The following is a 56294-nucleotide window of genomic DNA, read 5'->3' as shown; positions in this document are numbered from 1 at the left end:
CCGCAGCGAAAACCCATGATATGCCCTTGGTATAAGAATGTGGTGGCGCTTTAGGGCAGGGCGCGGAGGAAGGCCAGCGGAGGACGCCTGCGCGCATCATCGGCGCCAACTCAATTATCTCCACCACCCCGGCGAAGGCCGGGGCCCAGTTGGGCAACGTCGCTAACGGAAGGTCGGCACGCCGTTATTGCCACCTTTCCAACTGGGCCCCGGCCTCCGCCGGGGTAGTTGCTCAGTTGGACGGCAGCCCTGATCGACCCACTCGATTGCCGCAGTGCAGCAAAATAATCATACCGAACGGTAGTTATCATATGGTCGACGATTATATCCCGAGTCCAGCTTGAGATAGATCAGGAATTCCATGACCACCACCGCCCACGGCTACGCCGCACAATCCCCAGAAACCCCGCTCGCCCCGTTCAGCTTCGAGCGCCGCGAACCCGGCAAGACCGACGTCGCGATCGACATCGCATTCTGCGGCGTCTGCCATTCCGACCTCCACACCGCCAAGGGCGAGTGGGAAGGCACGCTCTACCCCTGCGTCCCCGGCCACGAGATCGTCGGCCACGTCACCGCAGTCGGCAGCGACGTCACCAAGTTCAAGGTCGGCGACGTCGTCGGCGTCGGCTGCATGGTCGACAGCTGCGGGGAGTGTCCGTCGTGCAAGGACGGCGAAGAGCAATATTGCGAGACCACCGGTTTCGTCGGCACCTATAACGGTCCCGATCCCGTGCTTGGCGGCCACACCTTCGGCGGCTATTCGGACAAGATCGTCGTCGACGAAGGCTTCGTGCTGAAGGTCTCGCATCCCGAGGCCGACCTCGCTGCGGTCGCGCCGTTGCTCTGCGCCGGCATTACGACGTACTCGCCGCTCAAGCACTGGAAGGTCGGCCCTGGGCAGAAGGTCGGCATCGTCGGTCTTGGCGGTCTCGGCCACATGGGCGTAAAGATCGCCAACGCGATGGGCGCCGAGGTCTATGTCTTCTCGACCTCGCCAAACAAGCGCGACGATGCCAAGCGTCTCGGCGCGAAGGACCTGATCGTGTCGAAGGACGAAGCCGCGATGGCCGAACACGCCAACAGCTTCGACTTCATCCTCAACACCGTCGCGGCGAGCCACAACCTCGACACCTTCACCGCGTTGCTGAAGCGCGACGGGACGATGACGCTGGTCGGCGTCCCCGAGCACGCGCATCCGTCGCCCTCGGTCGGCAACCTCATCTTCAAGCGCCGCGCGATCGCCGGCTCGCTGATCGGCGGTATCGCCGAGACGCAGGAGATGCTCGATTTTTGCAACGAGCACGGCTTGGTATCGGACATTGAGATGATCCGCATGGACGAGATCGAACCCTCGTATCAGCGCATGGTGAAGAGCGACGTGAAGTACCGCTTCGTCATCGACATGGCCTCGATGAAGACGGCGTAACCGGGCAGGGGGCGGCGTGCCTTGTATTACGCCGCCCCCACTGCTCCCTCCCCTTCAGGGGAGGGTCGGGGTGGGGCAGTGCCACGAGCGCATGCATCCGCGGCCAAGCCCCACCCCAACCCTCCCCTGAAGGGGAGGGGGGAATATGGTGCCGGACGCTTCCACAAAAACCACCACCCCGGCGAAGGCCGGGGCCCAGGTGGGAAGGCCAGTGTCATGAAGGGCAGTCCTTCGTTAGCAATGTTGCCCAACTGGGCCCCGGCCTTCGCCGGGGTGGCGGCCATCACCGCGCCGGACTGCGCTTTACCTCACCACCGATAATTAAAACTGATACTGATCCGCTCACCCTTGGCAGCATTCGGCACGACCTCATGCCGCAACCAGCTCTCCCACAGAAAAACGCTCCCCGGCTTGGGCTCCGCATAAACAAACGTCCGCAAATCCTCCGCCGCATCCTCCAGCCGCGTCGGCGCCGCCATCATCATCGGCAACCGCGGATCCTCCAGCTTCAACGCCCCAGCCCCCTCGGGAATCGCCACGTACATCGTCCCGGAAACGACGCTATGCGGATGGATATGCCCAGAATGCGCGCCACCCGGCTTCAGGACGTTCACCCAAAGACTGTCGAGCTTCAACTTCCGCCCGCCGAGATCGAACGCGCAATCCTTCGCGAACTGCGCGACATGCTTGTTCAGCAGCCGCACCAGATCCCCGAACCGCGGATCGCGCAGCGGCAGGTCGTTCAGCGACGCATACGACGTATACCCGCGATACCCATGCGCCTTCGACCACGCGACGCCCGCGCGATCCGCCTTGGCCAGTTCGAGCGCGGCATCCTCGAGTTCCTCGACCAGATCGTCGTCGCCGAGATCGGCCTCGTAGAACCGCGTGGCAAACAAGGAACGGGTAGTCATGGCTGCATCCTCAACGCGACATCGTTCATGAAGCGGACGTCGTCGCCTTCCGCCAGCCACTTGGCCTCCGCCGCGACCGCGCCGAGCATGTCGCTCAACGGCTCGATCTCCGCCTTCGCATAATTCCCGAGCACATAGCCGGTCACGCGATCCTTGTGCCCCGGATGCCCGATCCCCAGCCGCACGCGGCGAAACTCCGGCCCCAGATGCTGGTCCGTCGAGCGTAGCCCGTTATGCCCCGCGGTCCCGCCGCCGGTCTTAACCTTCACGCGGAACGGCGCGATGTCGAGTTCGTCGTGGAACACGGTCAGCGCCTCGACGCCGAGCTTGTAGAAGCGCAGCGCCTCGCCGATCGCGCGACCGCTCTCGTTCATGAAGGTCGCGGGCTTCAGCAGAAGGATTCGCTCGGAGCCAATCCGCCCCTCCTGCGTCCAGCCCTGGAACTGCTTCTTGACCGCGCCGAAGCCATGCACCTCGGCGATCGCGTCGGCGACCATGAACCCGACATTGTGCCGGTGCATCGCATATTGCGCCCCCGGATTGCCGAGTCCCGCCCAGATCTGCACGTGTGATTCTCCAAAAGACGCGTCGGCCACGTAACCGTGTTCTCCTGCGAACGCAGGAGCCCAGGGTAACGGGCGGCGGCGCTGCTTGATCCTGGACCCCCGCGTTCGCGAGGGAACAGTAAGGGGCAGCCCCATAAAACGAAACGGGCGGGAAAGCCCTAGCTTTCCCGCCCGCCAGATCATCCGAAGACGAAGGAGGTTAGTCCTTCTTCTGCGGCGTGATCTTGTCGTCGTCGCTATCGTCGTCGTTAGGCTCGACCGGGGTCTCTTCCTCGGCAGCAGCCTCGGCAGCCTGAGCTTCGGCGACTTCAGCCTCGAGCTCTTCGTCCTCGACGGTCGGCACGGTCGGCGGCACGATCGTGGCGATTGCGAAGTCGCGGTCGTCGATCGCGGGCGTCGCGCCCTTGGGCAGCTTCACGTCGCTGATGTGGATCGAATCACCGATCTCCAGACCGGCGAGCGAAATCGTGATCTCGCTCGGGATGTCCGAAGCGTCGACGACCAGCTCGATCTCGTGACGCGTGATGTTGAGGACGCCCTTGCCCTTCTTGATGCCCGGTGCGTCGTCCTCGTCGGTGAACGCGATCGGCACCGCGACAGTGACGGTCGAATGCTCGCCGATGCGCAGGAAATCGACATGGATCGGACGATCCGAAACCGGGTGGAACGAGACGTCCTTCGGCAGCGTGCGCACGCCGTTGACCATCACGACGGAATTCATGAAGTGGCCGGTCATCAGCGCCTTCATCAGCGCCTTTTCCTCGAGGTGAACCGAGGTTGGTTCCTGGTTCAGGCCGTAGATCACGGCAGGCACGCGGCCATCACGACGCAGCGCCCGGGAGGCTCCCTTGCCAACCCGGTCACGCGTCTCGGCTGCGAGCGTCAACTGGTCGCTCATCTGTATTCTCCGAAACTCGTTTGTTGTCCTTCCCGCCCACGCCTCCAGGGATGACCATGGACCGGAAGCGCGGGCGCATAGCGGAAGTGGGGGGCAAAAGCAATTCTGCGCCTTGGGAGTGCGTCCCCGCCAAATGCCGTCACCCCAGCGAAAGCTGGGGTATCCCCGTAACGAAGCGCGCTCCAGCCGCACGAGACCCCAGCTTTCGCTGGGGTGACGGAATGGTTGGGCGGGGCGTCGCGATTAACCCGGCAGATTAAAACCGGTAGTGGTCAATACTTCACCCGCTCGGCCTTCACGCCAAGCTTAGCCAATTGCGCCTGAACGCTATCCTTGCCCGCCAGATGCCCCGCACCAACCGCGATGAACACAGTCCCCGGCGTCCCGAGCCGAGTCTTCACCCACTCCGCCCAACGCGCGTTACGATCCACCAGCAACACCTTCGCCACCTCCGGCGAATCCTTCAAACTATCGTTCATCTCTTTGGCCAAAGCCTCGGGATCCCCCTTCGCCCATTCGTCGACCATCGTCGCCATCGTGCTTTCCAGCTTCGGCAACTCGTCGATCGTGCTCCCGAGAAACTGCAACTGCGCGGTCTGCGACAACCCGCCGAAATAGCCGAGCTGCTGCTCCGCCGTTTCCAGCCCGATCACGGGCTTCCCCGCAGCCTTCGCCGCCGCCGTAATCACCTGCTCCGGCCCGTTCGCCGAATCATAGCCGAGCTTCGAAAGCGGCGCGATCGACAGGTTGGTCGCCGCCAGCCACGGCTTGAACCGATCGAACGCATTCGCCGGCAGCCCGAGATCGGTCACCGCCTTCGCATACGCCGCACGCTTGTCCGCGGGCAGTTGCTCGGTCAGCGTCGGCCCGTCCTTCGACACGCCGGTGGCCATCACCAGCGACTGCATCTTCGCGGGATCGGGCATCACCAGCTCCAGCACCACCTGGTTCGAGCGATCGAACGCGGTCTTCACCGCCTCGTCGAACCACGTCATGCCGGGCTTCAACACATGGATCGTCCCGAACAAATAGATCGTCGTGTCCTTGTCCTTCACCACCCAAAGCGCTGGATCGGCATCGTTCGCGGCTTGAACAGGCTTCGGCGCGACCTGCGCACAGGCGGGCAGGGCGAACGCCATCGCGATGGCGGACAGCGCGGATCGGAACGACGCGATCTTCGAAAACAGCTTCAAGGGGAGGGCATCCTTACCGTGAGTTCGCCCCCATGTAGGACGCCCGACCGCAACGCACCACTTGCCTCCCGCACCCCCATCCGCCAAAGCCCGCGCGTGACCAAATCCGTGACAAAGCCTCTTAGCTTCCAGCGCATGATCCTCACGCTCCACGATTACTGGAGTGAACACGGATGCCTGATCCTGCAGCCCTACGACATGGAAATGGGCGCGGGTACCTTCCACACCGCCACGACGCTCCGCGCGCTCGGGCCGAAACCGTGGAACGCCGCGTTCGTCCAGCCCTGCCGCCGCCCGACCGACGGCCGCTACGGCGAAAACCCCAACCGGCTCCAGCATTACTACCAGTATCAGGTCATCCTGAAACCGAGTCCCGCCAACCTCCAGGAACTCTACCTCGGCAGCCTCGCGGCGATCGGCATCGACATGCTGCGCCACGACATCCGCTTCGTCGAGGACGACTGGGAAAGCCCGACGCTCGGCGCCTGGGGTCTCGGCTGGGAGGTCTGGTGCGACGGCATGGAGGTGACGCAGTTCACCTATTTCCAGCAGATGGGCGGCTTCGACATGAAGCCCGTCGCCGGCGAACTCACCTACGGGCTCGAGCGCCTGGCGATGTACATCCAGGACAAGGACTCGGTCTACGACCTCGCGTTCAACGACGCCGGCGTGACCTACGGCGACGTGTTCCTGGAGAACGAGCAGGAGATGTCGAAGTGGAACTTCGAGATCGCCGACACGGACTCCTTGTTCGACCAGTTCCGCAAGCACGTCGCCGAATGCGAGAACAGCCTGTCAGCCAAACTCCCGATCCCAGCCTACGAGCAGGCGATCAAGGCCAGCCACATCTTCAACCTGTTGCAAGCCCGCGGCGTAATCTCCGTAGCTGAACGCCAAGCGTATATGGGCCGCGTCCGAGACCTCGCGAAGGGCGCCTGCGCCGCCTGGATGGACAAGCACGGATGGGCGGCGTGATGCGCCCCCGCAGCGCCGCAGGCCTCAACCAATCCTTCTTATCTCTTCGCGCCTTTGCGCCTTCGCGTGAGAAAATCTTGTTCACGCAAAGGCGCGATGGCGCGAAGATGGAGCGTTCCGCGTGACTGATTTCCTCCTAGAACTCCGCTCAGAAGAAATCCCGGCACGGATGCAAGCGCGTGCGCGCGAAGATTTGTCGAAGCTGTTCACAGCCGAGCTCGCCAAGGCCGGCATCGCCACCAGCGCCATCGTCACCTACGCGACCCCCCGCCGCCTGACGCTGATTGCGCGCGACCTGCCGCTCGAGACCGCCGCCGTCTCCGAGGAAACCAAGGGCCCCAAGACTTCCGCCCCACCCCAGGCGCTCGAAGGCTTCCTCCGCAAAACCGGCCTCACCCGTGAGCAACTCGTCGACCGCAACGGCACGCTCTTCGCGGTCACCGAAAAGCCCGGCCGCGCCACCGCAGCCGTGCTCGCAGACGCGATCCCCGCGATCGTCCGCGCGTTCCCGTGGCCGAAGTCGATGCGCTGGGGCGACGCCTCCGCCAGCACCGAATCGCTCCGCTGGGTCCGCCCGCTGCAAGGCATCGTCGCGCTGCTCGGCGAAGAGATCGTGCCGTTCGAGATCGCCGGCATCGCCAGCGGAGCCGCCACGCTCGGCCACCGCTTCCACCACCCGTACCAGATCACGATCGGCGGCGCGCACGACTATGTCGAGAAGCTGCGCGCCTGCCACGTCATCGTCGACCACGACGAACGTGCCACGCTGATCCGCGACCACGCCCGCGAAGCCGCCGCGCAGGCCGGTCTCGAACTCATCGAGGACGAGGGCCTCGTCGCGGAGAATGCAGGCCTGACGGAATGGCCGATTCCCCTGCTAGGCCAGTTCGACCCCGCGTTTCTCGACGTCCCGCCCGAGGTGATCCAGCTCACCGCGCGCGTGAACCAGAAATATTTCGTCTGCCGCAGCGCCGACGGAAAATTGGCGAACGCGTTCGTCTGTACCGCTAACATCGCCGCGCACGACGGCGGCGCGAAGATCGTCGAGGGTAACCGCAAGGTCCTCGCCGCGCGCTTGTCGGACGCGAAGTTCTTCTACGACACCGACCTCAAGGTCCCGCTCGAAGAGCAGGCCGAGAAGCTGTCGAAGATCGTCTTCCACGAAAAGCTCGGCACCGTAGCCGACAAGGTCGACCGCGTCGCGAAGCTCGCCCGCTGGCTGGTAGAAGAGGGTATAATCCTCCCCGGAACGGGGAGGGGGACCAGCGAAGCTGGTGGAGGGGGCGCGCCACGAAGCGCAGCGTCCGCGGAGAACCCCCTCCACCCTCAGCCTATGGCTGACGGTCCCCCTCCCCTTGCAGGGGAGGAATTGGCTACCCTCGCAGAGCGCGCAGCCCGCCTCGCCAAGGCAGACCTCGTCACCGGCATGGTCGGCGAGTTCCCCGAGCTACAAGGCCTGATGGGCGGCTACTACGCCGCCGCGCAGGGCGAGCATCCGGCAGTCGCCACTGCCATCCGCGACCACTACAAGCCGGTCGGGCAGGGCGATGACGTCCCCACCGACCCGGTAACGGTCGCGGTAAGCCTGGCGGACAAGCTGGATAGTCTTTTCAAGTTCTTTGAAATTAACGAAAGGCCGTCGGGTTCGCGTGACCCATTTGCTCTGCGTCGGGCGGCTTTGGGCGTCATTCGAATCATAGCCGATAATAATCTGCGCTTGCCACTCGTTCGGGCGATGTTGATTGCGAGCCGAGAGCAATTCACCGGTAGCTGGCAGCAGCCTAGTATTTGGGAAACTCACGTCGAGGACACTTTTTCCCGTTCGAATTCTGGTGAAATGGAAGCAATAGTAAAGCTGGTTTTGCGAGGGCATGGTTTCGAACTTCTCGACTTCTTCGCCGACCGCCTCAAAGTCCAGCAACGCGAAGCCGGCGTCCGGCACGACCTGATCGACGCGGTGTTCGCGCTCGGGGGCGAGGACGATCTCGTCCGCCTGCTCGCGCGCGTCCACGCGCTCCAGGCGTTCGTGACCACCGAGGACGGCGCGAACCTGCTCGCCGGCTACAAGCGCGCCGCCAATATCCTGAAGAAGGAGGCCGCCCCCAAAGCCGTCACCCCAGCGAAAGCTGGGGTATCCGCGGGGAGCGAGGGACAGGAGCCGCAGGAGACCCCAGCTTCCGCTGGGGTGACGGACGGGGCTGCTGATCTGACGGATATGGCTGCTGGGATGAAGGACGGAGAGGGGACCCCCGCGCAACAAACGCTGTCCTACACCCCCGAACCGGCAGAGACCTCGCTGATGACCGCGCTCGACTCCGCCGAACCCCGCGCCACCGCCGCGATCGAGCGCGAGGATTTCGCCGCCGCGATGGCTGCGCTCGCCTCCCTCCGCGCGCCGATCGACGCGTTCTTTGATAGCGTTATCGTCAACGATTCCGATCCCGCCAAGCGCTCCGCTCGTCTCGCGCTACTTGAGCGAGTCCGCGCCGCAGTGCACAATGTCGCAGATTTTTCGAAGATCGAGGGCTGATTGAAACCGGAAGTGCAGACGGCTCCCAGCGTCTGTACTTCCTATACTTCACTTTTGCCCCACCCATAAAAACAAGCACTTAGAGGACCCGCGATGACCCAATATGTGTACCGCTTCGGCGGCGGTGTTTCGGATGGCGGCAAGGGCGACAAGAACCTGCTCGGCGGCAAGGGCGCGAACCTCGCCGAGATGGCGTCGATCGGCCTGCCGGTCCCGCCGGGCTTCACCATCTCTACCGATTTCTGCGCGGTCTATTACGACGAGGGCGGCAAGTTCCCCCAAAGCCTGCGCGACGAGGTCGCCACCGGCCTCGCGCACATTGAGGGCGTCACGGGCAAAAAGTTCGGCGATCCCGCTGACCCATTGCTCGTCTCGGTCCGCTCCGGCGCCCGCGCCTCGATGCCGGGGATGATGGACACCGTCCTCAACCTCGGCCTCAACGACCAGACGGTCGAGGGCCTCGCCGCCAAGTCCGAGGACGCGCGGTTCGCCTGGGACAGCTATCGCCGCTTCATCCAGATGTACGCCGACGTCGTCCTCGAACTCGATCACGGCGCGTTCGAAGAAGCGCTGGAGATCGCCAAGGAAGACCAGGGCTTCACGCTCGATACAGAACTCTCGGCCGACGACCTGCGCAAGCTCGTCGCCGAGTATAAGGGCCTCGTCGAGAAGCTCTGGGGCAAGCCCTTCCCGCAGGACGTCCACGACCAGCTCTGGGGCGCGGTCGGCGCGGTGTTCGGCTCGTGGCAGTCCGAGCGTGCGAAAGTCTATCGCCGCCTCAACGACATCCCCGGTGGCTGGGGCACCGCGGTCAACATCCAGGCGATGGTGTTCGGCAACATGGGCGACACCTCGGCAACGGGTGTAGCGTTCACGCGCGACCCGTCGAAGGGCGACCGCGCCTATTACGGCGAATTCCTGATCAATGCGCAGGGCGAGGACGTCGTCGCCGGCATCCGCACGCCGCAATACCTCACCAAGACCGCGCGCGAAGACGCCGGCGCCAAGGCCTCGTCGATGGAAGAGGCGATGCCCGAGGTCTATCATCAGCTCGCCGACGTGTTCGACACGCTCGAAAACCACTATCGCGACATGCAGGACATCGAGTTCACGGTCGAGAAGACCAAGCTCTGGATGCTCCAGACACGCGCCGGCAAGCGCACCGCCAAGGCCGCACTCAAGATCGCCGTAGACATGGCGAATGAGGGGCTCATCACCTGCGAGGAAGCGATCCTGCGCATCGAGCCGATGGCGCTCGACCAGCTGCTCCACCCGACGCTCGATCCCAAGGCGCACCGCGATGTGCTCACCAAGGGCCTCCCCGCATCGCCGGGTGCAGCTTCGGGTGCGGTCGTGTTCGACGCCGATGCCGCCGAGAAGAAGGCGGCGGATGGCGTCGCGGTGATCCTCGTCCGGACCGAGACCTCGCCCGACGACATCCACGGCATGCACGCGGCCAAGGGCATCCTCACCGCACGCGGCGGGATGACGAGCCACGCAGCGGTCGTGGCACGCGGCATGGGACGCCCCTGCGTTTCGGGCGCCGGGACGCTCTCCATCGACGCCAAGGCGAAGATCATGCGTTGCGGCGGCCGCGAGGTGAAGGAGGGCGACCTGCTCACCATCGACGGCACCACCGGTGAAGTGATGATCGGCGCGGTCGCAACCGTGCAGCCCGAGCTGTCGGGTGATTTCGCCACGCTGATGGTCTGGGCCGACGAGGTCCGCCGCCTGAAGGTCCGCGCCAACGCCGAAACCCCCGAAGATTGCCGCGTCGCCCGCGAGTTCGGCGCCGAGGGTGTCGGCCTCTGCCGCACCGAGCACATGTTCTTCGAGAGCAGCCGTATCACCAACGTCCGCCAGATGATCCTGGCCTCGGACGAGAAGGGCCGCCGCGTCGCTTTGGAGAAGCTGCTCCCCGAACAGCGCAAGGACTTCACGGAAATCCTCGAGGTCATGGCGGGGCTCCCGGTAACGATCCGCCTGCTCGACCCGCCGCTCCACGAATTCCTCCCCCACGAGGAATCCGAATTCGCCGAAGTCGCGACCGCGGCCGGCGTCGATGTCGACACCCTCAAGCGCCGCGCGGCCGAGTTGCACGAGTTCAACCCGATGCTCGGCCATCGTGGCTGCCGTCTCGGCGTGACCTATCCCGAAATCTACGAGATGCAGGCACGTGCGATCTTCGAGGCGGCGGTCGATGTCGCGGAGAAGTCCGGCGCGGCCCCGATCCCCGAAGTCATGATCCCGCTCGTCGCGACCCGCCGCGAGCTGGAACTGATGAAGGCCGTCGTCGACAAGGCTGCCCAGGCCGTGTTCGCCGAGAAGGGCCGGACGATCGAGTATCTCGTCGGCACTATGATCGAACTCCCGCGCGCAGCACTGCGGGCCGGCGAGATCGCGGAAGTCGGCGAGTTCTTCTCGTTCGGCACCAACGACCTGACGCAGACCACCTTGGGAGTCAGCCGCGACGACGCCTCGCGCTTCCTCGGCGCCTATGTCGAGCAGGGCATCTACGCCAAGGACCCGTTCGTCAGCATCGACGTCGAAGGCGTCGGTGAACTGATCGAGATCGCAGCGGAACGTGGTCGCAAGACGCGCGCCGGCATCAAGCTTGGCATCTGCGGCGAACACGGCGGCGATCCCGCAAGCATCGCGTTCTGCGAAAAGGTCGGCCTCGATTACGTCTCGGCGAGCCCCTACCGCGTTCCAATCGCGCGCCTGGCAGCGGCACAGGCGGCGCTGTCGAAGAAGTAACGCTTATTCAAAGTGGCACCACCCCGATGAAGGCCACCACCCCGGCGAAGGCCGGGGCCCAGTTGGAACGTCCAGAGTAACGAAGGACCACTCCTAGTTACTCCGCATTCCCAACTGGGCCCCGGCCTCCGCCGGGGTGGTGAAATGGGGGTGCCCTAACCTCAGATTGTTTTCCCGCGAAGGCGGGGACCCAGACTGGGCTCCCGCCTTCGCGGGAGAACAAGGGGCAGGGGCTAACCTACCCCCGACCCTCACCGACGCTGATCGAAATCGAACCAGCCACGCTTGGTCCCATCGGCGTTATACGCCGGCCGGGCATAAGCCGGCCGCGCCGAAGACAGCGCCCCAGACCGCGACGTATCGACGACCGTATCACGCCCGACAACCGCATCACGTCCGACCACTGGCGCCCGTTCGACAACCGGAGCCGCAACCCGCGCCGCCTCGACGTCCTTCACCAACCGAGCATTCTCCCGCTCAGCCTCGACCGCCCGCTTCTCCGCCGCGGTCGCCCGAACATCCCCATCCTTCTTTACCGCAGCATGCGCGTCCCGCTCGGCCAGATACCGCGCCTTCCACTTCTTGCCCCCCGGATGGCTCGCCAGTCCGAACAGCCAGCCGGCGACGAAAACCAGCGCAAGCGCCGCGAACTGCGTAGGTGTGGAAAACAACGGCATCGTAAAAACCCTCCTGTTACGGGAGCCCAACGATCCGCCGAGCCAGCGGTTGCTTCAGGTCTTGATCAGCGCATCGGAGATCGAACACGCCGCCGGCCCAAGGATGACGACGAACAGCACGGGAAGGATGAACAGGATCAGCGGGATCGTCATGATCGCCGGCAACCGTGCCGCCTTCTCCTCGGCCCGCATCATCCGCTCGTTGCGGAATTCGCCCGACAACACGCGCAGTGCAGACGCGAGCGGCGTGCCGTATTTCTCGGTCTGGATCATCGTCGTGACGACGCCCTTCACCGCATCCAGCTTCACCCGCTGTGCCAGATTCTCGAACGCCGACCGTCGATCCGTCAGGAATCCGAGCTCGATCGCAGTCAGCGTGAACTCCTCGCCAAGCTCGGGATAGGCCCGCCCCAGTTCTCGCGCGACGCGGTGGAACGCGGCATCGACGGTCAACCCGGCCTCCGCGCAGATCACAAGCAGATCGAGCGCGTCGGGAAGCCCCTTACGGATCGCGTCAGAGCGCTTCTTGATCTTGTTGTCGAGATACAGATCCGGCGCCTTGTAGCTCAGGATGAAGGTCAGCGCGACGAGGCCGTATTTCTTCAGCGGCGACCAGGTCGCGAAGCCGTCGGTGCCGTACACCCAGTACAACATGGCGCTGCCCAGCACGATCGGCAGCACGAGCCGGCCGAAGATCACCGCCGGGGCCCATTCCTTCGACCGGATCCCGGCCTGCATCAGCTTGAGCTGGACCGCCTTGACCTGGCTGTCCTGCAACATCTTCATCGACGACAGCATGCCGCGCATCTTGTCGGCGGTGTCGTTGCGCTGGACGAGCTTGGCGCGCCGCTTGGTCGAGGCGGTGATACCTGCCTTCAACTGTTCGCGGCGATCGTTGAGCGCCTTCACGCGCTTGGTCATCGGATCGCTGACCGTGGTCGCGGCATAGATCGCGACCATCACCGCGAACGCGGCAACGCCCGACAGGATCGTCGCGACCCATAATACGTCGAATCCGAGCAGGGTTGGTCCGGCCGTCGTGCCCATCATTGCGCCCCTAAATCTCGAAGCTGATCATCTTGGACATGATGAAGGCGCCGATCGCCATCCACACCATGCCGCCCATGCCGATGGCCATCAGCCGCTCGTCGATGAAGAAATTCTGCATGTAGGTCCCGTTGATGAACCAGATCAGCCCGAAGACGATGAACGGCAACGCGCCGATGATATACGCCGATGCCTTGGATTCCGACGACATCGCCTTGATCTTGAGTTTCATCTGGCCGCGCATGCGCAGCACGTGCGACAGGTTGGCGAGCGTCTCCGCCAGATTGCCGCCGGTCTCGCGCTGAATCGCGATCGTGATCACAAAGAACTGGAATTCGGGCGTGCCGAGCCGGTCTGCAGTCTCCTGCAGCGCCGCATCCATCGTCCGGCCGATCTTCATCTTGTCGCTGACCGCGCGGAACTCCTCGCCGACCGGGCCCTCGACCTCATGCCCGACGACGCCGATCGTCTCGCTGATCGGCAGGCCCGAGCGCAAGCCCCGGACCAGCAGGTCGATCGCATCGGGAAACTTCGCGGTGAACTTGCCGATCCTCCGCTGGATCGTCTTGCCGACGATGAAATGCGGCAGGCCGACGCCGACGAACACACCGAACAGCAAAGCGAGCAGGATCGGCAGCCCTTTGAGCAGCATCAGCGCCGCGACGACCACCAGTATCCCCGCGGTCGCCATGCCATATTGGCCGACCGTCCAGGTCTTGCCGGTCATCGCGAGGCGCTTGGCGAGCTGGACCGGATTGGGGAGGATGCGCCCGAAGGCGAGATCCATCTTGGTATCGCGGTTCATCGAGATACGTCGCAGCTGCGCTTCGGCAACTACCAGCGCGTCGCCGTGACGTTCGCGCAGCGAGGCGATCCGGCGCGACTGCGCGCGGCCGGCGGACGGTCCCGCAAACGCGAACGCGATCATCCCGAGCACGATCGCTGCGCCGAGGATGACCAACAGGAACGGCATCATCTCCATCGCAGCTATCGCCTTCCGCTCGTCGCGGTCCGGAAGATCCGGCTGCGGCTCATTTGGTTTTCGCCTTGACCGTGCGCTTCGGGATCAATCCCTTCAGGTCGCCAAACTTGCCGATCAGCGATTTGCCCTTTGGCTTGGCGCCATCGGCTGCACTGTCCGGGACGGCGGAGGCGATCGCGGTCACGAGTGCCATGATCGGTGCGATCGTCTTGGACGCCTTCCCGACCTCGGCGAACGGCTTGCCGAGCTTGGCCGCCTGCGCCGCGAGCTTCTGGTCGAAGGGCACGACATAATCGATCTTGCGTTCGATCGAGCCCTCGAAATCCTTGCGACTGATCTCGAGCTGGCCGCCGGCATGCATCCGGTTCGCAAGCACGAACAACTGCGTCTGCGGCGCGTTCGTCTTCATCCACGACAGGATGCGGATCGTGTCGCGGGCGGATGCAAGCGTCAGTTCGGTGACGATCACGCCGAGCTGAACATCGCTGACGAGTTGCGGATGCTGGATCAGCATTCCCCGCGGCAGGTCGACGACGGTGCATTCGAACGCCGCGCGCATTTCTTCCTGCAACTGGTAGAACGCCGATCCATCGGTGACGAGCGGCGCATTGATCGGCGCTTCGGCGGACAGCACCGACAGTTTCTCCGACGCCTTGACCATCGCGCGTTCGATGAACAGCCCGTCGATCCGGCTCGGATTGTCGATCGCGTCGGTCAGGCCGCGGCCCGGTTCGAGGTCGAGGCTGAGTGCACCCGTGCCGAAATGTACGTCGAGATCGAGCAACGCGGTTGCGCGCTTTTCCTTGTCCGCGAGCAACCAGGCAAGCGACGTCGCGACCGTCGAGGCGCCGACGCCGCCACGCGTGCCGATCACCGCGACCGAGCAATGCGGTCGATCGGTCGAGATCTCGACATGCTTTGGCGTATTCAGCAGCGTCTGCGCATGACCGAAGGCCTCGCGCAGCATATCGGCGTGCAGCGGCTTCAGGAGATAGTCCTGGATCCCGCTCGACACCAGGTCGCGGTAGAGGCGGACGTCATTGACCTGCCCGGCGGCGATCACCACCGTACCGGGCTCGCAGACTTCGGCCAGCGCATTGATATCGTTCAGCGGGTCGCCCGATTCGGCGAGATCGACGAACAGGATCTGCGGCGATGCGGACACCGACAGCGACTGGATCGCGTTGCGCAGGCCGCCCTTGTGGATCTTCTCGACCGCCCAGCCGAGTTCGCTCGCGATCGGCCGCAGGGCCTCGGCGGTGATCTCGTCGCAGACATAGGCGGTAAACGGTTCGCGATGCGCGATGCCGCCCGGCTTCCAGGGTGCGTTCATCACTTCCCTCCCGTGCTGGACGCGGCAAGGCCGCCGGCCCCGGTCGGCGCCTTTTTGCGATAGGTGTCGATCGCCTTGTACGACACCGCCGTATCCGTCGTCTCGTTGCCGGGCGCGCCACGGACCAGATCCGCCGGGTTGGCGACCATCGCCGCAAGGTTGCGGTTGATCGCGCAGCCATAATTGGACGACGTGTTGGAGGTGAAGTCGTTGGTCGAATCGCGCGACCAGTCGGGGCAGCGCGGTACATCTGCATGCATCCGGCTGACGACGATTCGGATCGTCCCGGGCGCTACCGGTGCGGGCGTTACCGGCGCATCGGCACCGAGCAACAGGCCATATCGGGCAACCACGGCAGCGACATCGGTACGCGCCGCATACCCCTCCGCCGCCGGATCGTCGATCGCGACCCGGTCGCCATAGCTAAGCCGCATCGCGTCTAGCCAACTGGCCAGCCGTTGCTGCTCCCCACGGCCCAGCGCGCCACCGGCCACGCCTAGATCGAGCGCATAGTCCGATCGACTGACGACGGGTTGATGAACCGATTCGAGGCCGCGATTCTCCGTTCCCATGCAGCCGCCGAGCAGCAGCGGGGGGATCAGGAACGCTAGGATCGATTTGTTGATCATCGGAAATCCTTGGTGCGGGAGGCGCGTGGTCGGCTCGGGTTCGTCATCTCAGTTCGAGAAGCCGGGCGCCGGCACGCTGCCGTTCTTGGCTTTGCCGCCGGTGTTGCGCGTGGTTGGTGGCACGACGTCGTCTTCGGGGCGTCGCACATCGCCGCCGAGCGGTGTCGGACGCACCACCGCCGCTGCGCCGACCGAGGGTTGCGCATAGGAGGCAGGGGCAACCGTCGGAACGGGGCGTTTGCCGCCGCCGCTCGCACTGAGCGTCCCGAGCAATACCCGGTCGAGATCGGTCGGTGCGCGCGCGCCGTCGGTCGGCAGCGCGATGTCGCTGGCATTGTTGACCGGTTTCACCAGGTAAGGCGTGATGACGATGACCAGTTCGGTCTCGTTGCGCTGGAACGCGTTCGAGCGGAACAATGCGCCGATAATCGGCAGGTTCGAGAGTCCCGGGGTCTTGTCGTACGAGTTGTTGTGGCTGTTCGACAACAGGCCGCTGATCATCATGCTTTGACCCGAGCCGAGCTCGACGGTCGTCTCTGTGCGCCTGGTCGTCAGGCCTGGTACGCGCGTGCCGCTAAGCGTCACCGCGTTCGAATAATCGAGCTGCGAGACTTCCGGACGAACACGGAGCGAGATCCGTCCGTCCGACAGCACCGTCGGCGTATACGCCAGGCTGATGCCATATTGCTTATACTCGACCGAGACCGTGCCCAGCGCCTGCGCCAGCGGGATCGGGACTTCGCCGCCAGCAAGGAAAGTCCCGGTCTCGCCCGACAGTGCGGTGAGATTGGGATTGGCCAGCGTCGTCACCTGCCCGGTGGCTTCACCGAGATCGATCGCGGTCAGGAAATCCATCCCCAACAGCTTGCCGGCGATACCGAGCGTCGTGCGCTGTGCACCCTTGGTATAGGTCGATGTCTTTAAACCGGTCGTGGGATCATAGGTGATCGTGCCGGGCGTCCCCGACGTGCTGCCGAACAGGATTCCCGATCCGCTGCGGTCCTGCGTCAACAGGTTGACGCCGATGTTCTTGACGAAGCTGCGGCTGACTTCGGCGACGCGCACCTGAAGGTTAACCTGTAACGGCGTCGCGGTCTTCAGCCGCGAGAGGACTTTGGTTGTATCACCCACGAACGCCTGCACCAGGCGTTCGGCTTCGGCGGCATCCTCGGGGGCGAGGACGGTGCCGGTCAGCAGGATCAGGCCGTTCATCGGCGTCGCGACGACCTGCGCCTCGGGCATCGCCAGCCCGAGCATCTGCTGGACCGAATCGAGGTTGTTGCCGACCCGAACCGTTGCCGCATAGACGACCGCGCCGCCCTTGGTGGTGGCCGAGATCGTCGTCTCGCCGGTCTTCTTACCGAACAGATACAATTGGGTCGGCGAGCGGACCTGGACATCGGCGATCGAGTCGTCGGCGACGAACAGGTCGGTCATCGGCCGGGCGAGCGTCACCAGCCGGCCGCGACCGGTGTTGACCTGGACGACCGGCGAACCGGCCGGGGCGATCGCCGCGCCGCGGCGCTGGGCGAGGGCGGGCGCCGACGGTGCGGCACTCGCGGCAGCCAGGGCGACGGCCAGCGGCCAGCCCAGCGGGGTCATCCGGATACGCATGTCAGTTCTTCCCCCCGACCGGAACGATGGTCATTGCGTTGCCGCGTGCGATCCGGACCACCGGCCCCTGGACGATCGGTGTACCGCCGCCACCACCACCGGACTGCGCCATCGGCATGCCCTGCATCGGCGCACCGCCGCCTTCGATTGCTTTGCCGGGCACCGTGCTGCGCTGGTAGCGCGAAACGTCAGCACCGGTCTGATAGCTCGATGCGCCGGCCGACGGCTGGCTCGCGAGCCGTACCATCATGGCCTTTTCGGCCTTCGGATCATTGCCCTGCGGCACCTTCACGGCCCCAGAGGCGATCGCCTCCTCGAGTTCGGCCGAATTGTCGGCGATCGAGCGGAGCGACAGCGAGAGCGAGCCGAGCGTCTGCGCCACCGCCACCTGCTCGGCCATCTTGGGCGTCGCCTCGATCGTCACGTTTGAAAACGTGCGGACCTGCGTCTTGCCGTCTTCGCCGACGAGATTGTCGGTGCGCTGGTCGGTCGCGAGCACGCGGATGTTGCGCATGATCGTCTCGGACACCTTGAGCGGCTGGCCTTCGCCGCCGCCTGCGACCGTCTGCGTCAGGACCAGATCGATCCGATCGCCTGGAAACACGAAGCCTGCGACCGCGGCCTGCGCCGAGACGGGCACGGTGACCGCGCGCATGCCAGGTCCGAGTGCGGCTGCCAGGAAACCGCGATCACCGGGCTTCACCAGCGACCCTTGCGTCACCGGTTGCCCGGCGGTGATGATGCTGCGCACCACCGTGCCCTGCAACGACTGGAGATTGGTCTTGTCCCGGAGATAATAGGCGTTGTCGACCAGCTCCTTCGGCCAGGGCTGGAATTTCAGCGCGGTCGCGTCGAGGATCGTGCCGACCGGCAGCGATCGGGTCGCGACGAGCACCTCGGGGCCGTCGACCACCGGGGCGGTCATGGCGACCGCCCCGGCTTGCGGCGCCGAGCTTCCGGCGATCAGCGTTCTGGCAAAGAATGCTGTGATGGCCGCGACAATCAGCGCGCCAGCCAGCAATATGATTTTACGACTGTCCATGACTAGTTCGTGCCTTTCAGGCGCCGGAATTCTGCTTCGGCGTTAATCATGACTGAAACTGATTAAGGAGTGGTTCGCGCAGCGCGAGCAGCCCTGCGAATGCTATAGCCACGCCGTACGGGACTTCGATCGCCGCCGATGTCTTCTTGATAAGGCGCTCGGCCATCATGACGAGGGTGACGACGCCGCCTGCGATCGACATGACCATCAGCATCGAGAGGAACGCGGGAAACGGCAACCACAAGGCCAGCGCGACGATAAGCTTGACGTCGCCGCCGCCCATCAGGCCGAAATGGAACGCGACCAGGAACGCGGCGAACACCGCGAGTGCGACGCCCAGCTGCAATACGACGTCGGGCCAGATTTCGAGCCCGTTGGCGTACCACCAGACCGGCGCGAGCAACGCGACCGCGGCATTTTTCCAGTTGGCGATTTCCCGCGTTCGCGCGTCTTCGATGCCGGCGGACACCAGCAGGCCGCCAAGCGCGAAAATCAAAATTGGAAGAGCAATGTTCCACCCCATCGGCTAGACCCTAACGAAGATGGCTTTCGAAAAAGTAACCGTCCCGACCGATTCTTCGTTCGGCTACACGCACGTAGCGGAGCGTGGTGGCGCCGAGGCGGTTCGGCGTGCGATTCCGGCCGGTGCGCGAATCGGGTATTGGACTGCCCCCGACGGCTGGGCACTGCGCCGCTTCGACTGGCCTGCCGACGCAGTATCGCGGCCGCCGCGGGGCGCGGTGCTGTTCCAGACCGGGCGCGGTGATATCTTCGAAAAATACCTGGAGACGTTTGCGCATCTCCATGCACACGGGTGGTCGGTCACCGCGTTCGACTGGCGCGGGCAGGGGGGCTCGGGACGGCTTTCCGGGGACCCCCATGTCGGCCACGTCGACGATTACACGATCTATGACCGCGACCTGGCGGCGTTCTGGTCGGACTGGGTGGCGGAGCGGGGGGTAGCGAGCCAACCTCACGTAATCGTGGGACATTCGATGGGTGGCATGATGGTCGTGCGCGCGCTCGCGGCACGGTCGATCCAGCCTGATGCCGCGATTCTGGTGGCGCCGATGATCGGGCTGAAGTCACCGGTCGGCGCCGGGATCGCCGGTCGTGTCGCTCGGTGGATGGCGTCGCGCGGCAATCCCGCGCGGGGTGCTTGGCGCAGCAACGAGCGGCCCGGCTCGATCGCGTCGCGGCAATCTCTGCTGACGCATGACGCGTCACGTTATGATGACGAGCGCTGGTGGCAGGCGGAAAAGCCCGCGCTGTGCCTTGGCCCGCCGAGCTGGTCGTGGTTGGCGCAAGGCTTTGCCGCCGCCGCTGCGCTTGCGGTCGATCCGCGGATCGAGACGATGGAGACGCCGGTGCTGATACTTGTCGCGGAAGCCGACAAGCTGGTCGATCCCCATGCGGCCTTGCGGCTCGGCGCGCGGTTGCCCGATGCGCAGATCGTCCGGTTCGGCCGCGAATCGGCGCATGAGATCCTCCGCGAGGCGGACGGCGTGCGTGACCGGGCCTTGGGCGCCATCGATTCGTTCCTCGATGCCGTCGTGCCGCCCCGTCCGTAATGGCCGCGTTCGCGACGCCCGTGTTCGGACCGGTTTACGACGTGGCGATCGTCGGTGCGGGCATGGCCGGCGCCAGCCTCGCCGCCGCCCTCGGATCGGACGCGCGCGTCCTCGTTCTCGAGGCGGAGGCGGTGCCCGGCTATCATGCCACCGGACGATCCGCGGCGTTCTGGTCGGAGACCTATGGCGGTCCGAATATCCAGCCGCTGACCACCGCCTCGGGGCCGCTTCTCCACGCCGGCGGTCATGTCGCACCGCTCGGATCGGTGCATATTGGTCGCGCGGGGGACGAGGCGGCGATCGATGCCTTCCTTGCGGCGTTCGCGGATAGCGCGGTGGTCCTGGATCCGGTCGAGCCCGCTGCGTTCGTCCCTGGCCTGCGAGCCGACTGGGTGTTCGGCGTGCAGGAAGCGAGTTGCGCCTATATCGATGTCGCGGCGTTGCATGCGGACAGCATCGCGACCGGCCGGCGTGCCGGCGCGCAATTCGTTACCGACGCTGCCTTCGTCGAGGCACGCCGCGCCGACAGTATCTGGACGATCGTCACAACCGCGGGAACCGCGCGTGCACGGATCCTGGTGAACGCTGCCGGGGCGTGGGCCGACCGCGTCGCGATCGGCGCGGGGGCGAGGCCATTGGGTCTACAGGCGTATCGTCGGACGATGGCGCAGTTGCGGACCGATCCCGGTGCGCCGGATACCATGCCGCATGTCGCGGACATCGCCGGGGGGTTCTACTTCAAGCCCGAATCGGGTGGGCGGTTATGGCTCAGCCCGCACGATGAAACCCCGACCGATCCTTGCGATGCCGCGCCGGAAGAGATCGATGTCGCGATTGCGATCGATCGGTTCGAGCGCGTCGTCGACTGGCGGGTCGCTGCGGTCGAGCGACGCTGGGCCGGGCTGCGGACGTTTGCGCCCGATCGCGTGCCGGTCTACGGCTTCGACCGCGATGTTCCCGGCTTTTTCTGGTGCGCGGGGCAGGGCGGCTTCGGGATCCAGACGGCACCTGCCGCCGCCTTGCTCTCTGCCAGCCTGTTGCTAGGCACGGCCCCCGCCGCCGCGATCGCGACCCTCGATACGCAGCGCTACTCGCCCCATCGGTTCGCCTGACAGGCGCGACGCTTCGCGAAGTTGACCTCGAAATCGCGAGTCGCGACCGCGCAAACTGATTTTCCCGGCCTGAAGACGATCCGCCGAGAAAAAATTCGCTTACCATTGTGATAAGCAAAAACGGGAATCTATTGAATAAAATTCCGAAATTTTCGGGCGAAAACCAACAGAATCGGTTTCTTGAGTAAAACTAAAAAAATGTTAATTCCCCGCTATGGTTAACGCGCCATGAGTGCCGGGACGAACAAGCATCCGATGATGTCACGATGTGATATTAAACAGATGTGCTTCGTCGGTTCGGTCACTTGGCAGTGGTGTAGTTGCGGATGGACAATATCTTCGTTGGAAGCGCGGTATCTACGATAAGCGCACGTGGCGATCTGGTTCTTCCCGATCAATTCTGCGTTACGATCCAGTCCAGGGGCGTACGGGACGATCTGTTCGTCGGTCTTCATGCCGAAGATCCTTGCCTGCTGGTCTATGATCGCGCGAGCGTCGACGATCATCATGGCGACGTTGCGCGAAACTGGGAGGGGGGTGCGCGCGATACGGTGCTCCGGCGGCGGCTCGGCTTCGTCGCGCCCGCGCAGATGGACGGCAAGGGCCGGCTCCGCATCGCATCGTGGATGCGAGCCCGCCGCGGGTGCAACAGCGCGCGTTGCTGGTCGGCATGGGCCGTCATTTCGAAGTCTGGAATCTCGATCAGGTACTCGAACAGGGGCCGGGGGATCTGATCGTCCTCGCCGCGCTGCATCTCAACACGTCGATCATCAAGGAGGACCATCATGAACCTGCTCTGTCACGCCTCGGGGCACGTCGCCGCGCCGCTGGTGCTGGAAAATCAGGGGTTTCTGTTCAGTCGTTGCCAGCGCTGCCGGCACGATCTGATCCGCTCCGCGCCGTCGGTGGTCGGTTCGGCGGGCGATAGCTGGACCGGTGTGCCCGAGGGGTTGCGCGTGGCGTGGCGCTCGGCGGACGTGTCGGCCTTCGATCAGCCGTCATGGATACGCCAGTCGTTGCGCCGGATACGCGAGCGCGGCCAGCAATCCGCGACCGCCGTCAGCGACGCCGCGCAGGTCGCGCTTGCGGTGGTCGGCTGGCACGCCACCGACGCGGCGCGCCGCGCGAAGGATACGACGTTGGCCGCCTACCGCTCGGGCCGCCGCGTGATCCGCCTGCCGCGCCCGGCCCGGCCGCCGCACGCCGGCATCGTCATCATCAACCTGACGATGAACCGAGACCCGTCCTGGCAGGACGCGGTCCGCACGGACACGCAGTTCGGCGACATGATCGGCGCGTGATGCGGTTGGCAGCCGGATGGCGGCGGTTCTGATAGTCCGGTCACACCGGCGCAACGCCGCCGACAGGTGTACAATAACCACCCCGGCGAAGGCCGGGGCCCAATTGGAAAGGTCGGCGTAACGACACGCCGTCCTTGATCAGAGTCGTTTCCCAGTTGGGCCCCGGCCTTCGCCGGGGTGGGGTAACAGACGCCCAGTCTCAGCGTCGCCCAGTCTCAGCGTCGCCCAGCCTAGCGCCGCCCGGCGGCCACCGCCGCGTCGCTCGCCAGCTTGTCCGCGCGCTCGTTCTCCGGGTGGCCGGCGTGACCCTTGACCCACTGCCATTCGATCTTGTGCCGGGCCACCGCAGCGAGCAGCGCATGCCACAGTTCCGCGTTCTTCACCGGCTTCTTGTCGGCGGTCTTCCAGCCGTTGCGTTGCCAGCCCTTCACCCACTTTGTCAGGCCGTCCATCACGTATTTGCTGTCGGTGTAGAGCGTCACCGCACACGGCCGAGTCAGCGCGTTGAGCGCCTCGATCGCCGCGGTCATCTCCATCCGGTTGTTGGTCGTCGGCGTCTCGCCGCCCGACAATTCCTTCTCGTGCGCGCCCATCCGGATCACCGCGCCCCAGCCGCCGGGCCCCGGATTGCCCTTGCAGGCGCCGTCGGTGAAGATCTCGACCTTGGTGATGGAAACGTCGGTGTCGTCAGTCATGCAAACAGATCGTCCTTGCGATACGCCTCGAACCGCCGCCAGTACGCCAGCGGATCCTTGCGCGTCACCAGCGCATCCGCCGGCGTGTTGAGCCAATCCCACGCGCGCGTCGCCAGGAAGCGAAGGCACGCCCCCTGCGCCAGCACCGGCAGCGCGGCGCGTTCGGCATCGGTTAGCGGATGCCGACTGACATACCCCGCGACCAGCGCCTTGCCGACCCCCGCATCATAGCCTTCGCCCTGCGCATCGAACGCCCAGGCGCTGTGCAGGATCGCGAGATCGTAGGCGCGGATATCGGTGCAGGCGAAATAAAAGTCGATCAGCCCCGTCACCCGGTCGCCCAGCATCAGCACGTTGTCGGGAAACAGATCGGCATGGATCACGCTGCGCGGCAAGTCGGCGGGCCAAGCCGCGACGACCGCATCCGCTGCCGTGCTAATTGTATCGAACAGCCCGGGCTCGATCGCATCCAGATCGCGGCCGCATTTCGCCAGCAAGGCACGCCACCCGTCGGGCCCCAGCGTGTTCGGCCGCACGCCATCGAACCCGGCGAGGCTGACGTGCATCGCGCCCATCGCGGCGCCCGCCGCATATGCCTGCGCCTCGGTCGGATGCGACACCGACACCCCGGTCAGGAACTCGATCAGGCACGCCGGCCGCCCGCAAAGCTCGTGGATCAGCGCACCGCTGCAATCGGGCAGCGCGCGCGGCACCGGGTTGCCGTCGACCGCGAGATGGTCGAGCATCGCCATGAAGAACGGCAGGTCGTCCGCCGACACGCGCTTTTCGTACAGCGTCAGGATGAACCGCCCGGTCGTCGTATCGACCAGGTAGTTGCTGTTTTCGACCCCCTCGGCGATGCCCTTGGCCGAGACCAGTTCGCCGTGATCGAACTTGGCGAGGAACGCGCCCAGCGCCTCCGCGGACACCTGCGTGTAGACCGCCATGCTAGGCGGCCGCCTCCAGCCCACGGGGCAGCTTGAACGCGATCGTCTCGCGGTTGGTCTCGACCTCGCGCTCGGACACCGTGTAGCGCTCCGACAACCGATCGACGAGTTCGCGCACCAGCAATTCAGGTGCGGAGGCGCCCGCGGTAATCCCCAGCGTACCGACGCCGGCCAGGAAGTCCCAGTCCAGTTCGCTCGCCCGCTGAATCAGCATCGCCGGCGTACCCTCGCGCTCGGCGACCTCGACCAGTCGCACCGAGTTTGACGAATTGGGCGCACCGATCACCAGTACCGCATCGACGCTGTGCGCGATCGCCTTCACCGCGGTCTGGCGGTTCGACGTCGCGTAGCAGATGTCCTCGCCGCGGGGCGGCAACATCTGCGGGAAGCGGCGCTGCAACGTCGCCACCACCGCAGCAGTATCGTCCACCGACAACGTCGTCTGCGTCAGGAAGGCGAGGTTCGACGGATCGGCGGGTGCGAACACCTCGGCGTCCTCGACCGTCTCGATCAGCGACATCGCGCCCGCGGGCACCTGTCCGAACGTGCCGATCACCTCGGGATGCCCGGCATGGCCGATGAACACGATATGCCGGCCCTGCGCGACCAGACGCTCGGCCTGGCGGTGCACCTTCGACACCAGCGGGCAGGTCGCATCGAGATATTCGAGCCCGCGATTCTGCGCGTCGAGCGGCACCGATTTCGGCACGCCGTGCGCGGAGAACACGACCGGCGCACCATCGGGCACCTCGTCGAGCTCCTCGACGAAGATCGCGCCCTGCGCCTTAAGCGTGTCGACGACGAACTTGTTGTGGACGATCTCGTGGCGGACATAGACCGGAGCACCATGCTTCTCGATCGCCAGTTCGACGATCCGGATGGCGCGGTCGACGCCGGCGCAAAAACCTCGGGGCGCTGCGATCAACAGTTCGAGCGGCGGCTTGTCGATTGGGCTCATGATGCGTCAGCCTCTACGCGATTGCTTGCCTGGACGATAGCCGGTTCCTATGGTGCGCCGCGACAGGGGCCGCTTGCGACATGCGGTGGCCCTTTCGCTCGTTCGAGAAGGTAAGCGTCGCCGTGAAAGCCCCTATCCTAGCCGTTTCGGCATGTGCGATCCTCCTGACCGGGTGCGCCGGCAAGGGCGAAGTCGATGCGACCGGCGGCATTTCCGCGGTCCGTTCGGTCTGCCCGCCCGTGGCGATCCCGGCAGCAACCGGTGACATCACGCTGTTCGATCCGGTCACCAGCCGCGACCAGTCGGCGATCGACGTCGCCGCGCTGATGACCAACGTCCGCTCGACCTGTGCCGACGCGACCGACCAGGTCGTTACCAGCGTCACCTTCGACATCCGCGCCCGTCGCAACCGCACGGAGGGTGCGCGCGACGTGACGTTGCCATACTTCATCACGGTAGTCCGCGGCGGCACCGCCGTCGTCGCCAAGCGCATCGGCCGCGTCGCGCTGCATTTTGATGCGGGCCAAGCACTCGCCTCGGCATCCGCAACCGCGTCCGCAACGGTCGCGCGGTCTGCGGCAACGCTACCCGACGACGTCCGCGAAAAGCTGACCCGCAAGCGCAAGGCCGGCGATCAGGACGCCGCGGTCGATCCGCTGAGCACCCCGGAAGTCCGCCAGGCCGTCCTACGCGCCAGCTTCGAGGCACTGGTCGGCTTCCAGCTCACCGACGACCAGCTCAAATACAACGCCACCCGCTAAGCCATTGTCCCTCTCCCCGCCGGGGAGAGGGAAGGGGCCCGCCGCCCTTGCGGTGGGAAGGGAGAGGGGAGTGAGGCTCAAAACGCCCGCCCCGCCGTCATGCCGAGCTAGTTCCGAGGCAACGGAACGATGGCCGACGCGCGCTAAATCTTCCCCCACCCCCAAACCCCCGATTGACTAAGATTGTGCGCCGCGTCACAACTCGCGGCGTCGATGTCGGGCAACCGGCATGGCACCGCGCGGGAGAGCGTTTCCGGTCCTTTCAGGGCTGATGGAACCGCCGAAGGAGCAACCACCCCGGAATCTCTCAGGCACCAGAGACCGCGCGGGGCTGATCGACACTCTGGAAAGCGTCCTGACGTGAGTCGAGGGCCACCGAAGGGGTAAGCGCTGGACAACTCCGGCGCGAAAGCTCTCAGGTCCCGTGACAGAGGGGGTTTGGATCGTTGCACCCATTGGTGCCGCGCGCCCCTTCGACGGAGACGACCATGAGCGACCCAGAACTGCGCGATTACGCCAGCATCATCGACCAGGCCGACGATTACGTCGAGCCCGAGATCCTGCCATTGCCGCTCGACGCATGGCACCGGGCGCAGGGCGCGCGGATGGTAGAGTTCGCCGGCTACGAGATGCCGATCCAGTATGAAGGCATCATGGCCGAGCACGCCTGGACGCGCGACTCGGCGGGCCTGTTCGACGTCAGCCACATGGGCCAGCTCGTCTTCTCCGGCGAAGGCGTCGCGCACGCGCTCGAAACCGTCCTGCCGGGCGATATCGCAGGGCTCGGCGAGGGCAAGATGCGCTATTCGCTGCTGCTGGCGCAGGACGGCGGCATCCTCGACGACCTGATGGCCACGCGCCTCCCCGACGACCAGCCGTCGCCCTTCTCCGCGCAGGACGTCGAGCCCGAGGCGTACGACCCGCTCCACCCGTCGCCGACCGCGAGCGGCAGCTTCTACGTCGTCGTCAACGGCGCCACCAAGTACGACGACATCAGCTACCTGATCGAGCATCTCCCCGACGACGTCACGATCAACATCCTCGAAGACCAGGCGCTGCTCGCAGTGCAGGGTCCCAAGGCGGTCGAGGCAATCGCGCGGATCATCCCCGGCGTCGACGGCCTCGTGTTCATGACCGCGGGTGCGTTCCACTGGAACGACGTCCCGCTGTGGATCAGCCGCTCGGGCTACACCGGCGAGGACGGCGTCGAGATCTCGCTCCCCGCCGAGCACGCCGTTGCGTTCGCCGACGCGCTGCTTGCGCTTCCAGAGATCAAGCCGATCGGCCTCGGCGCGCGCGACTCGCTGCGTCTCGAAGCCGGCCTGCCGCTCTACGGCCACGACCTCGATCCCGAGATCACGCCGGTCATGGCCGACCTCGGTTTCGCGCTGTCGAAGCGCCGCCGCGAAGCCGCCGACTTCCCCGGTGCCGAACGCATCCTGACCCAGCGCGAGCACGGCCCCGCCACCAAGCGCGTCGGCCTGATCGTCGAGGGCCGCCAGCCCGCGCGCGAGGGTGCCGAGGTGATCGACGAAACCGGTGCGACGATCGGCCGCCTCACCAGCGGCGGTTTCGCACCCACCCTCGGGAAGCCGATCGCGATGGCCTATGTGCCGCTTGCGCTCGCCGCCCCCGGCACCCGCATCGAGATCGCACAACGCGGCAAGGTCCACACCGCCACCGTCACCGCGATGCCCTTCATTCCCCACCGCTACGTCCGCGCAGGAGCCAAGTGATATGAGCCGTTACTTCACGCAGGATCATGAATGGGTCGACGTCGACGGTGATGTCGGCACCGTAGGCATCTCGGAATACGCGCAGAGCCAACTCGGCGATGTCGTGTTCGTCGACGTCCCGGAAGCCGGCAAGACGCTGAGCAAGGGTGACGAAGCCGCGGTCGTCGAGTCGGTCAAGGCCGCGTCAGACGTGTATTCGCCGGTCTCGGGCACCGTCACCGAGGGCAACGCCGCTTTGACCGACGATTCCAGCCTGGTGAACTCGGATGCCGAAGCGGCGGGCTGGTTCTTCAAGCTGACGCTCAGCGACCCGAGCGAACTCGACAGCCTGATGGACGAAGCCGCCTACGCAGCCTTCGTCGAAGGGCTCTGATCTAACTGCTACCCCCCTCCCGCTAGCGGGAGGGGGCAGGGGGTGGGCGCGCGCTCTCCTCCAGCGTTCCGCCCGTTTGATGCCGGGCGCCCACCCCCGACCCCTCCCGCATGCGGGAGGGGGGAGTTGATGCCGATGCGCTACCTTCCCCTGACCCAGCCCGACCGCGCGGAAATGCTCGCCGTCATCGGTGCCGCGACCATCGACGACCTCTTCGTCGACGTGCCGCAAGCCGCGCGCCTCGACGGCCCGGTCCGCGACCTGCCGATGCACGCCTCCGAAATGGCGGTCGAACGCCACATGTCGGCGCTCGCCAAGAAGAACCTCACCGCCGGCGAAGCACCGTTCTTCCTCGGCTGCGGCGCGTACAAGCATCACGTCCCCGCCTCGGTCGATCACCTGATCCAGCGCGGCGAGTTCCTCACCGCCTACACGCCGTACCAGCCGGAAATCGCGCAGGGCACGCTGCAGATGCTGTTCGAGTTCCAGACTCAGGTCGCGCGGCTGCTCGGCACCGACGTCGCCAACGCCTCGATGTACGACGGCTCGACCGCGTGCTGGGAAGCGATCGTGATGGCGCGTCGCATCACCAAGCGGGGCAGGGCGATCCTGTCGTCGGGCCTCCACCCGCATTACGTCTCGGTCGCGAACACGATGGCCAAGTTCACCGGCGACGTGCTCGACACGACCGCACCCGAACTGGTCGCCGACATGGACCTCGACCAGCTGATCGCGAAAATCGACGACGATACGTCGTGCGTGGTCGTCCAGTACCCCGACATCCTCGGCCGCATCGCCGACCTGCGCCCGCTCGCGGATGCGTGCCACGCGAAGAAGGCGCTGCTGATCGCGGTCGTCACCGAGCCGGTCGCGCTCGGCGCGATCACCTCGCCTGGCGAGATGGACGCGGACATCGTCGTCGGCGAAGGCCAGTCGCTCGGCGTCGGTCTCCAGTTCGGCGGTCCTTACGTTGGCCTGTTCGGCTGCAAGGACAAATACGTCCGCCAGATGCCCGGTCGCCTTTGCGGCGAGACCGTTGACGCGGACGGCCGCCGCGGTTTCGTCCTCACGCTGTCGACCCGCGAGCAGCACATCCGCCGCGAAAAGGCGACGTCGAACATCTGCACCAACTCCGGCCTCTGCGCGCTGGCCTTCTCGATCCACATGACGCTGCTCGGTGAAGCCGGCCTGCGCCAGTTGGCCGAGGTGAACCACGCAGGCGCGGTGTCCGCCGCCGAGCGCTTGTCGCAGATCCCCGGCGTCGAACTCGTCAACGACAGCTTCTTCAACGAGTTCACGCTGAAGTTGCCCGTCGAAGCCCGCCCCGTCGTCCGCACGCTCGCCGATCGCGGCATTCTTGCCGGCGTATCGCTCGGGCGTCTTTACCCCGGCCAGGACGCCCTCGCGAACGGCCTCGTGGTCGCGGTGACGGAAACGACCACCGCGGAGGACGTCGAAACGCTTGCGTCCGCACTCCAGGAGATACTGGCATGAGCATCAACCAGAGCGGCTGGCGCCCGACCTCGCCCGAGGCGAACACGGGTAACGTCCCCGCATCGGTAACCGGCAACAAGGCGCTGATGCTGGAAGAGGCGCTGATCTTCGAGATCGGCGACGCGCACACCACCGGCGTAGATTTCGACACCTTCGGTTCTCCTGCGAACGCAGGAGCCCAGGGTTCCAAGGACGCCGCTCGTAACCCTGGATTCCTGCGTTCGCAGGAAAACAAGCTGGGCGGGTTGCTCCGCGCCGCACCGATCGGCCTCCCCGGTCTCTCCGAACCCGAAACCGTCCGCCACTACACCCGCCTTTCGCGCCAGAACTACGGCATCGACCTCGGCTTCTTCCCGCTCGGCTCTTGCACGATGAAGCACAACCCGCGCCTCAACGAGAAAATGGCGCGCCTCCCCGGTTTCTCCGACGTCCACCCGCTCCAGCCGGTCGACACGGTGCAGGGCGCATTGGAAGTCATCCATCAGCTCGCGCACTGGCTCGTCACGCTTACCGGGATGACCTCGGTCGCGATGAGCCCCAAGGCCGGCGCGCACGGCGAACTCTGCGGCATCCTCGCGATCCGCGCCGCACTCGAAGCCAAGGGTGAAGGCGCGCGGAAGATCATCCTCGTCCCCGAGAGCGCACACGGCACCAACCCCGCCACCGCAGCCTTCGCCGGCTATAGCGTCGAGGACATCCCCGCCACCGCCGAAGGCCGCGTCGACACCGCCGCGCTGAAGGCCCGGCTCGGCCCCGACGTCGCCGGCGTGATGATCACCAACCCCAACACCTGCGGCCTGTTCGAGCGCGACATGCGCGAGATCTCCGACGCGGTGCACGCGGCGGGCGGCTTCGTCTATTGCGACGGCGCGAACTTCAACGCCATCGTCGGGCGCGTGCGCCCGGGCGATCTCGGCATCGACGCGATGCACATCAACCTGCACAAGACCTTCTCGACGCCCCACGGCGGCGGCGGCCCAGGCTCGGGCCCGGTGGTGTTCTCGGAGGCTTTGACTCCCTACGCACCGCTCCCGTTCGTCGAGAACCAGGACGGCCAGTTCGTACTCGTCGAGGAGGAAACCGCAGGCGAACACCACGCCGGCAGCTTCGGCCGCATGGTCGCGTTCCACGGCCAGATGGGCATGTTCACGCGCGCGCTGACCTACATCCTCAGCCACGGCGCCGACGGCCTGCGCCAGGTGTCGGAGGACGCGGTGCTCAACGCGAACTACATCCTGCGCAGCCTCGACGACACGCTCGACGCACCGTTCGGCCCCTCGGGTCCGTGCATGCACGAGGCGTTGTTTTCGGATTCCGGCCTCGCCGCCGGCTTCTCGACGATCGACATCGCCAAGGGCCTGATCGACGAGGGCTTCCACCCGATGACGATGTATTTCCCGCTCGTCGTCCACGGCGCGATGCTGGTCGAGCCGACCGAGACCGAATCGAAGGCGGCGCTCGACCAGTTCATCGCCGCACTCCGCTCGGTCGCCGAACGCGCCAAAGCCGGCGACCCCAGCCTCAAGACCGCGCCGCACTTCGCCCCCCGCGCCCGCCTCGACGAGACGCTTGCGGCGCGCAAACCGGTGCTGGTCTGGAAGGACCCGGCCCCGCTGGCGCAAGCCGCCGAGTAACGATACGCTCCCCGTCTGGCCCGGGATCACCGGGCAGGGCGGGCTATCAATGCAGGCGCACGAAGCACAAGGCTGGATCAGCTACGCGATCACGGCGGTCATTATCGGCACCGTCTTCGCGGTCCGCTGGCGCCGCATGAGCGTGGTCAAGCCGCTCAAGCTCGAACGCCTCTGGGTTTTCCCTGCACTCTATGCTGCCGTCGCGCTCTACATGTTCGTAATGTATCCGCCGCAGGGTGTCGCCTGGCTGTTCTGTGTGCTCGCGCTCGTGATGGGCGCCGCACTCGGCTGGCAGCGCGGCAAGCTCATGCGGATCACGATCGACCCCGACAGCCACGCGCTCAACACGACCTCCTCGCCCGCCGCTGTCTTCTTCCTGATGGCGATCGTCGCCGTCCGCACCGGTGCCCGCGCCATCATCGGCGACGGCCACGCGCTGCACCTCAACGCCTTCGCGATCACCGACATGCTGGTCGCACTCGCGCTCGGCCTGTTCACTACCCAGCGCGTCGAGATGTACCTCCGTGCCAAGCGGATGCTGGAAACCGCCCGGGTTCGCTAGCCCCACCCATTCACGAGCCCCACCCGTCATCCCAGCGAAAGCTGGGATCTTTCGCGGCTTGGGAGCGACATTCCTCGGAGAGATCCCAGCTTTCGCCGGGATGACGGTGGGGAGGGAGTGAAGGTCACGCAACCGGACCGACGACGGAATCTAGCGTCGCAACTCACACGTGACGAACCCCCGCGCACCCGCTATCCGCACCGCATGATAAAGCGCGCACTCCCCGTCACCCGCGAGGCGGATTTCTCCGCCTGGTACCAGGCCGTCATCTCCGAGGCCGATCTCGCCGAGGAATCCGGCGTCCGCGGCTGCATGGTCATCCGCCCCTGGGGCTACGGCATCTGGGAGCGTATCCAGCGCCTGCTCGACGACCGGATCAAGGCGACCGGCCACGAGAACTGCTATTTCCCGCTCTTCATCCCGCTCTCGTACTTCGAGAAGGAAGCCGAGCACGTCGACGGCTTCGCCAAGGAAATGGCCGTGGTCACGCACCATCGCCTCAAGGCCGACGGCTATGGTCGCCTGATCCCCGATCCCGACGCCAAGCTCGAGGAGCCGCTGGTCGTCCGCCCGACCTCTGAAATGGTCATCGGCGCCGCGTTCGCGCGCTGGGTCCAGTCGTGGCGCGACCTGCCCGTGTTGATCAACCAATGGGCCAACGTCGTCCGCTGGGAGATGCGCACGCGCATGTTCCTGCGCACCAGCGAGTTCCTCTGGCAGGAGGGCCACACCGCCCACGCCACCGCCGAAGAAGCGCGCGACGAGACGCTGAAGATGCTCGAAGTCTATCGTGACTTCGCGGAGGAGTGCCTCGGCGTCCACGTGATTGCCGGCGAAAAGCCCGAGAACGAGCGCTTCCCCGGCGCGGTCGCGACCTATTCGATCGAGGCGATGATGCAGGACGGCAAGGCGCTGCAAGCCGGTACCTCGCATTTCCTCGGCACCAACTTCGCCTCGGCGCAGAACATCCGCTTCCAGAATGCCGGCGGCGAGTTCGAGCTGTGCAACACGACCAGCTGGGGCGTGTCGACGCGGATGATCGGCGCGGTCATCATGGTCCACGGCGACGACGACGGCCTGCGTGTGCCGCCGATGATCGCACCGTGGCAGGTCGTGATCGTGCCGATGCTGCGCGACGTCCCTGAGGACGCGGCGATCGTCGACTACTGCAAGTCGCTCCAGGCTGAGCTCGCCAAGCAGTCCGCGCTCGGCGAACCGGTTCGCGCGCTGCTCGACCTCAAGCCTGCCAAGGCCGCGACCAAGCGCTGGGGCTGGGTCAAGAAGGGCGCTCCGATCGTGATCGAGGTTGGCGGCCGCGACGTCGCGGGCGGTAACGTCACCGTCATCCGCCGCGACCGCCTGTACCGCGAGGACGGCAAGCTCGACAGCAACGCCGTCGCGCGGACCGAGTTCGTGAGCGAAGTCTCGGGCATGCTGCACGACGTTCAAGCTACGCTCCACGTCGAATCGATGAATCGCGTGAAGGGCAACATCGTCCCCGCCGACGACTTCGCCGCGGTCGAAGCGCATCTCGCCGACGGTGTGAAGAACCCTGGCTGGGTCGATGTTCGCTGGTCGAAGCCGACCGGGCCTGCGCTCGACAAGGTGGTCGAGCGGTTGAAGGCGCTCAAGCTCACCATCCGCAACGCGCCGATGGGGCAGACCGGCTGCGACGACGGCGCGTGCATCTTCACCGGCGAACCCGCGGTGGAGCGCATCCTGATCGGCCGCGCTTACTAAGCGCGCCGATCGGCTGCGGTCGGCGTCACGTCGAGGGCTTGCTCGAAGTCGGGGGCGGGGTGCCAAACGGCCCGGATACCCCGTGCCACGGAGCACCCAAAACGGACCGGTCTGTCGGCTGCGTCGCGGTTCCCTGTCTGGTATCGTCGCATCGTCTTTGGACGGTGCGACCTTAGGGGGCAGGCATGGGCGTGACGGGGATCGGCGGCTTCTTCTTCCGGGCGAAGGACCCGGAGGCGATACGAGCTTGGTATGTCGAGCATCTCGGCGTGGGTTCGATACCCTATGGATCATGGGAGACGCAGGCCGGACCCAGCGTGTTTGCGCCGTTCGCGGTCGACGCCGACTATTTCCCCCAGGATCGCCCCTGGATGCTCAACTTGCGCGTCGACGACCTAGACGGCCTGATTGCGACACTCCGCGCGGCCGGGATCACGGTGATCACCGATCCCGAATGGGACATGCCCGGCTTCGGCCGCTTCGCCCGCATCCATGATCCGGAAGGCAACCCGATCGAACTCTGGCAACCCGACGATCCTTCATAAGGATAACGCGTCCAGCTTCGGTCGGATGAGCGGCAGTGCCACCAGCCGATCGGTCGAGGATTCAGCGACCCCACTTGCGCGGAGTTCGACCCCCTCGCCAGTGCACTCACTTTGCCGCCATTGATCTGCTGTCTGGTCTACCGGATGATTGGCGCACGCGCTGCGTTATTGCTTCGGCCGGGACAGATCGACATTCGACCATTCACCGTTGCGCGCGTGCTACAGCGGTTGGCTCTCCGACCGATGCCCATGTTTCCCCGCGAAGGCGGGGATCCAGACTGGGCTCCCGCCTTCGCGGGAGAACAAGGAGGAGGAGCGTAACGAACGCGTTGGGCATCGCGTGCAGGTCCGATCGCGACAGTACCGACAAATTCCGAGTGCCGCCGTTCCGCAAAACCAGATTTTCTCGACTCCGCGACACCTGGATGCCGACCCAAGCCGGCCCGAGCGTAGCCTAAGGGCGGCATGACGAGAACAAATCAGACGGCACACGCTAAAACCCGGCTATCCGCACCCGCGCGCACCGATCTCCGGGTGGTCAAAACAATTCCCCCTGCGGCCCCCGCGGCGCCCGGAACAGGTCGTTGCGGAGCGCGATCCGCTCCTGATTCAGCCCGTGCTTCGCGCACGCGATCCGGAACCGCGTTCCCAGCAGGTCCGCCCACGGCCCTTGCCCCTTCATCCGCGTAAAGAAATTCGGGTCGTTGTCCTTGCCGCCACGCAGCGACGCGATCGTCGCCATCACCTTCCCCGCGCGATCAGGGAAATGTTCGTCGAGCCACGCGCGGAACAGCGGTGCGACTTCATGCGGCAATCGCACGGGAATGAAGAACGCCCGGCTCGCCCCTGCTTCCGCTGCCCGCGCGACGAGGTGTTCGATCTCATGGTCGGTGATTGCCGGGATGACCGGCGCGATCGACACGTAGACCGGCACGCCCGCATCGGCGAGTTTGCGCACCGCCGCCAGCCGTCGCTCGGGATGCGGCGCGCGTGGTTCGACGGTCGACGCGATCTTCGGATCGAGCGAGGTGATCGACATCGCCACCGCAGCCAGCCCCTTCGCCGCCATCGGCGCGAGCAGGTCGAGATCGCGCACCACGCGGTCGGACTTGGTCGTGATCGTCAGCGGATGGTCGGTTTCCGCCAGCACTTCGATGATTCCCCGCGTTATCCGCCAGTCGGTCTCGATCGGCTGGTACGGATCGGTATTCGTTCCCAATGCCATCGGCGCACAGACATAGCCCGGCTTCGACAGTTCGGCGCGCAACAGCGTCGCCGCCGAAGGCTTGGCGAACAGCTTGCTCTCGAAATCCAGCCCTGGCGACAAATCGTGGAACGCATGGCTCGGCCGCGCGAAACAATAGATACAGCCATGCTCACACCCGCGATATGGATTGATCGAGCGGTCGAACGGTACGTCGGGCGAGGCATTGCGGCTGATGATCGTCCGCGGTGTCTCGACTGTCACCGTCGTGCGCAGTTTCGGCGCGATCCCGTCGATCCCCTCGCGCATGTCGAGCCAGTCGCCGTCCGCCTCGGTCTGCGGCATGTTGAACCGGCGGCTTTCGTCATTGCGCGTCGCACCGCGAACCGGACGGACCTGTTTCATCGCGCGATGATACGACCGAATAAGGAACATATAAAGAACATAATATTTCGGTCTATAAAATGCTCGATCGGCTGAGTTAATCTGCATCTACCTGAATTTGATCGCTTTTCACCAAGTACGACGGCACGCGAATCAATACTCGCGGCCGGTCGCGATCCGGCGTAGGGCGAAACGATGACGGGACAGATGACCACGGTGGAACGCGCATTCGAACTGGCACGCTCGGGCGAGTGCGAGTCGGTCAACGCGCTACGGCAACGCTTGCGCCGCGAGGGCTATGACGCGGTGCATCTCCATCTTCATGGCTCGTCGATCAACAAGCAGCTTGTCGACCTCATCCATGCGGCGAGGGGCGGGTCCGCGCTGGCGTAGCAACAGGCGTCACGCCTTGAACAGCGAGCGGGCCTTCAGCACCGATGTTGCGCCGCTCGCGTCGGTCACCGCGTAGGTGAAGCCCGGCAGCAGACAGTAAGCCCCGACATTCCCGTTCGTATCGAGTGCCAGGAAGCCGACCTGGACGCCGCGGATCGCCGCGCCGCGCAGCGTTGCGATATGACGGACGACCTCTTCGCACGCCTGCTGCGGCGTTGCGCCCGCGCGCATCGAGGCCACGACCCGCGCCGATCCCGCCACGCGCGTGACTTCCTCGCCAAGCCCCGTCGAGGTCGCGCCGCCGACGCCCGCCTCGACGTACAATCCCGAGCCGACCTGCGGAGAATCGCCAACCCGGCCGCGCATCTTGAACGCCATGCCCGACGTGGTGCACGCGCCGGCCATCCGTCCGTCGGCGCTGCGCGCAAGCAGACCGATCGTGTCATGGTCGAGCGCGCCGCCGGGCGTACGGGTACTGCGGTTCTCGCTATTGGCCTCAGGTTGGTATTTCGAGGTCTTGAGCCACTCGCGCCATGCTTTTTGGGACTCTGGCGTGAGCAGCGACTGTTGCGGAAACCCCTGATCGCGCGCGAACCGCGTCGCGCCTTCGCCGACCAGCAACGTGTGCGGCGTCCGCTCCATGACGCGGCGCGCGACCGAGATCGCGTGCACCGTGTCCTCGAGCGCGGCGACCGCGCCGACGCCGCCGGCATCGTCCATGATGACCGCATCGAGCGTGACGTGGCCGTCGCGGTCGGGATAGCCCGAATAGCCGACGCTGTGGTTGTTCGGGTCCGCCTCGGGCACCATCGCTCCCGCCTCGACCGCATCGAGCAACGATCCGCCGGCGCGCATCTTGGCGAATGCCGCGTCGTTGGCGGCGGCCCCGAAGTCCCAGGTCGAGAGGACGACCGCACCCGATCCGCCGCGAATGCGGGGCGAACCGCCTTGGTCGCGCGTGCCAGGTCGCGACGCGGCGCGCGCGAACGGTGCGGCGAGATTGATCGCGCCAAGGCCGCCCAGCGCCGCCAGCAATGACCGTCTCGTATTCATCGTTCGTCCCCCGGGCACCAATCGCGGGATGCTATCGCAGACCATATCGGCTGACCAGTCGCCATGCTGCTTTGCAACATTATTTCTTCGATGTCCTATATCGGTATTGTTTAGGCATTGACGAAAACTTCCTTTTGACCAAACCTGTCATCGGGGCCGGTGAACGCGTCGTGACGCAGCCGGAGTTAGAAGGGGAACATGATGATATTGGATCAGTCCGTGTCGCGGATCGCTCTCGCAGCGTCGATCTTTCTCGCGGCGATGCCGGCCGCGGCGCAGGTCAGTCCCGCCGATGCGGTAAGCCCGGCGCAGGCCGCGGCAACGACTCCGGCGGAGGCGAAGGTCCAGGCCGACGCCGATACCGCGCTCGCCACGCAAGAGACCGCCCGTACCGCCGCGGTGGCGGACGACACCGTCGTGGTCACCGGTTCGCGGATCCGCCGTCCCAACATGACGTCGGCGGCGCCGATCACCACGGTCACCGCGCAGGATATCCGCGCGCAGGCCGCGATCACCGTCGAGGACGTGCTCAATCGCCTGCCGCAGGTGTCGCCCGACAGCCAGCAGACCTATCAGGACTCGGACGGCCGCCAGCGGATCAAGCTGCGCAGCCTCGGCTTTGAACGCACGCTCGTGCTGGTCGACGGCAAGCGGCTCGGTACGCAGAACGGCCAGGACGTCGGCATCATCCCGCCCTCGCTGCTCGAACGCGTCGACGTGCTGACCGGCGGCGCATCGTCGGTCTATGGCTCGGATGCGGTCGCGGGCGTCGTCAACTTCATCCTCAAGAAGGATTTCGAGGGCATCCAGCTCGACGGCAATTACAGCTTCTACAATCACGACAACAAGGACACGATCGTCTCGCCGCTGGCGCGCGCGAACGCATTCGGCAGCCCGCGCGGACTCGCCAACGACGGCGGCCGTTCGGACGTCACGCTGACCGCGGGGTCGAAGCTGTTCGACGGCGCGCTGCGTTTCTCGGGCTTCGTCAATTACCGCCAGGCCAACGACGTTCCCTATGACGCGCGATCGACATCCGCCTGCCAGCTCGTCCAGACCGGCAAGGACGGCCCACTGTCGTGCTCGCTGTCGACCTATTCACCGAGCGGCTATGTCTCGCCGCGCAGTGGCGCGAACAGCGGCGTCGGCTATGTCAACGATCCCGCCGGCACGCAGACGTTCGTGCCCTACGGCGCCGGCGCGGGTAACGCCGCCAATCCGTATGACGGCTATTCCTATCAGCGCCAGTTCGAGCGGTATACCGCCGGCGGCTTCGTCAGCGCACGGATCACGCCCGAAATCGAGCTGTATGGCTCGGGGATCTGGTTCCGCGACAAGTCGATCAATCCCTACCCGACGCGCATCTACAGCTACACCGCCTATGGCGATGCGCCGTACCAGGTGAACTGCAACAACCCGTATCTGTCGGCGTCGCAGGCCAGTACGATCTGCGGCGCGCAGGCGGGCACGTCCGCGACGGCTCCGCTCGATGTGCGTTATCGCTTCAACGACCTGCCGTTTGCACCTGACACGTATCTGAACACCGCGATCCGCGCGACCGCGGGCGTACGCGGCACCGTCGGCAAGGCGTGGACCTATGACGTCGGCGGCGTCTTCTCGCGCAATCAGCAGGATATCACGTTCGGCAATTTCGCCGATTACGACCGGGTCAATCGCTCGCTCAACGTCGTCAACGTCAACGGTACGCCGACCTGCGCCTCGAAGGTATCGGGCGTCGATCCCGCCTGCGTTCCGTTCGACGCGTTCAGCGCCGGAACGCTCGGCGCACCACTTGCCGAGTATCTGTTCACCGGCCGCAGCGGCACGTCGAAGGGTGTCGCCAAGCTATGGGACGTCGTCTCGTCGGTCACCGGCGATCTCGGCAAATACGGCGTCACCTCGCCCTTCGCGAACGACGGCGTAGCGATCGCGCTCGGCGCCGAATACCGCAAGGACAGCTATGCTTCGTCCGCCGATGCGATCTACCGCGAGCAGAATGGCGGCACCGACTTCAATCTCAGCCAGGACGTCTGGGAATCGAACATCGAGGTTCAGGCGCCGCTGGTCCAGGAGCGTCGCTTCGCGCATCTGTTGCAGGCGACCGGCGGTTTCCGCGTCTCGAAATACAGCAGCAACCCGAGCGTCTTCAACACTTGGAAGCTGGAGGGCGTCTATGCGCCGATCAGCGACCTGACCTTCCGCGCCTCGTTCAACAAGGCGCAGCGCGCACCGACGGTGTTCGAGATCCGCCAGGCGACGAACATCGATTACAGCCGCCAGGGTGGATCGCAGAACGACTTCTGCGCGCCGGTCGCGCGGCAGGTGGCGGATCCGAACAATCCGGGCCGGACGATCACCAGCACCACGCCGCTCGCCTCGCGCGAGGTGTGCGCCGCGACCGGACTGTCGGACGCACTGTACGGCAGCGCCACGCTGCTGTGCCCGAACGACCAGTGCACGGTGCGCTCGGGTGGCTTCACCGCGGATCCCGAGACCGCCTACACGCAGACCTATGGCCTGGTCGTGAAGCCGAGCTTCCTCAAGGGGCTGGTCTTCTCGGTCGATCGCTATCGGATCAAGATCAACAATTCGCTCGGCTATAACGACGACAGCTATTACACCGATGGCTGCCTGCGCTCGGGCGGCGACCAGTTCTTCTGCTCGGGGATCGTCCGCCAGCCGGGCACCGGCATCCTCTACGCCGCCGCCGCGAGCAACCCGACCAGCGGCTTCATCCGCGCAGGCACGACCAACTACTATTTCTCGATCGCCCGCGGCTGGGACTTTCAGAGCCAGTACACGGTCGGCCTTGGCGGTGCGGGCAAGCTCGATCTGAACTTCAACGGATCGCTGACGACGTTCGCGGGCGGCCAGGATTCACCGCTTCAGCCCAAGCGCAACTGCGCAGGCTATTACGGCAATGGTTGCAGCCAGCTGCTGCCGAAATGGTCGCACGGTCTGCGGACGACCTACACGACGGGCGACGGGATCTTCAGCACGTCGTTCAACTGGCGCTATGTCGGTTCGCTGACGCATGCCGACAATTCGGGTGACGAGGCGATCGGCGGCACTGCGGCCCGCGCGCGGACGACCTTCTACCATATCGCGCCGGTCAGCTATTTCGATCTGGCGATGACGTTCGCGATCTCGAGGGACTTCTCGCTTCGGTTCGTCGCCAACAACCTGCTCGACAAGACGCCGCCGATCCTGGCGAATTCGTACGACATCAGCCTCGCGCGCAGCAACACCATCCCCGCGCGTTACGACTCACTCGGCCGCAACCTGGCGGTAGGCGCCACCGTCCGGTTCTGACCGCTCGGATGAACGACTGACCTCCGAAACCCTCCCCCCCACCGGGGGAGGGTTTTCGGTTCAGTCCCCTTCGATCAATGCCGCGCCGCCCTGCGCATCCAGATCGAGCATCGCCGGCGCGTCCGCCTTCGTCGCCGGCCATTTCGGCAGCCCTGTACCGTTCGGGTTACCGGTCTTCACGAAGTTCACGAGATACGCGCTCGCGGTGTGCGCCGCCGCCCGGTCGGTCGCGCTGGTCTGCGCACCATATTTTATCGCTGCGGTATCGAAGAAGAATGGGATGTCCGTCGCATGCGATGCGCCCGCGGTTTTAGCGGTCCGAACCGACGTCGCCACATACGAGAACCGGTAATGATAGGTCGGCACGCCCTTCGCCGCGAGCACCGCCGCGGTGTCGCGCGCGCCGGCGATCATATAGCCTTGCGGCCCACCGATATCGTCACTGGTCGCGCCAATCATCACCGGCACCCGGGCGAACCGTCCCGCGGCATAGGCGGCGACGGGATCGACCGCGAGCCTGCCATCGACCACCGGCCCGCTATACGTCCGCGGCCCCGATCCCGGCGTGAACATCGCCGCCAGGCTCAAGCCATCGGTCACCTGGTCCGCCGACAGTCGACGCAGCTTGGCCAAGGCCTGCGGATCACCGGCCGCAATCCCCTTCGACTGCGCGAACGCGATGCCGATCGTCTCCGCCGTGGCGATCGTCCCGGCAGGCCCGGTGCTGGGGCCGCCCGATTGCACCACTGCCTTCTGGAATGTCCCGCGCGCCATCGGCGACGTCAGCAAAGTGTGGACCGACATGCCGCCTGCGCTTTCGCCGATGATTGTCACGTTGGCGGGGTCGCCGCCGAACGCCGCGATGTTGCGCTTGACCCATCTCAGCGCGGCGAGCTGATCCATATAGCCATAATTGCCAAGCAGCCCGTGATCGGGATCCTGCTTCGTCAACTGCGGATGCGCGAACGTGCCGAACCGTCCGAGGCGGTAATTGAAGCTGACGACCATGATGCCGGACTTGGCCAATTCGCTGCCGGAATAGGTCGGTGGCGACGATCCGCCGTTCACGAAGCCGCCACCATAGATCCACACCATCACCGGCAATTTCGCCTTCGCACCGGCGGGCTTCCACACATTGGCATAGAGGCAATCCTCGGCCGGCGGCGTGCCAAGCGGCGCGGCATCGCTTGGGAAAGGTTGCTGCATGCAGTCATTGGCATAGCGGCTCGCGTCGCGCTCGCCGCGCCAGGCGGCCGCGGGCTGGGGGGCTCGCCAGCGGAGCGGACCGACCGGTGGCGCAGCGAACGGAATACCCTTGAACGCCACGACTCCACCGGACTCGCGACCCTGCAATCGACCGGTATCGATCCGCACACGCGTCTCGCCAGCTTCGGCTTGCGCCAACGTTGAACTGGCCAGCAAAGCCGCCGCAAGGGTGAAGGTCAAACGCATGGCACTATCCTCGTCTCTGATCGAAGCGATAACGGCCGAAGCGCGCGACAGAAATCAGTGACGGGGCCCGCGGCGGGAAATCGAACCCGGACCCATCTCCTGCATCGCTGTAACGCAACGTCTGACAATTCCGCCACATTGGCCTGGCAATGGTAGCGCACAGTTAATCGCATAGACAACGGCTGGCTGAACGTAGCGTATAGTATCGACGCAGCCATGATGACTGGGGGGAAGGCGATCCGAACGCTTTCAAAACCTCACCATGGGAAAGCCGCCGCCGGATGCCCGCGTGAACACGCCTCCGACAGCGTCCACTGGCGTCTAATCTTCTGGTCGCAGGCTTCGTGCCACCGACACCGATGTGCTTGGACGGTGCCGTCGGACGATCGCAACCGATTTGCCCCCGACAGAGTAGACTTGGCGGTCGGTTTAGATAATCATGGCGTCCGCCAGACACTTGAAGGGTAAAGCCTTGGTATCCTGCTACTCACCGACCCCGGTTTTGGAACAGATCGGTGAACGGTGGTGGCGACGCATCGGGGCTGGAACGCTGACCGCCATCATCATTCTGCTGGCGCTGTGGTTCACCCTTTTTTGGATCGAAGAGCGACACGAGGATATCGGGCGGAACACTCCCGTCCTTGTCACGCTGCTGCCTCTGCCCGAACGTCCGGTCGCGCCGCCCCCCGTTCCTCCTGAGCCCCAGCGTGTTCGCGAGGTCGACGCGGCGGATGGACGGCAGCGTCAGGAGCCTATGCCGGACGTCAGGCCGCAAACGGCACCACGTGCGCCTTTAATTCCGGATGTGCCGGATAGTACACTATCGCCTCCCACCATCACGCTCGCCACGTCCGAGCCGATTGCTCCAGCACGGCTCGCCGGTGCCGATGGCGTTGGTGGAGGGCCATCGCACGTCGCCAACCGCGGTGATGGTGCCGGCATCGGACCTGGCACCGGATCTGGTAACGGCGTCTCCGGCGGTGAACTCGACGGCCCAGGCCCGCTCGACGTGCTTCGAAAGGCCGATTGGGTATGGAAACCCGGCGACAGTGCGTTGCAGCCGTTTGCACCCCGGCAGGCCGTCGAGAAACGCATTTCCGGAAAGGCGGTCCTCGCCTGCCGGGTTCTGCTCTCGACCCGCGTGCATGATTGCCGCGTCATCGCCGAGAGCGCCGGGGGATTTGGCTTTGGCAAGGCGGCGCTGACCGCCTCACGGATCTTCCGGGTTCATCCCCCGCGGCGCAACGGCAAGCCGCTGAACGATGCGTGGGTCGGCATTCCCGTTGTTTGGATCACGGACTCCGTGGTCAAGATGGGCAAGCTGGAAATCGTGACACCAGCCGTCCCAGACACCGCGCCGACCCACTGAGTACATAACAGCGACCCGCGATCGGGGGCACGGATAGAATTCTCAAGTTCCGCCAAGGCGATGAGCCTGGCCGCGTCTGCGAACACAGCCCGTTAGCAAACTCTCAATCAGTCGCTGCGAAACCATTCCGCCGGGTCACCCGCGGGTCTGGCTGTACTCTAAGCGCTCTGATTTGCCAGCAATCCTGCAGGCGTTGCAGGACGGACGTTTTTGGAACGGGAAGATGCGCCAGTGACGCTAAATGCAATCTGCAAGGCCATCTTGGGGTGGCTTCCGCCCGTATATTTATTAGCGGGCTGGGCTGTCAGTGGATTGTATGTTTTCCACTATACCAGAGCAGTAGCCGCAATCGGGATAGTTTTGGGCATCGCGATATTCGTCCATTACAATGTGATGATCAGGTCGAATATCGTGGACGAACGCAAGTCTATTGACCTGGATCGGACGGCCAAGATCGCCCTTTTTCTCGCCAGCTTGGGATTTTGTGTAGTATTTCTATATCTGATGATCGCCAGCTGGACAGCCTATAAGGCGTACGCGGCTGCGCCGCTATTTGGCGTCGGAATGGTCTACGTTCCCGCCTTCTCGCTCGGCGTTGCTTCGGCCGCGTATGTAAAACTGATCGCGGTGCACGTATCCAAGCTCAAAAGAGTAACGTGAGCCAAGTCGGTCGGGGATGCCGGCTAAGAGGTCACGCGGGTTGAAAGCCCGGGGATCGCGCGACGTGGACGACCGGGAAACGAGATAGATGGGCCGGTCGTCGGACCGGCCCACTATACTTACGCCTTCTTGCGCGCGCGCTTCGGGCTTGCGGCGGCCTCGATGTCTTCCTCCTCGTCCGGCGAATCCTCACCGGCTTCGGTCAACGCCTCGCCAAGCGCCTTGAGTTTCTCCTGCGACTTGTCGGACTTGTCGGCGATCTTGGTCGTCGCCGTGCCCAGGCGGTGCAACAGCGCATGGACGCGATCCGCGTCGGGCGTGTCCTTTTCCAGTTGCTTGCGCAGCGAGGCGAGGTCGCGCAGGATGCCCTTGGCACCCGCAGTATCGACGTCGGCCAGCGCGGCTTCCCAATCCTCAACCATGTCGGCACCCTTGGTGGGCTTGGTAGCATCAAGTCCGCGGTTGATCGCGTTCATCGTTCCGGCGAATTTAACGGCCATGTCATTCTCTCCGCAAAGCCTGTAGTGGCGATCGTCAACGCGGTGTCGCGGAGGAAATGTCCGGGCGGACCGGGTTACCGTATTGCTTTCGATCAATCGGGTGGCGAAAACCGTACGAACCGTATCCTGGGTTATCTTTTGCCGACGCGGCCAAGGCCGAAGTCGACGGGCGGGCAGTAGCTGAAGGACGCATGAGCCAACCGCCAAAACTCGGCAACCGCGCTAACTCTCCTTCGAAGGCAATAGTTTGCAACAGCCCCACACCCGGCGCAGCGGCACGCAAGGACCCCCACCGCCACGCCGGTATTTACGCGAATTCCTCAGGCGAGCGTCAACCCAACATCCACATTCCCCCGCGTTGCGTTGGAATACGGGCAAATCTGATGTGCTGCATCGACCAGTTTCTGCGCATCGTCACGCTCTAGACCCGGCAATGATACCGTCAGGTCGGTCGTGATACCGAAACCACCCGCGGACCGGGGGCCAATGCCGACCCTGGCAGTGACCGCGACGTTTTCGGGCAATTTCATCTTCAACTGCTGACCGGCGACCTTCAGCGCGCCGATGAAGCAGGCGGAGTAACCGGCCGCGAACAGCTGTTCCGGGTTGCTGCCGTCGCCGCCAGCGCCGCCCAGTTCCCTTGGCGTCGAGAGCGCGACGTCGAAGCGACCGTCCTGCGAACGAGCATGTCCGTCACGACCACCGGTTGCTGTGGCTTCAGTGGTGTATTTCACGTCGATCGACATTTTGAGTCTCCAATTGCTTATCGCGATAAATATTTAGGTAACCTTGCTACGGTTGTCCAGCATTATTTTGTGCGATAATCATTTCCGTGATACTGATCATTATGAAGGAGCTATGTGTGTCCGACCCTCTGCCACTCGACGATCAACTGTGCTTTTCGCTCTACGCTGCGACGATCGCGATCAATCGTGCCTATAAGCCTGCGCTCGACCGGCTTGGCATAACCTACCCGCAGTTTCTCGTTCTTCAGACCTTGAACGAGGTTCAGGATGGCCGTTCGATCGGCGCCATCGCCGAGAGGCTCGCGCTGGAACCGAGCACGATCACGCCACTGGCCAAGCGTTTGGAGGCAGCGGGGCTCGTTACGCGGATTCGCAATCCCGCCGACGAGCGTGAGGTCCGCGTCCGTTTGACCGACGCGGGTCGCGCCCGCTGGGCTGAGACGGGATGTCTGGGGCCGTTGATCGTGGAACGATCGGGAATGACGCCGGACAGGCTGGCGTATCTCAACGCTGAAGTGGCGGCGCTTCGTCAGGCGCTAGCGCTCAAGCCCGGGGCCAAATCCGCAGTGGTTCAGTGAAATTTGCGGTAGATCTTAGGATGCATCTGCTAAAAGCATAGGCGCTAAGATGAAGCCTTCGCTCATTTGATGAGATAGCAACCCGTCGGTCCGCCCCGCGGTTGCGGCTCCGACTGACAATGTCAGAGGGGCTGCCGCTGCGCCCGCAACCATCCCGTAATCGAATACCGCTTCGTCGGCGCGGAGGGCGTTACATAGGACACGCTGTGGAGTTGCGGGACAGCTAGGATGTCGAGCGTGTTGAAGTCCGGGACAAGTCCCTCGACCATGCCGTCGCGATCATGGAACAGCAGCAGGCCGCCCCATTCGGCGCGCCACTGCGGGGTGAGGCCGAACACATAGGCCGCACGTCGATCCTTGCCGGCAACCTCGTCGTCGTGCGCGGTGAGGAAGTCGCAGGCTGCGTGGGCGGTCGCCTGCGCATCGACGAACCGCGTATCGTCGGCGCCGGTGATCGCCTTCAGCACCGCCAGCGGGGCGGGACTCGACAACTACGAAGCGAATAGCGTGAGCAGATCGGGGTTCGCTACGCGTGCGCCCACGCCGTCCGCCACGCGGATCGTCTCGTAGCGATATTGGCAACCGTTCTCGGCGCCCTTGTGAACCGCGGCATCCAGCGCCTTTCGCTGCGGATCGCTCATCGCGTCGCGGACCGAGCGATCGAGTTCGTAAAAAGTGTCGTTGCTGTTCAGCACCTGCCGCCAATCCGCATGGTCCTGAAGATATGCGTGCAGGCGTTGCGGCCCATCGCCCAACAACAGGTCCTTAATCCTGACGCGACCTGCGCGCGCGTACCGCGCGCGCAGGTCCGAGACATCGAGGTTGGGGTTGAGCAGGAATGGGTCGGTCGGCATCGAAAACCTCGCAGAGGATGCCCACACCTAACGCCGATGTACGGCCAGCAGAAGGGTGCGTGTTTATCCCGCTACGCCACCGATATGAGTTCCAGCGCGCGTGGTGGAGCCGAGGGGAATCGAACCCCTGACCTCTGCAGTGCGATTGCAGCGCTCTCCCATCTGAGCTACGGCCCCGCGCGGTTGGCCATAGGCCAGGATGGTGATCTAGCGGCTCGATTTGGGCGTTGCAACCGGGTTGGTGCGACCACGCCAACTGACCTTCGGCGCGTCGTCGCAACGGAGCGTCGGGTCGCCGTCAAGTCGCCGCAATCGCAGGAACATTCCGCCAGTTTGGCGCTTGTAGTCCTCGGAATGTACGACCCCGCGATCGACGGGGCCGGCAGCCGCAGGACAGCAATTAGGAGGTTCCTATGGTCTACGAACGCAACACCCGAGATCGCCAGTCGGGCGACTATTACGGTCGGCCGAACTCGAACGATTATGGTCGCGATTTCCGCGCGGACGGTGGCGGGTATGGCCGTTCCAGCGCGCGCGAATATGAAGCCGCCGGCGAATATGACCGCGACGACAACCGCAGCGGTCGCGGCCAGGGATATCAGGGGCGTGACGACCAGGGACGCGGCGATCAATATGGTCGCGAGCAGGGCGGTCGTGACTATTATGGCGGCCACAATGACCGCTCGCAGCCATCGGGCGGCGACCGCTACGGACAGTCACGCTACGGCCAGGGATCAGGCCAGGGTTATGGCCAGCAGTCCTACGGCCAGCGCAGCCAGGGTTCGGGCGATACCGAATATCATGGCAGCTATGCGTCGGACGGCCGCCGCTTCGAGGACGTAGGCCGCAACCGCGACGCCGATGACGACAACCGCAACTCTTCGCGCGGCGGCAGCCGAAACGAGGGGCGTGATTATGGTCGCCAGCCACAGGGCTATGACTATGACGATCGCGGGTTCATCGCGCGCGCAGGCGACGAAGTTCGCTCGTGGTTCGGTGACGACGAGGCGGAGCGTCGCCGCGAAGCCGATGCACGCTATGACGAGCGGTCCTATGGCAACTCGGACAATCGTGCGTTCGGCAATCGCTCGTCGAACACGCACGACGACCATTACCACAGCTGGCGCAGCACGCAGATCGCGGCGCTCGACCGTGACTATGACGAATATCGCAACGAGAACCGCTCGAAGTTCGAGAACGAGTTCTCGTCGTGGCGCAATGAGCGGCAGGGCCAGCGTAGCTCGCTGTCGCTGGTTACCGAGCATATGGAAGTCGTCGGGTCTGACGGCAGCCATGTCGGCACTGTCGACAAGGTGAAGGGCGACCGGATCCTGCTGACTAAGAACGACCGCGATGCGGGCGGCGTGCATCACTCGATTCCGTCGCGCTGGATCAAGACCGTCGACGGCAAGGTGACGCTGTCGAAGTCGGCCGATGAGGCCAAGGCGGCGTGGAAGGAAGAAGAGCGCAACTCGGCGATGTTCGAGTATGGCGATCGCACGGGCGGCGACAAGAAGGATACCGGCAGCAGCGGTTATGCTTCGAGCACGCAGACGGGCAGCACGGCGACCGGCACGGCATCGGGTACCGGCACGACCCCCGGCAGCACCACGACCGGCGGCACCACCACTGGCACGACGTCCGACACGCTCGGCAAGTCGGGTTCGACCACGTACTAACTGGTTGAAAGCGTGGCTGGCGTTGCATGATGTCAGTCGGAAAGGGGCCCGGGCGGAAACGTCCGGGCCTTTTTGCAGATTGCGTTAAGTGTGTGTTTCGCCATACCCGCAACACGAATAATCAAGACAGGAGCAAGTTTATGGCCCGTGCATGGAGCCTGAAGGCACGTCCGCAAGGCATGCCGAAGCATACCGACTTCGCCATGATCGATCTCGACACGGCCGCGCTCGGCGTCGGCGAGGTGCGGATCGCCAATCGCTGGCTGTCGGTCGACCCGTACATGCGCGGGCGGATGAACGACGTGAAGAGCTATGTCCCGCCGTTCGCGCTGGGCGAGGCGATGCAGGGCGGCGCGGTCGGCGAAGTGGTCGAGAGCAACGACGACGGCATCAAGGTCGGCGACATGGTGCTGCACATGGCCGGCTGGCGCGACGAGGCGGTCGTGCCGGCCGCGCAGGTGCAGAAGCTGCCCGCGCTCGACGTACCCGCGCAGGCGTTTCTGGGTCAGCTCGGCATGCCGGGAATGACCGGGTATTTCGGCCTGCTTCAGGTTGCCGAGGCGAAGGCGGGCGACACGGTGTTCGTGTCGGCGGCGGCGGGTGCGGTCGGCTCGACCGTCGTGCAGGTCGCCAAGGCCAAGGGCATGACGGTGATCGGCTCGGCCGGCGGCGCGGAAAAATGCGCTTGGGTGAAGTCGCTCGGTGCGGATGCGGTGATCGACTACAAGAGCGACGTGCCGGTGGTGAAGGCGCTCGGCGAGGCTGCTCCGAAAGGTATCGACGTGTATTTCGACAACGTCGGCGGCGAGCATCTCGACGCGGCGCTGGCACATGCGAACATGCATGCGCGGTTCGCGGTGTGCGGGATGATCGACGTGTACAACAGCGGCGCGGCGACGCAGTTGAAGTACCTCGCGCGGCTGATCGGTAACCGGATCCAGATCCGCGGGTTCATCGTCAGCGACTACATGAATCGCGCCGAGGAGTTCTACAAGGACATGGGCGGGATGCTGGCTGCGGGGACGCTCAAGCGGCAGGAAACGGTGCACGAGGGGCTCGAGACGATGCCGGATGCGTTCCTGGGGCTGTTCTCGGGTGGGAATACGGGGAAGATGCTCGTCAAGGTTTGAGCGGGAGTTGGCCGGGGGATGCGCTTAGGCATGTGTTCCGGCCGCTCTCTTGTTCTCCCGCGAAGGCGGGAGCCCAGTCTGGGTCCCCGCCTTCGCGGGGAAACAAGCTGAGCTAGGTCCCCGCTACAGCCACTTCGCCTGCTTGAACTTCACGTACAGCGCGGCGCAGACGATCCCGATCACACCCAGCACGACGAAATACCCGTACTCCGTCTTCAACTCGGGCATGTTCTCAAAGTTCATGCCGTAGATCCCGGCGATCGCGGTAGGCACGGCGAGGATCGCGGCCCAGGCGGCGAGTTGGCGGGTGATCGCGCCGGTGCGTTGCTGTTCGAGCAGGTTGCTGAATTCGAACACCGAGGTCAGCACTTCGCGCAATCCCTCGACCATCGTCTGGACGCGGCGGACGTGGTCGAGCACGTCGCTGAAATACGGTTTCGCCTCGGTATCGATGCAAGGGAGGTCGAGGCGGACGATCTTGCCCGCGACCTCGCCCATTGGCCCGAGGATGCGTTGAAAGCGGATCATTTCGCGTCTCAGACCAAAAATACGGACAATTTCGTCGCGGCCGAGGAAGGCGTCGATGGTGCGTTGCTCCATCGCCAGCACCTCGTCCTCGATGCTCTCGACGATCGGGAGGTAGCCGTCTACGACGTAGTCCAGAATTGCGTGGAGGACGTAGTCGACGCCGTTGATGAGCAAGGTGGGCGCGGCTTCGAGCTGTTCGCGGAGTGCCTTGTGCGAGCGTGCCGAGCCGTGGCGGACGCTGATGATGTGACTGTGGCCGACGAAGATCGCGGTTTCGCCGTACGCGATCTTGTCGTCTTCGAGTTGCGCGGTGCGCGCGACCACGAACAGCTGGTCGCCGTACACGTCGACCTTGGGCAGCTGGTCAGCCTTGATCGCGTCCTCCACTGCCAGCGGGTGGAGGTTATACTGATCCTTCAGCGTCCGCATTTCCTCGGCCGACGGATCGCAGATGCCGATCCAGACGAACTCCGAGCGATCCGCGGGGCAATCGACCTTTTCGTCGATCGAGACCGCGCGGACACGCTTGCCATGACGATAGAGATACGCGGCGACGACCGTCATGGAGCCTCTGAATTACGCTAACGAGGCTCGCGCCGGTATCAGAACGCCGGGAGCACCGCACCCCGATAATGCTGCTCGATGAAGGTCTTGGTCGCCGGGCTACGCAGTGCGGCGATCAGTTTCACGACGCGCGGGTCCTTCTCGCCGCCGGGAAGGCCGACGACGAAATTGACGTAGGGGCTGTTCTTGTCCTCGATCGCGAGCGCGTCGCGGACCGGGTTGAGCTTCGCGTCGAGCGCGTAATTGGTGTTGATCAGCGCCAAATCGACCTCGCCTAGCGTACGGGGCAGGGTGGCGCCTTCCAGTTCCTTAAACTGCAGGTTGCGCGGGTTGGTGGCGATGTCGTTGAGGCTCGACAGCGGGTTGGTCGGGTTCCGGAGCGTGATCAGCCCGGCCTTCTGGAGCAGCAACAGCGCGCGGCCGCCGTTGCTCGGCTCGTTCGGGATCGCGACGGTGGCGCCATTGGGGATCTGCGCGATCGACTTCCACTTGCGCGAATAGGCGCCGAGCGGTTCGACATGGACGCCGGCGTAGGTCACCAGATGCGTGCCGCGCGAGGCGTTGAACTGGTCGAGATACGGCTTGGTCTCGAAGTAACTCACGTCGATCTGCTTCTGCTCGACTTGGAGATTGGGCTGGACGTAGTCGTTGAAGACACGGATCTGGAGGTCGACGCCTTCCTTGGCGAGGCGAGGCTTGATCGATTCCAGGATTTCGGCGTGCGGCACCGCGGTTGCGGCGATCGTCAGCGTCTTGCCGTCGTTGGTCTTGGCACCACCGCAGGCGGCGAGCGCGAGCAGCGAGAACGAGGCGAGCAGGGTGCGACGGTTCATGCGAATTCCTAGCGGCGGGTAAAGTGGCGGGCGAGCGCGTCGCCGGCATATTGGATGATCTGGACGAGCACGACCAGCAGCACGACGGTGACAACCATGACGTCGGTCTGGAAGCGCTGATAGCCGAACCGGATCGCGAGATCGCCGAGACCGCCCGCGCCGACCACGCCCGCCATCGCGGTGAACGATACGAGCGCGACCGCGGTGACGGTCGCGCCGGCGATCAGCCCGGGGAGCGCCTCCGGGATCAGCGCGCCGGTGACGATCTGGCGCGTGGTGGCGCCCATCGCCTGCACCGCCTCGATCGTGGTGCGGTCGACTTCCTTGAGCGAGCCTTCGACGAGACGCGCATAGAAGGGCGCCGCGCCGACGACGAGCGGCGGGATTGCGCCGGCGACGCCTAGCGATGTGCCGACCAGCATGACGGTAAGCGGGATCATCACGATCAGCAGGATGATGAACGGGACAGAGCGCAGGATGTTGACGATGACGCCGAGCACGACGTTGGCGACGCGGTTCTGCGACAGGCGGCCTTGGCCGGTGAGGTAGAGCAGAACGCCGAGCGGCAGGCCGAACGCGATCGTGAGGATCAGCGACCCGCCGAGCATGATCAGCGTGTCGAGGCACGCCTGATTGATGTCGGACCAATCGATGTTGGCGAAGAAGCTCATGCCGCCAGCGCCGCCAGCATACGCTGCGTTGCCGGGTGGGTGGCGTTGGCGAAGATGTCGGTGACGTCTCCGGTCTCGACGATGCGGCCGCGTTCGAGGACGGCGACGCGGTCGCAGACGTAGCGGACGACGTCCATTTCGTGCGTGATCAGGACGATCGTCAGGCCGAGGTCTCGGTTCAGCTCTCGGAGAAGGGTCAGGACCGAGCGGGTGGTTTCGGGATCCAGCGCGCTGGTCGCTTCGTCGCAGAGCAGGATGTCGGGGTCGGTGGCGAGCGCGCGGGCTATGCCGACGCGCTGCTTCTGGCCGCCGGAGAGTTGGGCAGGGTATTTGGCGGCGTGATCGGCGAGGCCTACGCGGTCGAGCAACGCGGCGACTTTCGTCTCGCGTTCGGCTTTGGATACGCCCGCGAGCACGAGCGGGAACGCGACGTTTGCCGCGACCGTGCGCGACGAGAGCAGTCCGAAGTTCTGGAAGATCATGCCGATCCGGCGGCGCAGCGCGCGCAGGTCCGCTGCCGACAACGCGGCTACGTCGACACCATCGACTTCGACCCGGCCCGAAGTCGGGCGTTCGAGCGCATTGATCAGGCGGATCAGCGTCGACTTGCCTGCGCCGGACTGGCCGATGACACCGAACACGCCGCGCGCCGGGATCTCCATCGACACGCCGTCGAGGGCAGCCGCTCCGCTTGCCGGGTAGGTTTTAACGACGTCAGTTAGGCGGATCATGCGGTGCCCATGACCTGCGCGGCGAACCGCTCCATTTCCTCGGCCTGCGGGCTCATCTGGAGCAGCAGCAGGTCGAGACCGGCCGCCTCGTACTCTTCCACGCGCTCCTTCAACTGCTCCGGCGTGCCGACCAGATTGGGGCGCAGGCCACGGTTGGAGACGGAGTATTCCTGGATCTTCATCTCGCGTTCGAGCTGCGTGCCCGACAGCCACTGGTCGAAATTCGCATAGCCCGAGGGGAGTTCGGTCACGCTGGTGATGCGCTCCAGCTCGCGCTTCGCCTCGGCCTCGCTGTCGCGGACGATCGCGTAGGCGGCCATGCCGTATTGCATCGGCGCGCCGCCAGCCGCCTCGCGTCGCGCGGCCATGTCGGCGATCTTCGGTGCGATCGCATCTGCCGGGTCGCCGTGCATGACGTACGCGTCGCACTGCGCGGCGATCATCGCCTTGGCCTTCTCGCTCTCGCCGCCCGCGTAGACAGTCGGGCGCTTGACGGGTTTGGGCGAGCAGATCGCCTGCTGCGTGGTGTAGAACTGGCCCGCGAAGTCGAACCGCTCCTGCGTCCACAGCCCGTCGACGACGGTCAGCCACTCGGCGGTACGCGCGTAGCGATCGTCGTGCTGGTCGAACTGGAGGCCGTATTGCTTGGCCTCGTCCGCCCACCAGGACGACACGACGTTGAGCGCGAGGCGACCGCCCGAAATGCGGTCGATGTTCGCCGCCGCCTTGGCGAACAGCGCGGGGTGGTGGAAGTTCGGGCGGACCGCGACCATCAGCTCGATACTGTCGGTCACCGCCGCCAGCGCCGCCGCGGTCGACCATGCGTCGAGCGCAGGCTGTTCGATGCCCTTGATATCGTTGAGGTTCAGCTCGGCGATCAGCGTTAGGTCATAGCCCCAGCGCTCGGCATTCTGCGTCAGCGCCTTGGTGTACGCCCAACTCGCCTCCATGCCCTCGTCGGGGACGTTGCGGAGCCAGCCGCCGAAGACGGGAGTCCAGTAACCATAGCGCATCAGCGGGCCTTCTCGATCTGTTCGATCAGGTAATCGACGAGGCGGTCGTGCGGATCCCAGCCGAGTACATCCAAGGGCTTGGCCACGAAGTTCGATAGCGCGTTGATGTCGTAGAAGCGGGCGACGCCGTCGCGGTCGTCGATCATCACCTCGACTCCGCCGACGTCGAGATCGACCGCGCGGGCGATCGCCTCGGCGGCGTCCTTCAAGGTCTGCGAGGGCTCGACCGCGGCCATTTTGATGCCCGAGCCGGGGACGACACACGCATCTGCGGGGCAGAGATCGAATGCGCCGCCGCCCGCGACGTCGATCGCGTAGAGGAATTTGCGGTCGAGCGTCTCGATCCGGGTGATCGCGCCGTCGCGGACGGGGACGTATTCCTGGACCAGTAGGACGCCGTCGACGCTGCTTGGGAGGCCGGCGTCGGCTACGGCGGTGCGCAACTCTTCGCGGCTGTCGAAGCGGATTATGCCGGCGCCCGATCCGCCTATGTTCGCCTTCACGACCAGCGGGAAGCGGAGCGTCTGCGCGGCGGGGACGACGTCGGCGGCGCGGTGGACCACGCGTGTCTCGGGGATCGCGAGGCCGAGCGAGGCGATCAGCGACAATTGCCGCGCCTTCGACGCATCGATCGCGAGGACGTCGGTGCCGTTGATCACGCGCGCGCCGGTGCGGCGCCAGTGATCGAGCATCGCCATCGTGTCGAAGATCGGATGCTCGTCGTCGCGCAGGAAGCTCGACATCGCGATGCGGTTGAAGACGACGGGGGCGGGGGCGCTCTGGTCGGCAGGGTTCCAGAAGCCGTCGGGTTTGGCGCGGGTGAACGCGACGCCGCGGCGGTCGAGGGCGGCGAACAGCGGTTCGAACCAGAGCGGGTGCTCGTAGAGAATGGCGAGATCGGTCATCGCTCTCCGGATACGCATTGCGCGCGGGCGTGCAAACCCAAGCAATAGTTTGGCACGCGCAATTTCGCATCGTTCCCGGCTGACGTTCTCGGCTGACAGGGCGCGTTTGCCGCGGTAGCCTTGGTCATGATCTTGAAAACGCTTGGCGCTTCGCTCGTCCTTCTCTGTGCCGTTTCCGGCTCGGCGCAAACCGTCGTTCCAGCCGCACCGGCCACGCCTGTTCCGGCCGAGGCGGTGCCGGCGGCGACCGTCTCGATCGTGATGACGACCAGCGAGGGGCCGATCACGCTGGCGCTCGAGAAAGAGCGCGCGCCGCTGACGACCGCGAACTTCCTACGTTATGTCGACCAGAAGCGGCTCGATGGGGTGACGTTCTATCGCGCGATGAATCTGGGGCAGGGGACCGGGCTGATCCAGGGCGGGCCGCAGAACGATCCCAAGCGCATCTTGAAGCCGGTGGCGCACGAGCCGACCAGCAAGACCGGGCTGTCGCATGTCGACGGGACGATCTCGCTGGCGCGGTTGGCGCCGGGTACGGCGACGGCGGATTTCTTCATTACCGTCGGGCCGGTGCTAGCGTTGGATGCGAACCCGACGGGGAGTGGGGACGTCGCGGGGTATGCGGCGTTCGGGCATGTCGTCGAGGGGATGGACGTGGTGAAACGCATCCTTGCTGCGCCGATTTCGGCGACTGCTGGGGTCGGGGTGATGAAGGGGCAGATGATTGCCGCGCCGGTTAAGATTTTGACGGTTCGGCGGGCGAAGTAGGGGAGGACTTTACGTCACCTCATCAACGCCGCCACCCCGGCGAAGGCCGGGGCCCAGTTGGAAAGGTTGCAGTAACGGCGGACTGTGCGTCGTTATCGCCGTCCCCCAACTGGGCCCCGGCCTTCGCCGGGGTGGTGGGGCTGGGGCGGTTGGACCGAGACACAGAGCGCCGCCTAGCCGTTCTCCCGCGGACGCGGGGGCCCAGCTAAATATAGGGCGGTGCCTGTGGCTCCTGGGCCCCGGCGTTCGCGAGGGAACAAGGAACAGAAGTGTAGTTGGTAACAGGGAGTTCTCGAACGCGAACTCGACTGCGTTAGGCGGCGACGGCGTCCGCTTTCGTCGCCATCCATGCTTCGGCTTTCGCCAGAGCAGGGGCGTCGTCGACGTCGATCCAGTCGATGTCGCTGCAATCGACGATCCGGGCTAGGCCTTGCGCGGCCAGCAGGCGGACGCCTTCGGTCAAAGACGGGCTGGCGAGCGTTGCCAGCGCATCCGACAGCGCAGGGCCGATCGCGAAGACGCCGGTGTCGTAGCAGTCGTGGGGTTCGAGGCCCTTGCCGATCGCGACGATGCGGTCGCCTTCGGTCGCGACGCAGGTGACGTCCTCGGGGTCGACCCAGTCATGGCCGAGGCGCCGGTCGATGCCGAGGCGAAGACCACCGCCAGCGCCGGCTTTCGCCATGCGGGCGTAGAGTTCGGGGCTGACGAGGTGGTCGCACATTGCGAGAATCGCTTCGCTGCCCGCCAGCGCGTCGCGTGCCGCGAGGACCGAGACGCCATTGGGTTCGCGGTGGTCGGCGAGGACTGTCTCGACCTTCAGCGGCCAGCGCCGGCTCGCTAAATACGCTTCGATCGCCTCACGCCCGTAGCTCACCGTCACGATCGCCCGCGCAAAGCCGGCCTCGGCCAGCCCCTCAAGCGCGTGGGTGATCAACGGCCGCCCCGCAACCGCGCA

The 56294-nt window shown here is 65.1% G+C and carries 55 protein-coding genes, 1 tRNA gene and 1 riboswitch (2 of these 57 cut by a window edge); of the genes, 23 read left to right on the top strand and 33 right to left on the bottom strand.

The window, feature by feature from the left end:
- Positions 1–17 carry the 5' portion of a redox-regulated ATPase YchF gene (ychF, locus tag C8J40_RS00540; protein ID WP_056047251.1) on the bottom strand. It extends 1081 nt beyond the left edge of the window, so only the first 17 of its 1098 coding nucleotides appear in the window; the start codon lies at positions 15–17; its stop codon lies beyond the left edge, outside the window.
- Positions 18–361: 344 nt separating this feature from the next.
- Between ychF and C8J40_RS00535 the strand changes: the two genes are divergently transcribed.
- Positions 362–1426: an NAD(P)-dependent alcohol dehydrogenase gene (locus C8J40_RS00535; RefSeq protein ID WP_060523893.1), complete on the top strand. Its 1065-nt coding sequence runs from the start codon at positions 362–364 to the stop codon at positions 1424–1426.
- A gap of 308 nt (positions 1427–1734) precedes the next feature.
- Here C8J40_RS00535 and C8J40_RS00530 read toward each other — a convergent pair whose 3' ends face one another.
- The 4 genes from C8J40_RS00530 to C8J40_RS00515 form a co-directional block, all read right to left on the bottom strand.
- Entirely contained in the window at positions 1735–2340 is a 606-nt protein-coding gene (locus C8J40_RS00530) for a TIGR02466 family protein (RefSeq protein ID WP_056047257.1), read from the bottom strand.
- Positions 2337–2906, bottom strand: a complete 570-nt coding sequence (gene pth, locus C8J40_RS00525; protein ID WP_060523895.1) for an aminoacyl-tRNA hydrolase — start codon at positions 2904–2906, stop codon at positions 2337–2339. The genes C8J40_RS00530 and pth overlap by 4 nt, the downstream gene beginning before the upstream one ends.
- Positions 2907–3105: 199 nt before the next feature.
- A complete protein-coding gene (locus C8J40_RS00520; RefSeq protein WP_132895348.1) occupies positions 3106–3804 on the bottom strand; it encodes a 50S ribosomal protein L25/general stress protein Ctc in 699 nt (232 codons plus the stop codon).
- Positions 3805–4076: 272 nt separating this feature from the next.
- Entirely contained in the window at positions 4077–4943 is an 867-nt protein-coding gene (locus C8J40_RS00515; RefSeq protein ID WP_132895810.1) for a TraB/GumN family protein, read from the bottom strand.
- Positions 4944–5132: 189 nt separating this feature from the next.
- On the opposite strand from C8J40_RS00515, the gene C8J40_RS00510 reads away from it, so the two are divergent.
- The 3 genes from C8J40_RS00510 to ppdK all read left to right on the top strand — a co-directional run bounded on the left by C8J40_RS00510 (position 5133) and on the right by ppdK (position 11259).
- Positions 5133–5972 (top strand): glycine--tRNA ligase subunit alpha, encoded by an 840-nt coding sequence (locus tag C8J40_RS00510; protein ID WP_132895809.1) that lies wholly within the window; start codon positions 5133–5135, stop codon positions 5970–5972.
- A 121-nt stretch (positions 5973–6093) separates the two neighbouring features.
- Positions 6094–8502, top strand: a complete 2409-nt coding sequence (glyS, locus tag C8J40_RS00505) for a glycine--tRNA ligase subunit beta (protein WP_132895347.1) — start codon at positions 6094–6096, stop codon at positions 8500–8502.
- A 93-nt stretch (positions 8503–8595) separates the two neighbouring features.
- The gene (gene ppdK, locus C8J40_RS00500; RefSeq protein ID WP_132895346.1) at positions 8596–11259 is read left to right on the top strand and encodes a pyruvate, phosphate dikinase; all 2664 of its coding nucleotides are present in this window, start codon (positions 8596–8598) and stop codon (positions 11257–11259) included.
- Between the two features lie 251 nt (positions 11260–11510).
- On the opposite strand, the gene C8J40_RS00495 is transcribed toward ppdK, so the two are convergent.
- From C8J40_RS00495 to C8J40_RS00460, 8 genes are read right to left on the bottom strand one after another with little or no spacing between them, the layout of a single operon-like run.
- Positions 11511–11936 (bottom strand): hypothetical protein, encoded by a 426-nt coding sequence (locus tag C8J40_RS00495; protein WP_132895345.1) that lies wholly within the window; start codon positions 11934–11936, stop codon positions 11511–11513.
- A 54-nt stretch (positions 11937–11990) separates the two neighbouring features.
- Positions 11991–12983, bottom strand: coding sequence for a type II secretion system F family protein (locus tag C8J40_RS00490; RefSeq protein WP_132736827.1), 993 nt, complete (start codon positions 12981–12983; stop codon positions 11991–11993).
- A 10-nt stretch (positions 12984–12993) separates the two neighbouring features.
- Positions 12994–13965 carry a type II secretion system F family protein gene (locus tag C8J40_RS00485; RefSeq protein WP_132895344.1) on the bottom strand — a complete coding sequence of 324 codons (972 nt, stop codon included), beginning with the start codon at positions 13963–13965 and terminating at the stop codon, positions 12994–12996.
- A 49-nt stretch (positions 13966–14014) separates the two neighbouring features.
- A complete protein-coding gene (locus C8J40_RS00480) occupies positions 14015–15298 on the bottom strand; it encodes a pilus assembly protein CpaE (protein ID WP_132895343.1) in 1284 nt (427 codons plus the stop codon).
- Entirely contained in the window at positions 15298–15927 is a 630-nt protein-coding gene (locus C8J40_RS00475; RefSeq protein ID WP_132895342.1) for a CpaD family pilus assembly protein, read from the bottom strand. Before C8J40_RS00475 ends, C8J40_RS00480 begins: the two co-directional genes overlap by 1 nt.
- Positions 15928–15975: 48 nt before the next feature.
- On the bottom strand, positions 15976–17541 hold the full coding sequence (locus C8J40_RS00470) for a type II and III secretion system protein family protein (RefSeq protein WP_132735687.1): 1566 nt from the start codon (positions 17539–17541) through the stop codon (positions 15976–15978).
- Position 17542: 1 nt separating this feature from the next.
- Positions 17543–18583, bottom strand: coding sequence for a Flp pilus assembly protein CpaB (gene cpaB / locus C8J40_RS00465; RefSeq protein WP_132895341.1), 1041 nt, complete (start codon positions 18581–18583; stop codon positions 17543–17545).
- A gap of 46 nt (positions 18584–18629) precedes the next feature.
- Positions 18630–19106: a prepilin peptidase gene (locus C8J40_RS00460; protein ID WP_132895340.1), complete on the bottom strand. Its 477-nt coding sequence runs from the start codon at positions 19104–19106 to the stop codon at positions 18630–18632.
- A gap of 19 nt (positions 19107–19125) precedes the next feature.
- Here C8J40_RS00460 and C8J40_RS00455 point away from each other — a divergent pair, with 19 nt between their 5' ends.
- The gene (locus tag C8J40_RS00455; RefSeq protein WP_132895339.1) at positions 19126–20154 is read left to right on the top strand and encodes an alpha/beta hydrolase; all 1029 of its coding nucleotides are present in this window, start codon (positions 19126–19128) and stop codon (positions 20152–20154) included.
- Entirely contained in the window at positions 20154–21266 is a 1113-nt protein-coding gene (locus C8J40_RS00450) for an FAD-binding oxidoreductase (RefSeq protein ID WP_132895338.1), read from the top strand. Before C8J40_RS00455 ends, C8J40_RS00450 begins: the two co-directional genes overlap by 1 nt.
- Before the next feature lie 218 nt (positions 21267–21484).
- Here the strand turns inward: C8J40_RS00450 and C8J40_RS00445 are convergent, their stop codons facing one another.
- Both C8J40_RS00445 and C8J40_RS00440 read right to left on the bottom strand, forming a co-directional pair.
- The gene (locus C8J40_RS00445; RefSeq protein WP_132895337.1) at positions 21485–21721 is read right to left on the bottom strand and encodes a hypothetical protein; all 237 of its coding nucleotides are present in this window, start codon (positions 21719–21721) and stop codon (positions 21485–21487) included.
- Positions 21722–21771: 50 nt separating this feature from the next.
- On the bottom strand, positions 21772–22053 hold the full coding sequence (locus C8J40_RS00440; RefSeq protein WP_132895336.1) for a hypothetical protein: 282 nt from the start codon (positions 22051–22053) through the stop codon (positions 21772–21774).
- Between C8J40_RS00440 and C8J40_RS00435 the strand changes: the two genes are divergently transcribed.
- Positions 22052–22567 (top strand): hypothetical protein, encoded by a 516-nt coding sequence (locus C8J40_RS00435; RefSeq protein ID WP_132895335.1) that lies wholly within the window; start codon positions 22052–22054, stop codon positions 22565–22567. The genes C8J40_RS00440 and C8J40_RS00435 overlap by 2 nt on opposite strands.
- Before the next feature lie 230 nt (positions 22568–22797).
- Here C8J40_RS00435 and rnhA read toward each other — a convergent pair whose 3' ends face one another.
- From rnhA to ispH, 3 genes are read right to left on the bottom strand one after another with little or no spacing between them, the layout of a single operon-like run.
- Positions 22798–23262, bottom strand: coding sequence for a ribonuclease HI (rnhA, locus tag C8J40_RS00430; RefSeq protein ID WP_132735670.1), 465 nt, complete (start codon positions 23260–23262; stop codon positions 22798–22800).
- Positions 23259–24209 (bottom strand): homoserine kinase, encoded by a 951-nt coding sequence (gene thrB / locus C8J40_RS00425; protein WP_132895334.1) that lies wholly within the window; start codon positions 24207–24209, stop codon positions 23259–23261. Before thrB ends, rnhA begins: the two co-directional genes overlap by 4 nt.
- A 1-nt stretch (position 24210) precedes the next feature.
- Entirely contained in the window at positions 24211–25167 is a 957-nt protein-coding gene (gene ispH / locus C8J40_RS00420; RefSeq protein ID WP_132735665.1) for a 4-hydroxy-3-methylbut-2-enyl diphosphate reductase, read from the bottom strand.
- An 80-nt stretch (positions 25168–25247) separates the two neighbouring features.
- On the opposite strand from ispH, the gene C8J40_RS00415 reads away from it, so the two are divergent.
- The 8 genes from C8J40_RS00415 (at position 25248) to C8J40_RS00380 (ending at position 34012) form a co-directional block, all read left to right on the top strand.
- Positions 25248–25928, top strand: a complete 681-nt coding sequence (locus C8J40_RS00415; protein WP_243693150.1) for a hypothetical protein — start codon at positions 25248–25250, stop codon at positions 25926–25928.
- 230 nt (positions 25929–26158) lie between these two features.
- Positions 26159–26262, top strand: a riboswitch (glycine riboswitch).
- A gap of 154 nt (positions 26263–26416) precedes the next feature.
- The gene (gene gcvT, locus C8J40_RS00410) at positions 26417–27664 is read left to right on the top strand and encodes a glycine cleavage system aminomethyltransferase GcvT (RefSeq protein ID WP_132895333.1); all 1248 of its coding nucleotides are present in this window, start codon (positions 26417–26419) and stop codon (positions 27662–27664) included.
- Position 27665: 1 nt separating this feature from the next.
- Positions 27666–28037 (top strand): glycine cleavage system protein GcvH, encoded by a 372-nt coding sequence (gcvH, locus tag C8J40_RS00405; RefSeq protein ID WP_132735659.1) that lies wholly within the window; start codon positions 27666–27668, stop codon positions 28035–28037.
- A gap of 135 nt (positions 28038–28172) precedes the next feature.
- Complete coding sequence (gene gcvPA / locus C8J40_RS00400; RefSeq protein WP_132895332.1) at positions 28173–29531, top strand: aminomethyl-transferring glycine dehydrogenase subunit GcvPA; 1359 nt, start codon at positions 28173–28175, stop codon at positions 29529–29531.
- Complete coding sequence (gcvPB, locus tag C8J40_RS00395; protein ID WP_132895331.1) at positions 29528–31165, top strand: aminomethyl-transferring glycine dehydrogenase subunit GcvPB; 1638 nt, start codon at positions 29528–29530, stop codon at positions 31163–31165. Before gcvPA ends, gcvPB begins: the two co-directional genes overlap by 4 nt.
- A gap of 49 nt (positions 31166–31214) precedes the next feature.
- Entirely contained in the window at positions 31215–31727 is a 513-nt protein-coding gene (locus tag C8J40_RS00390; RefSeq protein WP_132895330.1) for a CcdC protein domain-containing protein, read from the top strand.
- 204 nt (positions 31728–31931) lie between these two features.
- Positions 31932–33467 carry an aminoacyl--tRNA ligase-related protein gene (locus C8J40_RS00385; protein WP_132895329.1) on the top strand — a complete coding sequence of 512 codons (1536 nt, stop codon included), beginning with the start codon at positions 31932–31934 and terminating at the stop codon, positions 33465–33467.
- A gap of 185 nt (positions 33468–33652) precedes the next feature.
- Positions 33653–34012 carry a VOC family protein gene (locus C8J40_RS00380; protein WP_132895328.1) on the top strand — a complete coding sequence of 120 codons (360 nt, stop codon included), beginning with the start codon at positions 33653–33655 and terminating at the stop codon, positions 34010–34012.
- A gap of 538 nt (positions 34013–34550) precedes the next feature.
- Here the strand turns inward: C8J40_RS00380 and C8J40_RS00375 are convergent.
- Complete coding sequence (locus C8J40_RS00375) at positions 34551–35621, bottom strand: PA0069 family radical SAM protein (RefSeq protein ID WP_132895327.1); 1071 nt, start codon at positions 35619–35621, stop codon at positions 34551–34553.
- A gap of 174 nt (positions 35622–35795) precedes the next feature.
- Here C8J40_RS00375 and C8J40_RS00370 point away from each other — a divergent pair, with 174 nt between their 5' ends.
- The gene (locus tag C8J40_RS00370) at positions 35796–35993 is read left to right on the top strand and encodes a hypothetical protein (protein ID WP_132735639.1); all 198 of its coding nucleotides are present in this window, start codon (positions 35796–35798) and stop codon (positions 35991–35993) included.
- Between the two features lie 9 nt (positions 35994–36002).
- Here the strand turns inward: C8J40_RS00370 and C8J40_RS00365 are convergent, their stop codons facing one another.
- A complete protein-coding gene (locus C8J40_RS00365; protein ID WP_132895326.1) occupies positions 36003–37046 on the bottom strand; it encodes a N(4)-(beta-N-acetylglucosaminyl)-L-asparaginase in 1044 nt (347 codons plus the stop codon).
- Between the two features lie 198 nt (positions 37047–37244).
- Here C8J40_RS00365 and C8J40_RS00360 point away from each other — a divergent pair, with 198 nt between their 5' ends.
- Positions 37245–40358: a TonB-dependent receptor gene (locus tag C8J40_RS00360; protein ID WP_243693149.1), complete on the top strand. Its 3114-nt coding sequence runs from the start codon at positions 37245–37247 to the stop codon at positions 40356–40358.
- A gap of 60 nt (positions 40359–40418) precedes the next feature.
- On the opposite strand, the gene C8J40_RS00355 is transcribed toward C8J40_RS00360, so the two are convergent.
- A complete protein-coding gene (locus C8J40_RS00355) occupies positions 40419–41810 on the bottom strand; it encodes a carboxylesterase family protein (protein WP_132895325.1) in 1392 nt (463 codons plus the stop codon).
- A gap of 502 nt (positions 41811–42312) precedes the next feature.
- Here C8J40_RS00355 and C8J40_RS00350 point away from each other — a divergent pair.
- A complete protein-coding gene (locus C8J40_RS00350; RefSeq protein ID WP_165911330.1) occupies positions 42313–43179 on the top strand; it encodes a TonB family protein in 867 nt (288 codons plus the stop codon).
- 210 nt (positions 43180–43389) lie between these two features.
- Entirely contained in the window at positions 43390–43839 is a 450-nt protein-coding gene (locus C8J40_RS00345) for a hypothetical protein (protein ID WP_132895323.1), read from the top strand.
- A 119-nt stretch (positions 43840–43958) separates the two neighbouring features.
- On the opposite strand, the gene C8J40_RS00340 is transcribed toward C8J40_RS00345, so the two are convergent.
- Together C8J40_RS00340 and C8J40_RS00335 are read right to left on the bottom strand one after the other, a co-directional pair.
- On the bottom strand, positions 43959–44339 hold the full coding sequence (locus tag C8J40_RS00340; RefSeq protein WP_243693148.1) for a hypothetical protein: 381 nt from the start codon (positions 44337–44339) through the stop codon (positions 43959–43961).
- Positions 44340–44659: 320 nt separating this feature from the next.
- Positions 44660–45085 carry an organic hydroperoxide resistance protein gene (locus C8J40_RS00335; protein WP_132895322.1) on the bottom strand — a complete coding sequence of 142 codons (426 nt, stop codon included), beginning with the start codon at positions 45083–45085 and terminating at the stop codon, positions 44660–44662.
- A 116-nt stretch (positions 45086–45201) separates the two neighbouring features.
- Here C8J40_RS00335 and C8J40_RS00330 point away from each other — a divergent pair, with 116 nt between their 5' ends.
- The gene (locus C8J40_RS00330; protein ID WP_132895321.1) at positions 45202–45663 is read left to right on the top strand and encodes a MarR family transcriptional regulator; all 462 of its coding nucleotides are present in this window, start codon (positions 45202–45204) and stop codon (positions 45661–45663) included.
- Positions 45664–45785: 122 nt separating this feature from the next.
- On the opposite strand, the gene C8J40_RS20645 is transcribed toward C8J40_RS00330, so the two are convergent.
- The 3 genes from C8J40_RS20645 to C8J40_RS00320 form a co-directional block, all read right to left on the bottom strand.
- The gene (locus tag C8J40_RS20645) at positions 45786–46154 is read right to left on the bottom strand and encodes a 2OG-Fe(II) oxygenase family protein (protein WP_243693147.1); all 369 of its coding nucleotides are present in this window, start codon (positions 46152–46154) and stop codon (positions 45786–45788) included.
- Positions 46155–46517 carry a hypothetical protein gene (locus C8J40_RS20640; protein ID WP_243693146.1) on the bottom strand — a complete coding sequence of 121 codons (363 nt, stop codon included), beginning with the start codon at positions 46515–46517 and terminating at the stop codon, positions 46155–46157.
- Positions 46518–46618: 101 nt separating this feature from the next.
- Positions 46619–46694: transfer RNA gene (locus C8J40_RS00320), tRNA-Ala, on the bottom strand.
- 236 nt (positions 46695–46930) lie between these two features.
- Between C8J40_RS00320 and C8J40_RS00315 the strand changes: the two genes are divergently transcribed.
- Both C8J40_RS00315 and C8J40_RS00310 read left to right on the top strand, forming a co-directional pair.
- On the top strand, positions 46931–48196 hold the full coding sequence (locus C8J40_RS00315; RefSeq protein WP_132895320.1) for a DUF2171 domain-containing protein: 1266 nt from the start codon (positions 46931–46933) through the stop codon (positions 48194–48196).
- A gap of 140 nt (positions 48197–48336) precedes the next feature.
- On the top strand, positions 48337–49326 hold the full coding sequence (locus tag C8J40_RS00310; RefSeq protein ID WP_132895319.1) for an NADP-dependent oxidoreductase: 990 nt from the start codon (positions 48337–48339) through the stop codon (positions 49324–49326).
- A 123-nt stretch (positions 49327–49449) separates the two neighbouring features.
- Here the strand turns inward: C8J40_RS00310 and C8J40_RS00305 are convergent, their stop codons facing one another.
- Genes C8J40_RS00305 through C8J40_RS00280 form a run of 6 tightly spaced genes read right to left on the bottom strand, consistent with a single transcriptional unit; the run spans position 49450 to position 54571 of the window.
- Positions 49450–50418 carry a magnesium and cobalt transport protein CorA gene (locus C8J40_RS00305; protein ID WP_132895318.1) on the bottom strand — a complete coding sequence of 323 codons (969 nt, stop codon included), beginning with the start codon at positions 50416–50418 and terminating at the stop codon, positions 49450–49452.
- A gap of 38 nt (positions 50419–50456) precedes the next feature.
- Positions 50457–51251 (bottom strand): MetQ/NlpA family ABC transporter substrate-binding protein, encoded by a 795-nt coding sequence (locus tag C8J40_RS00300; RefSeq protein ID WP_132895317.1) that lies wholly within the window; start codon positions 51249–51251, stop codon positions 50457–50459.
- Positions 51252–51259: 8 nt separating this feature from the next.
- Positions 51260–51922, bottom strand: coding sequence for a methionine ABC transporter permease (locus tag C8J40_RS00295; protein ID WP_132895316.1), 663 nt, complete (start codon positions 51920–51922; stop codon positions 51260–51262).
- Positions 51919–52653 carry an ATP-binding cassette domain-containing protein gene (locus C8J40_RS00290; RefSeq protein ID WP_132895315.1) on the bottom strand — a complete coding sequence of 245 codons (735 nt, stop codon included), beginning with the start codon at positions 52651–52653 and terminating at the stop codon, positions 51919–51921. The genes C8J40_RS00295 and C8J40_RS00290 overlap by 4 nt, the downstream gene beginning before the upstream one ends.
- Entirely contained in the window at positions 52650–53666 is a 1017-nt protein-coding gene (locus tag C8J40_RS00285) for an LLM class flavin-dependent oxidoreductase (RefSeq protein WP_132895314.1), read from the bottom strand. The genes C8J40_RS00290 and C8J40_RS00285 overlap by 4 nt, the downstream gene beginning before the upstream one ends.
- The gene (locus C8J40_RS00280) at positions 53666–54571 is read right to left on the bottom strand and encodes an alpha-L-glutamate ligase (protein ID WP_132895313.1); all 906 of its coding nucleotides are present in this window, start codon (positions 54569–54571) and stop codon (positions 53666–53668) included. Before C8J40_RS00280 ends, C8J40_RS00285 begins: the two co-directional genes overlap by 1 nt.
- A gap of 126 nt (positions 54572–54697) precedes the next feature.
- Between C8J40_RS00280 and C8J40_RS00275 the strand changes: the two genes are divergently transcribed.
- The gene (locus C8J40_RS00275) at positions 54698–55339 is read left to right on the top strand and encodes a peptidylprolyl isomerase (RefSeq protein WP_132895312.1); all 642 of its coding nucleotides are present in this window, start codon (positions 54698–54700) and stop codon (positions 55337–55339) included.
- A gap of 313 nt (positions 55340–55652) precedes the next feature.
- On the opposite strand, the gene C8J40_RS00270 is transcribed toward C8J40_RS00275, so the two are convergent.
- Positions 55653–56294 carry the 3' portion of an NTP transferase domain-containing protein gene (locus C8J40_RS00270; RefSeq protein ID WP_132895311.1) on the bottom strand. Its footprint extends 90 nt past the window's final position, so the window shows 642 of its 732 coding nt (coding positions 91–732); the start codon falls outside the window, past its right edge; it ends in the stop codon at positions 55653–55655.

This window comes from Sphingomonas sp. PP-CC-3A-396 (genome assembly GCF_004343105.1).
Classification (GTDB): domain Bacteria; phylum Pseudomonadota; class Alphaproteobacteria; order Sphingomonadales; family Sphingomonadaceae; genus Sphingomonas.
This window is presented reverse-complemented; position numbering and strand designations above follow the sequence as displayed.

Coding starts and splice junctions, on each gene's coding strand:
- C8J40_RS00535 (WP_060523893.1), top strand. CDS start 362: ATGACCACCACCGCCCACGGCTACGCCGCACAATCCCCAGAAACCCCG.
- C8J40_RS00530 (WP_056047257.1), bottom strand. CDS start 2,340: ATGACTACCCGTTCCTTGTTTGCCACGCGGTTCTACGAGGCCGATCTC.
- C8J40_RS00520 (WP_132895348.1), bottom strand. CDS start 3,804: ATGAGCGACCAGTTGACGCTCGCAGCCGAGACGCGTGACCGGGTTGGC.
- C8J40_RS00515 (WP_132895810.1), bottom strand. CDS start 4,943: ATGGCGTTCGCCCTGCCCGCCTGTGCGCAGGTCGCGCCGAAGCCTGTT.
- C8J40_RS00510 (WP_132895809.1), top strand. CDS start 5,133: ATGATCCTCACGCTCCACGATTACTGGAGTGAACACGGATGCCTGATC.
- ppdK (WP_132895346.1), top strand. CDS start 8,596: ATGACCCAATATGTGTACCGCTTCGGCGGCGGTGTTTCGGATGGCGGC.
- C8J40_RS00495 (WP_132895345.1), bottom strand. CDS start 11,936: ATGCCGTTGTTTTCCACACCTACGCAGTTCGCGGCGCTTGCGCTGGTT.
- C8J40_RS00490 (WP_132736827.1), bottom strand. CDS start 12,983: ATGGGCACGACGGCCGGACCAACCCTGCTCGGATTCGACGTATTATGG.
- C8J40_RS00485 (WP_132895344.1), bottom strand. CDS start 13,965: ATGGAGATGATGCCGTTCCTGTTGGTCATCCTCGGCGCAGCGATCGTG.
- C8J40_RS00480 (WP_132895343.1), bottom strand. CDS start 15,298: ATGAACGCACCCTGGAAGCCGGGCGGCATCGCGCATCGCGAACCGTTT.
- C8J40_RS00475 (WP_132895342.1), bottom strand. CDS start 15,927: ATGATCAACAAATCGATCCTAGCGTTCCTGATCCCCCCGCTGCTGCTC.
- C8J40_RS00470 (WP_132735687.1), bottom strand. CDS start 17,541: ATGCGTATCCGGATGACCCCGCTGGGCTGGCCGCTGGCCGTCGCCCTG.
- cpaB (WP_132895341.1), bottom strand. CDS start 18,583: ATGGACAGTCGTAAAATCATATTGCTGGCTGGCGCGCTGATTGTCGCG.
- C8J40_RS00460 (WP_132895340.1), bottom strand. CDS start 19,106: ATGGGGTGGAACATTGCTCTTCCAATTTTGATTTTCGCGCTTGGCGGC.
- C8J40_RS00455 (WP_132895339.1), top strand. CDS start 19,126: ATGGCTTTCGAAAAAGTAACCGTCCCGACCGATTCTTCGTTCGGCTAC.
- C8J40_RS00450 (WP_132895338.1), top strand. CDS start 20,154: ATGGCCGCGTTCGCGACGCCCGTGTTCGGACCGGTTTACGACGTGGCG.
- C8J40_RS00445 (WP_132895337.1), bottom strand. CDS start 21,721: ATGAAGACCGACGAACAGATCGTCCCGTACGCCCCTGGACTGGATCGT.
- C8J40_RS00435 (WP_132895335.1), top strand. CDS start 22,052: ATGAACCTGCTCTGTCACGCCTCGGGGCACGTCGCCGCGCCGCTGGTG.
- C8J40_RS00440 (WP_132895336.1), bottom strand. CDS start 22,053: ATGATGGTCCTCCTTGATGATCGACGTGTTGAGATGCAGCGCGGCGAG.
- rnhA (WP_132735670.1), bottom strand. CDS start 23,262: ATGACTGACGACACCGACGTTTCCATCACCAAGGTCGAGATCTTCACC.
- thrB (WP_132895334.1), bottom strand. CDS start 24,209: ATGGCGGTCTACACGCAGGTGTCCGCGGAGGCGCTGGGCGCGTTCCTC.
- ispH (WP_132735665.1), bottom strand. CDS start 25,167: ATGAGCCCAATCGACAAGCCGCCGCTCGAACTGTTGATCGCAGCGCCC.
- C8J40_RS00415 (WP_243693150.1), top strand. CDS start 25,248: ATGCGGTGGCCCTTTCGCTCGTTCGAGAAGGTAAGCGTCGCCGTGAAA.
- gcvT (WP_132895333.1), top strand. CDS start 26,417: ATGAGCGACCCAGAACTGCGCGATTACGCCAGCATCATCGACCAGGCC.
- gcvH (WP_132735659.1), top strand. CDS start 27,666: ATGAGCCGTTACTTCACGCAGGATCATGAATGGGTCGACGTCGACGGT.
- gcvPA (WP_132895332.1), top strand. CDS start 28,173: ATGCGCTACCTTCCCCTGACCCAGCCCGACCGCGCGGAAATGCTCGCC.
- gcvPB (WP_132895331.1), top strand. CDS start 29,528: ATGAGCATCAACCAGAGCGGCTGGCGCCCGACCTCGCCCGAGGCGAAC.
- C8J40_RS00390 (WP_132895330.1), top strand. CDS start 31,215: ATGCAGGCGCACGAAGCACAAGGCTGGATCAGCTACGCGATCACGGCG.
- C8J40_RS00385 (WP_132895329.1), top strand. CDS start 31,932: ATGATAAAGCGCGCACTCCCCGTCACCCGCGAGGCGGATTTCTCCGCC.
- C8J40_RS00380 (WP_132895328.1), top strand. CDS start 33,653: ATGGGCGTGACGGGGATCGGCGGCTTCTTCTTCCGGGCGAAGGACCCG.
- C8J40_RS00375 (WP_132895327.1), bottom strand. CDS start 35,621: ATGAAACAGGTCCGTCCGGTTCGCGGTGCGACGCGCAATGACGAAAGC.
- C8J40_RS00370 (WP_132735639.1), top strand. CDS start 35,796: ATGACGGGACAGATGACCACGGTGGAACGCGCATTCGAACTGGCACGC.
- C8J40_RS00365 (WP_132895326.1), bottom strand. CDS start 37,046: ATGAATACGAGACGGTCATTGCTGGCGGCGCTGGGCGGCCTTGGCGCG.
- C8J40_RS00360 (WP_243693149.1), top strand. CDS start 37,245: ATGATGATATTGGATCAGTCCGTGTCGCGGATCGCTCTCGCAGCGTCG.
- C8J40_RS00355 (WP_132895325.1), bottom strand. CDS start 41,810: ATGCGTTTGACCTTCACCCTTGCGGCGGCTTTGCTGGCCAGTTCAACG.
- C8J40_RS00340 (WP_243693148.1), bottom strand. CDS start 44,339: ATGGCCGTTAAATTCGCCGGAACGATGAACGCGATCAACCGCGGACTT.
- C8J40_RS00335 (WP_132895322.1), bottom strand. CDS start 45,085: ATGTCGATCGACGTGAAATACACCACTGAAGCCACAGCAACCGGTGGT.
- C8J40_RS20640 (WP_243693146.1), bottom strand. CDS start 46,517: ATGCCGACCGACCCATTCCTGCTCAACCCCAACCTCGATGTCTCGGAC.
- C8J40_RS00315 (WP_132895320.1), top strand. CDS start 46,931: ATGGTCTACGAACGCAACACCCGAGATCGCCAGTCGGGCGACTATTAC.
- C8J40_RS00310 (WP_132895319.1), top strand. CDS start 48,337: ATGGCCCGTGCATGGAGCCTGAAGGCACGTCCGCAAGGCATGCCGAAG.
- C8J40_RS00305 (WP_132895318.1), bottom strand. CDS start 50,418: ATGACGGTCGTCGCCGCGTATCTCTATCGTCATGGCAAGCGTGTCCGC.
- C8J40_RS00300 (WP_132895317.1), bottom strand. CDS start 51,251: ATGAACCGTCGCACCCTGCTCGCCTCGTTCTCGCTGCTCGCGCTCGCC.
- C8J40_RS00295 (WP_132895316.1), bottom strand. CDS start 51,922: ATGAGCTTCTTCGCCAACATCGATTGGTCCGACATCAATCAGGCGTGC.
- C8J40_RS00290 (WP_132895315.1), bottom strand. CDS start 52,653: ATGATCCGCCTAACTGACGTCGTTAAAACCTACCCGGCAAGCGGAGCG.
- C8J40_RS00285 (WP_132895314.1), bottom strand. CDS start 53,666: ATGCGCTATGGTTACTGGACTCCCGTCTTCGGCGGCTGGCTCCGCAAC.
- C8J40_RS00280 (WP_132895313.1), bottom strand. CDS start 54,571: ATGACCGATCTCGCCATTCTCTACGAGCACCCGCTCTGGTTCGAACCG.
- C8J40_RS00275 (WP_132895312.1), top strand. CDS start 54,698: ATGATCTTGAAAACGCTTGGCGCTTCGCTCGTCCTTCTCTGTGCCGTT.